Source organism: Streptomyces inhibens (genome assembly GCF_003389455.1).
In the GTDB taxonomy this organism is placed as follows: Bacteria; Actinomycetota; Actinomycetes; order Streptomycetales; family Streptomycetaceae; genus Streptomyces; species Streptomyces inhibens.
Window position 1 is genome coordinate 1 of record NZ_QUAC01000219.1, and the last position, 54,771, is coordinate 54,771.

Genomic DNA, 54,771 nt, shown 5'->3' on the forward strand with positions numbered 1-54,771 from the left:
TGGGGGCGCCGGAGGGAGCCGGCGGGAGGGGGGTCGGTGGGAGGCCGAGGCGGGCGAGGGCGCGGTGGGCGCAGTGGCGGGTGGTGGTGAATTCGTGGCGGCGTTTGGCTCCGGCGTGGGCGATGACCTGTTGCTCGGTCGGGAAGAGGGCGGGTGTGGGGGTGGGGTCGCCGAAGGTGTCTTCGCCCAGCGCGCCGGGGGGCAGGACGGCCTCGATCAGCATCTGGCAATTCCTTGTTGTCGCAGGTGAGTTGGTGGTGGGTGGGGACTGGTGACGTGGTGGGGAGGGTTGGCGTTGTGTTTCTAGGTCGCGTGACCTAGTCTGCCTCGTGTGGACGATGACATCCAGCTTGATCTGACAGGCCCGGTGCTCGTGGTGGGCGGTTATGGCACCGTCGGCGGAGATCTGACCCGGCTCGCGGCGCCCTCGTGGCCCTTGCTGCTCACCGGGCGTACCCCGGAGCGCGGACGTGCGCTCGCCGATGAGGTGGGTGCGTCGCTCCAGCGCTGGGATCTGAGTGATCCGGAGCCCTTCACGGCGAAGGTCCGTGCCGTGATCAGCACGGTGAACGACCCTGATGACCGGGTGCTGTTGGCCGCGATCCGTGGCGGTGTCCCGTACGTGGACATCACGCGATGGACGGCGCGGCTGCAGCGGGCCACCGCGGTGGCGGCCGTGACGCCGCCCACGGCTCCGGTGCTGCTGTCGTCGAGCTGGATGGGTGGGGTGACCGGGCTGGTCGCCGCGGCGCTGGCGCGTGAGCTCGGTGGGGCGGCCGCGGTGGAGATCGCCATTCGGTATGACCTCAAGGACCGGGCGGGCACGGACTCGGTGGAGTTCATGGACCGGCTCGGGCTCGATTACGAGGTGACCGAGGGCGGGCAGCGGCGGATGATCACGCCGCTGAGCGGGGCCGGGACGGTCAGCATCGGCGGGCATCGGACCAAGGTGGCGCGGATCGATACGCCGGAGCAGTTCACCCTGCCGTTGGTGCTCGGGGTGGATACGGCCATCACGCGGATCGGCTTCAGCGCCAATTCGTCGACGTCCACCCTGCTGGCGCTCAAGCGGACCGGGTTCTTCCGGTGGGGGCGTGGGGATCGGTTCGAGTCCACGCGGCGGTCGATGCTGTACTCGCCGGGTGAGGGTGGCAGCGCCCTGTTGCGGATCGATGTGCGCGGGCGCGGTGGCGAGCGGCGTACGGCGACGGTCACCGATCCGGCCGGGCAGGCCCATCTCACGGCGCTGGGCGGGCTGTTGGGGCTGCGCCGGGTGCTGGGTGAGGACGGTGCAAAGGCGCCTCGTGGGGTGGTTTTCCCCGAGATGACGCCGGTGCCGCAGGATGTCGTTCCCGCTTTGGAGAAGGCGGGCGTCAAGGTCGAGGTGGCATGAGCGAGGAGAAGGAGTCGGGCGCCGGGAAGGGCTCGACGCTGACGCGGCAGGGCAGCATTCGGCGGACGAGTCTGCTGGATGCGGCCGAGACCGTGCTGGTGGCCAAGGGGGCGGATGCCTCGCTGCGGGCCATCGCCGGTGAGGCCGGGGTGCGGGTCGGGCATCTGCAGCACTACTTCCCGACCCGGGCCGATTTGATCAAGGCGGTGCTGGAGCGGGCGCTGGACCGTTCGCTGGAGCGGCTGGCCGAGACGACGGGGCTGCGGATGGTGCGCGACGATCCGTCGGCCATCGGCACTCCGGAGGGGCCGGCGAACCCTGACGAGGTGGTGGCGGTGGTCCTCGCCGAGCAGGAGGATCCGCAGCTGGTGCGGCTCTATGTCGAGGTGTGGGCGCTGGCCGCGCGGGATGACGAGATCGCCACGGTGGTCCGGGAGTTCTACCGGAAGTACGTCGCGCATGTGGAGGCGTTCGTTCAGCAGGGGCGGCCGGACTGGTCGGGTGAGTTCTGCCGGGCCAGGGCCGAGACCTTTGTCGCGCTGGTCGAAGGGGCGGCCTTGATGCGGTCGGGTATCGCCGGCAGCCGGTCGGCCGCGATGGATGCACAACTCGCGCTGTTTGCCGTGCGGTTGCTCCGGGACTGAGCGCCGGGGCGGGCGGGGGCGCGGGCCGGTCGGTGCCGTACGGCGGTCCGGTCCGGTCCGTGCCGTACGGCGGGCCGGCCGGTGCGCCGTCAGAGGTGAATTCACTTAGGGGGGATCTCGTATGACCGAGGTAGTGGACCTGGCCGAGCTCGCCGCGACGGCCGGGCTGGAGCAGGAGCTCGACCGGCTCGCCAAGAGCCAGGGCATCATCCGTACCCGTCAGCTGAATCAGCAGGAGACCTGGACGGTGCTCGGTGCGGCGCTGACGCGTGAGCTGCTGAGTGATCCGCGGCTGTCCAACGATGTGCACACCCATGCGCCGCACGGGGCGCTGGTCCCGGGGATGGCCGTGATGCTCCTGGAGCAGGACGACCCCGGGCATGCCCGAAACCGCCGGCTGGTGAGCGCGGCGTTCGCCTCGCGGGCGGTACGGCAGCTGGAGCCGCGGATCGTGGAGATCACCCGGCAGCTGCTGGACGGGCTGGGGGAACGCGGTACGGCGGACTTCATCGAGGAGTTCACCTATCCGATGCCGCTGGAGGTGATCTGTGAGCTGCTGGGGGTGCCGGCGGAGGACCGGGATCCGTTCCGTAAGTGGGCGATGGACATCTCTGCCGCGCCGTCGGTGGAGGCGATGCAGGCGGCGGCCGTGGAGCTGTTCAGTTACTGCATCGGGCTGATCGGTGCCAAGCGGGAGCGGCCCACCGAGGATCTGCTCAGTGAGCTGATCGTCGCCCGGTTCGACGACGGGAGTGCGCTGAGCGATGCGGAACTGTCGTCGTTCGCCGCGGTGTTGCTGATCGCCGGCCATGACACGGTCACCAATCTGCTGGCCAATGCGCTGCACGATCTGCTGGCCCACCCCGAGCAGCTGGCCGCGCTGCGCCGCGATCCGGCGCTGGTCGGCGCGGCGGTGGAGGAGGCGCTGCGGTTCCGGGGCTCGGCCATGACCACGGTCAACCGGGTCGCGAGGGAGGACATCGAGGCCGGTGGCGTCACGATCCGCAAGGGGGAGCTGGTCCGCTTCCTGCTGAACGCGGCCAATCGCGATACCGAGGTACGGGCCGATCCGCACTCCTTCGACATCGGCCGGGCGACCGCGCAGCATGTCGCGTTCGGGATGGGGCCGCACTTCTGCCTGGGACAGCGGCTGGCCCGCCAGGAGGCGACGATCGCGCTGACGGAGATTCTGCAGCGCTTCAGCACGCTTGAACTCGCGGTACCGGCCGATGAGGTGCGCTGGCTGCCGTCGGACGCGATCCGCGGTCTGGTCGAGCTGCCGCTGCGGTATGCGCGCTGAGCATCGGGGCTGTGCCGTAAGGGAGTTGGGGGACAGATGAAGATCACGGTGGATGACGGGCTGTGCGACGGGCTGGGGCAGTGTGCCCTGGTGGCGCCCGAGGTGTTCGCGCTCGATGACGACGAGCGGCTGGTGGTGGCGCCGGAGCCGGCGCGGGAGCTGGCGGGCAAGGTGGCGGCCGCGGCGCGGGCGTGTCCGGTGCGGGCCATCTCGGTCGAGGAGTCCTGAGCCGTGCGCGAGGTCGTCGTGGTGGGGGCGGGCCTGGCGGGTGTGCGGGCCGGTGAGTCGCTGCGGGCGCAGGGGTTCTCCGGCCGGCTGACGGTGGTGTCGGACGAGCGTGAACTGCCCTACGACCGGCCGCCGCTGACCAAACAGGTGGTCTCCGGGACGATGACGGAGTCCGATATCCGGCTGGCGGGCGCCGAGGACTTCGGCGCCCGCTGGATCCGGGGGACCGCGGCCGTCGGTCTGGACCGGGAGCGGCGCCGGGTGCGGCTGGCCGACGGTGCGGAGCTGCCGTACGACGGGGTGGTGCTGGCGCCCGGGGCCAAGGCCAGGGCCTGGTCAGGGGCGGTGCCGCCGGCCGGGGTGCTGACGGTGCGGGGGCTCGATGATGTCCGGAGGCTGCGTGTCGCAGTGGACGGTGGGGCTCGTGAGGTGGTCATTGTCGGGGCGGGGTTCGTCGGGGTGGAGCTGGCGTCGTCGCTGAGCGGGCTCGGGGTGCGGGTCACGCTGGTGGAGCCCTTCGGCCGGCCGTTGCGGGCGCTGGGCGCGGCGGTTTCCGGGGTGGTGGCAAAGGCCGCGGGCCGGGCGGGGGTCGTGGTGCGGCTGGGGACCGGGGTGCGGGGGTTTCGCGACAGCGGCGGCCGGGTCGCGGCTGTGGAGCTCGTCGACGGGAGTGTGCTGCCGGCGGCGCTGGTGGTGGTGGCGATCGGGATGGTGCCGGCGACCGGCTGGCTGGCGGGGTCGGGGCTGGCGTTGCCGGCCGGCCGGATCCACTGTGATGAGCGGCTGTTCGCCCGGACCGCGGGCGGGGCGGGTGCGCCGGATCCGGGTGTGGTGGTGGCCGGGGACGCCGCGTGGTGCGATGCGGTGCGGGCGGCGGACGGGCCGGTTGCGCTGGAGCACTGGAGCAATGCGGCCGCGCAGGGTGAGCTGGCCGCGCGCAATCTGCTGGCCGGGCCGGCGGCGGCCGAACCGTACGACCATGTCCCCTCGTTCTGGACGGCGGCGTTCGGGCTGCGGATCAAGTCGGTCGGTCTGCCGGGTACCGGTGACCGGACGGTGGTCGAGGCGGGGGATCCGGCCGTCGGCGCGGTGCTGGTGGCGCACTACCGCGAGGGGCGGCTGGTCGGTGCGGTGAGTGTGAATCAGGGGCGGTTGCTGTCGGCGTATGCGCGGCGGTTGCAAGAGGAACGGATGGTCGGCCGGGGAAACAAAACCGTCGGAACGTGAATCCCCCGTTAAGTTTTCCAATACCACGGAACTTTTGTTGTTGACCCCTTCGGGAAGCGACTTGGTCACGTGACCTATCGCACATTCCCGTGACGCCCCTATGTGGCTCTGGTAACGTTTTTATCGCGCCTCCCGAGGGGGCGGTGCAGGCCTTGTGGGGGAGTACGACGAGGTGCTCGCCGAATGAATGTGGCCTGTTCCTGTGAATGCAGGTATCGGGGGATCATTTGCTACGGGGGACGGCATGTGTAGCGGCTTCATCGGTGTCTGAAAACGGGACCTCCCGCTGTGTGGAAGTGTGTCCCGGTCTTCTGTGTCCGTAGGTCGAGTGCGCCGGTGCGACGGCGACTTGTGACCTTTTGGCGGACGTTCGTCAACTCATTCAACTCATGCGTCGGGAACCGGCAGATGGTCGGTTCCGGCGTCCCTGAAGTGAATTCCTGAACGGCATGCGGGGACGGGCTTCACCATGTCCGTTTTCCTTTGCCGTGGGTTTTCCAGCCTTCCGTGATGCCATTTTCTGCTGCCATTTTCCAGTATTTTCCATGGCCGGTAAAAGGTGGCTTCCGAGTGCTCAGAAACGAGGAGAGAACCATGCAGAACCCCTTCGAGACAGAGCAGATCCACGAGATCGTGCGAGAGGGCCTGGCCCAGGTGCTGGGCAGCAGCACCGACGAGATCACCCCGGACGCCACCCTTGTCGCCGACCTCGGCGCCGAATCGCTCGACCTGGTCGAATTCCGCTTCGAGATGGAGACCAAGCTCGGCGTGGCGCTGCCCAAGTCGAATGTGCTCGACCTGCTGGCGACGGCGCTCGGCGGTTCGGAGCAGCTCTACGACGACCGGGGCGGGATCTCCGAACTGGCCGCGGAGGTGCTGCGGCGCAGCGCGTTCGGCTACTCCGTGGAGCAGGTGCACGCCGGTATGCGCCCGTACGAGGTCGCCGCGGCGGCCACCAGCGCGCACTGGGCCGCCTTCACCCACACGATCTTCGACCACCTCCCCGAGGTCTGCACCGAGTGCGCCGCCGACAAGGCGCAGATCGCCGTCTCCGGCAAGGCCCGGTGCGCCGGTTGCGGTGCCGCGCTGGAGCCGGCCACCGGCGACGAGGTGATGGCCGACGGCGTCCGTACGGTGCTGGAGGCGCTGGGGCACGCCCAGCCCGTGGGCTGACGCGGATGCCTGTGCGGAAGGCGTCGCTTGTCGTGCGAGTCGTGCGAAAGGAAAGCAAGTGAACCCCCACATACCCACCGGGGACGGCCAGGAGGTCGTGGTGACCGGCATCGGCCTGGTCGCCGGCCGGCTGACCGACCCCGAGTCGTTGTTCGACCATCTCGCGCAGGGGCACACGCTCATCACCGAGCACCCGCTCCACCAGGAGTGGGGCGTGCCCTGCGCCGTCTCGGCGCATATCGACCCCGGGGTCCGGGCGGCCCTGGAGGACGCGGTGCCCGAGGAGGCCGGATCCCTGGGGCCGGCCGGCACCCTCGCCTGGCACGCCGCCGCCCAGGCCTGGGAGCGCAGCGGGCTGCCGCGGCGGCTCGACACCGAGCGCGGCGGCGTCTTCCTCGCGTGCAACCGGATGGTCATGGAGCCGGCCGAACTCGCCGGCCTGGCCGGCCATGTGGACTTCGCGGCCGGCGCACTGGACCTGGACAGCTATCTGGACGCGGGCGGGCCCGACGCCGAGCGCTACGAGCGGATCCAGCCGGACACCGCCACCGTGCGGCTGGCCGACTACTTCGGCGCGGCCGGTGTCCTGGAGACGCATGCGGACGCCTGTGCCGCGGGCGGGATGGCGATCGGCAGCGCCTACCGCTACATCCGCAGCGGCGTGCTCGACGTGGCGCTGGCCGGCGGCGCGGAGAGCCTGACGACGCTCACCTCCGTCACCGCCTTCTACGGGGTGGGCGCGCTCGCGCCCGCCGACGGGCAGGACGCCGGGCGGATCAGCCGCCCCTTCGACAAGGACCGCTCGGGGTTCGTCATCGGCGACGGCGCCGCGTTCCTGGTGCTGGAGTCGCGGGCGCACGCCGAGGCCCGCGGCGCCCGCATCCTGGCCCGGGTCGCCGGCTACGCGGGGGTGACCGAGGCGGTGAAGATGACGTCCAGTTCGCGGGACGGCTCGGACTACGCGGAGTGCATGCGGGCCGCCCTCACGGACGCCGGGCTCACCCCGGGCGACATCGACCATGTCAATGCGCACGGCACCTCGACCGAGGCCAACGACACCTGCGAGGCCGCGGCCCTGCACCTCGTGTTCGGGGAGCGGACCGCCGGTATCCCGGTCACCGGCAACAAGTCGGCCATGGGGCACTCCCTGGCCAACAGCGGTGCGGCAGAAGCGGTGCTCTCGGTGCTCAGCCTGCAGCGGCAGTCCGTACTGCCGACCCTCAACTTCGCCGAACCCGACGAGGTGACGCGCGGGCTGGACATCGTCACCGAGCAGCGCAGTACGCCGGTGACCGCCGTACTGTCGAACTCCTTCGGCTTCGGCGGCCAGAACTGTTCCCTGATCCTGGCCCAGGCGGGGTGAGCGCACCGATGACGAATCTTGATGCGGTGCGGCTGACCGCACCCGGCTTATACACGGCGGCGGGGGTGGATCCGGCGTCCCTGTGGGAGGCCCTGGTGGCCGGCAAGGACACCGGCCGGCCGTACGAGGTCGCCTCCGGGCCGTGGCCCGGGACGGACACGGTCTTCCTCGTCGACGACCCCGATGCCGCCACGCTGGGCGTGCACCGAAGGGTGCTGCGTACCTCGGAGAAGCAGGCCCGGATGGCGCTCTACGGCGCCCGGCTGTCGCTGGCCGGGCCGGCCGGGAGCGGCCCGGTGGGCGGTGAGCGCTGGGGGCTTTATCTCGGACTGCCCACGGTGGACGAGGAGTTGCTGCGTTTCACGGCGCTCGACGGGCTGCGCGCGGCCGCCGGTTCGCCGGACCGGGTGGCGGCGCTCTACGCCCGGGAGGTCCCGCCGTTCAGCGGACTGTCCCACCTCAACAGCACCGCCGCCGCGCATATCTCGGCCGCCTTCGGGCTGACCGGGGCGATGGCCGCGTACTCGCCGTTCTCCGACGCGGGGCTGGAGGCGCTGATCGACGGGGTGCTCTCGGTCGCCGAGGGTGAGAACGAGGCGGCCGTCGTCGGAGCGGTCAGCCCCAAGGTGCATCCGCTGCTGTTCCCGCAGTACGAGGAGCTGGGCTGGAACGGCGCCACACCGGGCGAGGGGGCCGCCTTTCTGCTCGCCGCGCGGGCCGAGGACGTGCCCGTATTACAGGACGCGTCGGAGCACGGCGGGACGGCGGCGGCCCGGCTGGCCGGCTACGGGCGGGCGTTCGGCGCGGAGGGCGCGGACCGTACGGCGGCGATCGCCGAGGCCGTGCACACGGCGCTGGAGATGGCCCGTACCGACGCCGACGGCATCGGCTGGGTGCTGCCGGACGCCGTGTGGACGACGGCCGGTGAACAGGCCCAGCGCGCCGCGCTCGACCAGGTCTTCGCGGGTGCCGCCGAGCGGCCCGCGGTGATCGGCACCGAGCCTGCCACCGGTGTGCTCGGACCCGCCCACCCGCTGGCCCATGTGCTGCTGGCGCTGCACGGCCTGGCCGGCGGCCGGCGCCTGGCGGCGGCCGAGGGCGGCGCGGTGCGGGAGGAGGCGCTGCCGGTCTCCCGGGCGCTGGTGCTGGCCTGCGGTGCGCGCGGTCAGGTGTGCGCCGTCGTACTGGAAGGAGCCGGGAGATGACCCGCCGTGTCGTGGTGACCGGACTGGGCGCCGTCTGCGGACTGGGGCTCGACTGGCAGACCATGTGGGAGGGGCTGTGCGAGGGGCGCTCGGCGATCCGCGCCTGGCAGCTGCCCGGTATCGAGGACTTCCCGGTGCGCTATGCGGCGCCGGTCGACGACGAGGCGTTCGCGCTGCGTCACGGCGTCGACGACGGCCTGGACCGGCCGATGGAGCGGCGGATGCGGTTCGGGCTGGCGGCCGCCGGGCAGGCGCTGGCCGACGCGGGCCTCGACACCGCTGCCGGCGCCGGGCGCCCGGTGGGCAGGGTCGGCACGGCCGTCGGCTCGGGCGTACCCGAGCGTGACCCGTACGAACTCCTTGCCGCCTTCGGCGAGGACGGCCGGCCGAGCTGGCAGGCGCTCTACGCCCGGCGCGCCGAACTCGACCGCGCCGGCGGCCTGTTCTGCACCAATGACGCGCTGGCCACCGGGATCGCGGCCCGTCACCGGCTGCGCGGGCCGGCGCTCAACTTCAGCACCGCCTGCGCCGGGGCCACCCACGCCATCGGCCATGGATTCCGCATGATCCGGCGCGGTGAGGTGGACGCGATGCTGGTGGGCGGCGCCGACTCGGTGCTGAATCTGCCCACCATGACCGGCCTCCATCTGCTCGGTGCGCCGTCGACGTCCGAGCTGTTCGGGGACCGGCTGTGCCGCGCCTTCGACCGGGACCGCAGCGGTCTGGTGGCCGCGGAGGGCGCGGCGATGCTGGTACTGGAGAGCGAGGAGAGCGCCCGGCGGCGCGGCGCGGAGATCTACGCGGAGGTGGCCGGCTTCGGCAGCTCCCTCGACGCGTACCAGGTCACCGCCCCGCATCCGGAGGGCAAGGGCGCCGCGCTGGCGATGAGCCGGGCGCTCGCCGACGGTGCGGTGGAGCCGGACGAGGTGGACTCGGTCAATGCGCACGGCACCTCGACCCCGCTCAACGACCCGATCGAGACCCGTGCGATCAAGGACGTCTTCGCCGGTGGCGGGCGCTACCGGAAGCTGGCGGTCACCGCCAACAAGACGATGCTCGGCCATCTGATCGCCGCCGCCGGTGCGCCCGAGCTGATCGCCACCGTGCTGTCCGTACGGGACGGCATCGTGCCCCCGACGCTGAATCTGGAGAACCCGGATCCGGCCTGCGATCTCGACTACGTCCCTGACAAGGCCCGGCACCAGGAGGTGTCGGTGGCAGTGAGCAATTCCTTCGGCTTCGGCGGACTCAACGCCAGTCTGGTGGTGCGTGGTTATGAGCACTGACATCCCGACAACGAACCCTTCCGATGACGCGATCGTGGTGACCGGCATCGGTGCGGTGCTGCCCACCGGGCGCGGCCCGCAGGCCCTGTGGTCGGCCTGGCGGGAGGCGCAGCCGGCGCTCTCCCCCTACCGGGACCCCTACGTACGGACCCGGAAGATCACCCACTTCGGCCATGTCCCCGACGAACTCCAGCAGCAGAGCCGCGAGAGCGTCCCCCACAAACTGCGGAAGTTCGGCACCCCGTTCACCTTCAACGCGGTCCTCGCCGCGCAGGACGCCATGGACGCGGCGGGGGAGGGCTGGCAGTCGATCCCCGAGGAGCGGCGCGGGCTCTATGTCGCCCAGGACGACTCCACCGAGCTGAGCGCCGCGGCCTTCCACAAGGCCCTCGACAAGGCCCGCTCGGACCCGTCGGCGCAGGCGGGGGTGGATCTGCAGCGCCTGGTGGCGGAGGCGTTCGGCAACGCGGCGACCTTCAATCCGTTCACCGTCATCAGGGCCCTCAACAACAACACCCTCGCGCTGATCAGCATCGCCCAGCGGTTCCGCGGCGACTGCGCCGCGTTCGTCCAGGACGCCGGCGCCGCGCTCGGCGCCCTGCAACGGGCCGCCTTCACCCTCCGCCAGGGCCTCTGCGACACCGCCCTGGTGGTCGGCGCGGGCAGCTTCAACGAGCCCTTGAAGCTGGCCGCGCAGTACCGCGCCGGGCATCTGAGCGCGGGCGGCCGCGGCGGGGCTGCGCTGCGCAGCTTCGACGCCGAACGGGACGGTACGGTCCTCGCCGAGGGCGCGGTCGCGCTCGTACTGGAGCGGGCCGGGGACGCCGCACGGCGCGGCGCACGGCCGCTGGTGGAGATCCTGGGCGCCGCGCTGCGGCCCGCGGTGGACAGCGGCATCGGCCCGTCCACCCTGGCCGAAGGGCCCCGCGGTCTGCTGGCCGCACACGGCCTGACCCCCGACACGCTGGGGGCCGTGCTCGCCGACGGCAAGGGCACGGTCCACCATGACGCCGCCGAGGCCGAGCTGCTGCGGGCGCTGCTGAAGGACAGCGGTGTCCCGGTCGCCTCGCTGCGCCCGGTCACCGGCACCCTGGGCGCCGCCGGACCCCTGGCGGAACTCGCCCTCGCCCCGGCCCTGTTCGAGGCGGACGAGCTGCCGCCGATCGCGCATCTGCGGACGCCGCCGGACGACGGCACCGACTTCGTCATGGGCACGCCCAGGAAGCGGCGGATCGACTCCGTACTGAGTCTGCACAGCACGTTCAACGGATTCGCGGGAGCCGCGCTCGTCCAGCGGCCGCACACGCCATAGGGCCACGAGGGGACCACACCATGTCGCAGTTCACCGCATTCGTGCAGCCCGAGATGGGGCGGATCTTCGCCGCCCTGGGGCTGGACGTCGCATACGTCCGTGCCGAGGGCAACACCCTTTACCACCGCGACGAGCAGGGCACCGAAATCCCGGTCCTCGACCTGATGGGCGGTTACGGCTCCCTGATCTTCGGCCACAACCACCCCGAGATCGTCGCCCACGCCCGGTCCCTGCTGGACGCGAACCGGGCCGTGCACGCCCAGTTCTCGCTGCGCGGCGAGGCCGGGCGGCTCGGCGCGGCGCTCAGCGAGGTCGTCCGCCGGGAGACCTCGGTCAAGGAGCCCTACCTCGCCACCTTCGGCAACAGCGGCGCCGAGGCCGTCGAGGCGGCCGTCAAACACGCCGAACTCGTCCGGGTGCGCAAGGTCATGGCGCTCGCCGACGAGATCGCCGCGCACACCGAGGCCGCCCGGGACGCCGTACGCCGCGGCGAGGCCCGCCTCGACCCGGACGTCGGACGGCTGCCGGCGGTCCTCGCCCATGGGCCGCAGGCCGACGGCATCGATGGGCTGCTGGCCGCGGTCGAGGCGCACAACGCGGCGGCGATCGGCACCCGGCCGCTGTTCCTGGCGCTGGAGCGCTCCTTCCACGGCAAGCTCGTCGGCAGCGTCCAGCTGACCTACAACAGCGGCTTCCGCGCCCCTTTCCAGAACCTCGGTGCGCGGGTGCGCTTCGTCCCCATGGACCGGCCCGAGCTGCTGGACCGGATCGCCGACGACGAACGGGTGGTGCTGCTCGACACCGAGATCGACCAGGGGCGGGTGCGGATCGTCGAGCGCGACTTCCCGGCCATCACCGCGTTCCTGGTCGAGCCGGTGCAGGGCGAGGGCGGAATCCATGCGCTGACGACGGAGCAGGGCCGGGCCATCCGGCTGTTCTGCAACAAGGTCGGCACCGCGCTGATCATCGACGAGGTGCAGAGCGGCATGGGGCGCTGCGGCGCGTTCCTGGCCAGTTCGCTCATCGGGCTGCGCGGCGACTACTACACGCTGTCCAAATCGCTCGGCGGCGGGCTCGCCAAGATCTCCGCGATGCTGGTGCGCCGGTCCCTCTACGAGGGCGAGTTCGACCTGATCCACAGCTCGACGTTCGCCATGGACGACTTCTCCTCGTCGATCGCGCACAAGGTCGTCGAGATGCTGGAGGCCGACGACGGACAGGCCTACCGGCAGGTCACCGAGCGCGGCGCGCGGCTCACCGGCATGCTCACCGACCTCCGAGCCGCCTACCCCGACATCATCGAAGACGTCCGCGGCAAGGGCCTGTTCCTCGGCGTCCAGCTGCGCGACCAGGCCCAGGCCCGCTCCATGGTGCTGCGCGGCAGCGCCTACACCGGCTCGCTCGGCTATCTGCTGTCCGGCTATCTGCTGCGGCAGGAAGGCATCCGGATCGCGCCGACCGGCAGCGCCGGCAATGTGCTGCGCATCCAGCCGTCCGCCTACCTCACGGACGAGGAGATCGAGCGGCTGCGCGGCGCGCTGGACCGGCTCTGCCGCATCCTGCGCTACGAGGACACCCTGCATCTGGTGCACCCGGCCAGCGACCGCAGGATCGCCAAACCGCGCGCGCAGATCAAGGACTTCCGGGGCGCGGTGGCCGGGTACGAGCAGGGCGAGCGGCGCCCGGTGACCGGACCGACCCGCAAGGTCGCATTCCTCAACCACCTCATCGAGCCCGCGCATCTGCGGCAGGTGGACCCGGCGCTGGCCGACCTGAGCGATGCGGCGCTGCGCTCCTTCGTGCTCGGCATGGACCCGGTGAAGAAGGCGGCGCCCTATCCCGGCGTCCGGATCGACTCACCGCTCGGCAGCGCCGTCGAATTCTCCCTCTACCCGCTGATGGTGGGGTCCGAGCAGATGGGCCGCTACCTGGCCACCGGCGATGTCGCCGGGATCCGTGCGGACATCGAGGAGCGGGTGCGGGCGGCACGCGAGGACGGCTGTGAGGTCGCGGGCCTGGGGATGTACACCTCCATCGTCACCCACAACTGCACCTCGTTGAAGGTCCCGGGCATCGCGCTGACCTCCGGCAACGCGCTGACCGTCGCCATGGGCGTGCAGGCGATGGAGCGGGGTGCCGAGGACCGCGGCCGGCGGGTCGAGGACGCCACGCTGGCCGTGGTCGGCGCGGCCGGCAATATCGCCTCGGTCTACAGCCAGCTGTTCGCCGAGCGGCTGCGCCGTATCGTGCTGGTCGGCAGCCGCCGGGACGGCTCGGCCGGGCGGCTGCGGAACACCGTGCACGGCATCTACCAGGAGTGCTGGTCGCGGATCGCGGCCGGCGGTGAACTGGCCGGGATTCCGGCGCGGTTGGCCGAGGAGCCGCTGATCACCAAGTGGCTGGCCGAGGGCCCGGCCGACGACGCGGGCCGGGGCCGGGCGATCGCCGAGTACCTGGAGGAGCGCTACGGGACCGACCCGTTCCTGACGGTCACCCAGGACAGTGCGGCCCTGCGCGAGGCGCAGCTGGTGCTGTGCGCCTCGAACAGCCCCGAACCGTTCCTGACCGGCGAGCACTTCGCGCCGGACGCGGTGATCTGCGATATCGCCGTACCCAACAACGCCGTGCCCGGACTGGCCGCACAGCGGCCCGACCTGGCGTACATGCTCGGTGGCATCGTCGCCACGCCGAATGGCGAGAGCCTGCACCCCTCGGCGCGCGCCTTCCTGGAGGCGGGCCAGCTGTTCGCCTGCATGGCCGAGACCGCGCTGATGGGGCTGGCCGGCATCGACCACCACTACTCCTACGGGAACATCACCCGCCAACAGGTCATCGACATCGCGGCGCTGGCCGAGGCGCACGGTCTGCGGCTGGCCGACTACAAGAGCGCGCACTCGGTGTGAGCCGCGGGTGCCGCGCACGGTGAGCAGTGCGCGGCACCCGCCCCTCCCCTCCCCACAGATTCGAGAGGACGCCATGGAATTCGAAGGCCAGGTGGCGCTGGTGACCGGCGGCAGCCGGGGCATCGGCCGCGCGATCGCCGTACGGCTCGCTGAGGCCGGGTGCGATATCGCGCTCAACTACCGCAGCGCCACGACCGAGGCGGAACAGGTCGCCGAGCGGATAGCCGGGCTGGGCCGCAAGGTCGAGCTCTACCAGGGGGACATCTCCGACCCCGAGGTGCCGCACACGATCGTGACCGGTGTACGCGCCTCCTTCGGGCGGATCGATGTGCTCGTCAACAACGCCGGGATCACCCGTGACGAACTGCTGGTCAACCAGAGCCTCAAGGACATCGAGCAGGTCCTGGCCACCAACCTGATCGCCCCGATGCTCACCGTGCAGGCCGTGGCGCCCGTCATGCTCCGCCGGCGGTACGGACGGATCGTCAATATCTCCTCGTCCGCCGCCTCCAAGCCCGGCCGGGGTCAGTCCAACTACGCGGCGGCCAAGGGCGGTCTGGAGGCGTTCACCAAGGCAATGGCCGTGGAACTCGCCTCCCGCGGGATCCTGGTGAACGCGGTCGCCCCCGGAGTGATCAACACCGAGATGACGGACGCCATCCGCAGCCACGGCGAGGACGAGATCATGCGCCGGCTGCTGGTGAAGTCCTACGCCGAACCCGAGACGATCGCCGACGCCGTGGCCTACCTCGCCAGCCCCCGCAACACGTACACGACGGGCGAGGTACTCCACGTCGACGGCGGACTGAAGATGGCGTGAGAGGCCGGTCATGAGTGAATACGACGCACACCACGCCCCGGCGCCCGGCGAATTCGCGGGCCGGACCGCCGTCGTCACCGGCGCGGCCCAGGGCATCGGCCGCGAGGTCGCCCTCCTCCTGGCCGCGTCCGGCGCCGCGCGGCTCATCCTGCTGGACCGGGACGCCGCCCAACTGGACACCGTCGTCAAGGAAGTGGGCGAGCTGGGCGCGGTCGCCGTGCCCGTCCCCGTGGACCTGCGCGAACGCGACCTCGTACGCACCCGGCTCCGCGCCGAACTCCGGGCCGCCGGCAAGCTCGACATTCTCGTCAACAACGCCGGAGTGGCCGACGAGAACGGCCCCGACGACGAGACCACCTGGCTGCGGGTGCTGGACATCAACCTGCACGGCACCTTCGCCGTCACCGCCGCCTGCCTGGAATACCTCGTCGACAAGGGGCGCATCGTCAATGTGTCCTCCATCCTCGGCAAGGCCGGCAAGATGCGGAACACCGCCTACTGCGCCTCCAAACACGGCCTGATCGGCTACACCAAGGGCCTCGCCCTCGACCTCGCCGCCCGCGGGATCACGGTCAACGCCGTGCTGCCCGGCTGGATCGACACCCCCATGCTCCGCCGCGAACTCGCCGCCCAGGCCGACGAGATCGGCGCGGACCCGGCGCGGATGCTGCGCCAGGCCCGTAAGAGCATCCCGCTGCGCCGGCTCGTCGAGGCGCGGGAGGCCGCAGAGCTGATCGGATTCCTGGTGTCCGACCGCGCGGCCGCCATCACGGCGCAGAGCCTGACCGTCGACGGGGGCTACACCCGTGGGATGTAGCCCCTGGCTGCGCCGGCTGGGGCAGCGTCCGCCCGGGGCCATGGGGGTCCCCCCTTGCTCCTCAAGAGCTTGGGGGAGGGTGATCTGCTTTCCGCACGCGGGCGGCGGCGCGGGCGCGTTCCGGCCGCTCGCCAAGGCCGTCGCCGCCTCGCACCCCGAGCGGGCCCGCCCGTACGAGGTGCTGGCGGTGCAGTATCCGGGCCGCCACGACCGCATCCACGAGGAGCGGATCGAGGATCTGACGGAGCTGGCGGCCGGGGCGTACCAGGCGCTGGCACCGCTCGCCGACCGGCCGCTGACCCTGCTGGGGCACAGCATGGGCGCGCTGGTGGCGTACGAGGTGACCCGGCTGCTGGAGCAGGAGGGCGCCGCCCCCGTCCGGCTGCTCGTCTCCAGCGCCTGGGCCCCGTCGCGGGTCACCAACGGCACCGTCCACCTACGGGACGACCACGGGCTCGTCGAGGAGATCCGGCGGACGCAGGGCACCGATCCCAGACTGTTGGCGGACCGGGAGGTGCTGGCCCTGGCCCTGCCCGTGGTGCGCAGCGACTACAAGGCCGTGGAGACCTACCGTCACCGGCCGGGGCCGCCGCTGCGGACGCCGGTCACCGCGCTGCTCGGCGACGCCGATCCCCTGGTCGCCGTCGAGGACGCGGCCGCCTGGCGCGGGCACACCACCGGGGACTTCCGGATGCGGATCTTCCCCGGCGGCGACCACTTCTACCTCACCGGACACTGGCCCGACCTCGTGGAACGGATCGGCGAGTGCTCGGACCGGTAGCGAGTGAGCGAGGGTTCAGACCGGTAGCGAGTGATGGGGCCAGCGGGCGCGGGCCTGTTCCCGCGAGCGCATGGTCGCCAGCGTCAGCAGGCCGCGCGTACGTCCGGTTTCCAGGAGGCCCGGGAGCGCGGGCAGCGGCGCGAGCGCGGCGATGTCGTCCAGCACGAGGGTGAGTGGTGGGTCGAGCCGACCGTCAGATGACCGTTCGGCCATGCGGCGGCCGTGCTCGACCACGCTCGAAAGGAGTGCGGTGAGCAGGGGCATCGCACCCGGGTCGGTACGCGGATCCTCGATGGGGTCGCCTACCACGTAAAGCGTTCCCCCCTCATCGATAAATGATTCAAGGATGACCGAATCCGCTCGAAGTGGATTGCAGGCATCCCGGATATGGATCGAGGAGAGGGCGGTCAGCGCCCGGCCGACCAACTCCTTGGCCGCCTCGCGGCGTTCGGCATGCGCGGTGAGCACGGACTCCAGCTCGCCGGCCTGGCCGCCGGACGCCTTCGGGCTGGTGCGCAGGATGCGTACGGGCTCCTGTGCGGCGCCCGTGGCATGGGCCCAGCGGTGCAGCTGGCGGAACGGGCGGCTATCCACCGCGGCGGCGTGCAGCCAGCAGCGCAGCAAGGTCTGGGCGGCCTCCGCGACGGCCGAGTCCACGGCGGCGGCCGGGCGTACCGGAGCCAGCAGGGCGGTGGCGCGGGCCGTGGCGACGGCGAGGTCCGTACAGCCGGAGGTCGGCGACCAGCGCAGCCGGGCCGGGGTGTCGAGGCGGTGCGTCGGATCGTAGGTCAGCAGCGGCCCGAGCTTGGCGCGGGCGTCCTTGGTCTCGGACCAGAGGGCGGGGTCGGTGGTGGCGACGATCAGCGGGCCGGGGGCGGCGGCCGCGGTGGCGATGGCGGCGGCGAGCGTGGCGCCGCGGTCGGTGACGAACTCCACCCGGGGCAGGGCCGGTTCGGTGAGCGGGGTGGTGGCGGCCACCGGGGAGGCGGTGCGCTGTTCCGGTACGGGGCCGGTGGCGGCGGGTTCGACGGGCAGGGGCACGGCAGGGGTTGCCGGTGGGGCGGGAGTCGCAGGGACGGCCGGCGCGTCCTCGGCGGGCGCCGCGGCCTCCCGGACGGGCCGGGCCCCCGTATCCCGGGCCTTCCGCGCCTCCCGCTCGGCCTCCCGTTCGGCCTCCCGGGCCTCCCAGGCCGCCTCGCGAGCCTCCCGGGCCCTCGCCCGCCGCGTCGCCCGTACGGCGCGATAGCGGGTGACCGTCCCCAACGCGAAGATCGTCAGGACCAGCAGCACCATCAGCTCGCCGATGAGGATGCCCCAGAACAGGCCGTAGCCGGACAGCTGGCCCTTGGGGGCGTCCGGCCAGGCCGCGGCCATGTCGTGCGGCGCCGAGACGAGATGGCGCAGGGCCATCGGCGTACCGGAGTAGCTGACGCCCTCGGGCCAGGCGCCGTGCGCGAACAGTCCGGCCAGCCCGGTCGCGGTCCACACCAGCAGGGTCAGGCCCAGCAGAAAGGCGAGCAGCCCGACCAGCAGCGAGTCGGGGATGCCGCGCCCCCGGCCGGCGGGGGTGTCGCGGTAGCCGCGGCCGCCTCGTTCGTTGTCGTATCCGCGCCTCACGCCACCGTCTCGCTCGACTCGTCTCTCCACTGACGCTCCATCGCCATCGCCTCGGCGCGCGCCTCGGCCTCGGCGTCGGCCGCCGCCTCAAGCGCGCGCGCCTCGTCGGTCGGCATCGCGGACGCCTCGGTCATCGCCCGGTCGGTGAAGACCAGCGGGCGTTCGGCCTCGGTGATGAGGTGTTTGACGACCTGCACATTGCCGTTGACGTCCCAGACCGCGATGCCGGGGGTGAGGGTCGGAATGATCTCCACCGCCCAGCGTGGCAGGCCGAGCACCCGCCCCGTGGCCCGTGCCTCGTCGGCCTTCTGCGCATAGATGGTCCGCGTCGAGGCCATCTTCAGGATCGCCGCGGCCTCCCGTGCGGCCGCACCGTCCACCACGTCGCTGAGGTGGTGCACGACCGCCACGAAGGACAGGCCGAGCCGCCGCCCGAACTTCAGCAGCCGCTGGAACAGCTGGGCCACGAAGGGCGAGTTGATGATGTGCCAGGCCTCCTCGACCAGGAAGATCCGCTTCTTCCGGTCGGGACGGATCCAGGTGTGCTCCAGCCACACCCCCACGATCGCCATCAGGATCGGCATCGCGATGGAGTTGCGATCGATGTGCGACAGGTCGAAGACGATCAGCGGCGCGTCCAGGTCGATGCCCGCCGATGTCGGCCCGTCGAACATGCCGCGCAGGTCACCGTCGACGAGCCGGTCGAGGACCAGCGCCACATCCAGACCCCAGGCCCGTACGTCGTCTATGTCGACGTTCATGGCCTCCGCCGACTCCGCCTCCGGGTGCCGCAGCTGCTCGACGATGTCGGTCAGGACGGGCTGCCGGTCGGTGATGGTCTCGTTGACGAAGGCGTGCGCGACCTTCAGGGCGAAGCCGGCGCGTTCGTCCAGGCCGTGGCCCATCGCGACCTCGATGATCGTACGCAGCAGGGCCAGCTGGCCGGTGGTGGTGATCGACGGGTCGAGGGGGTTGAGGCGGATGCCGCCGTTGAGGGCGGCGGTCGGGTCCAGGCGGATGGGGGTTATCCCCAGCTCCTGGGCGATCAGATTCCACTCGCCGACGCCGTCCTCACCCTGTGCGTCCAGCACGACGACCTGCCGGTCACGGAACCTCAACTGGCGCAGGACATACGTCTTCTCCAGCGCGGACTTGCCGTTGCCGGACTCGCCGAGGACCAGCCAGTGCGGGGCGGGCAACTGCTGTCCGTACAGCTGGAACGGGTCGTAGATGTATCCCTTGCCGCTGTAGACCTCACGGCCGATGATCACGCCGGAGTCGCCGAGGCCGGGGGCCGCGGTGGGCAGATAGACGGCCTGGGCCTGGCCGGTGGAGGTGCGTACGGGCAGCCGGGTCGTCTCCACCTTCCCGAACAGGAAGCTGGTGAACGCGTCGGTGAGCGCTCCGAGCGGATCGATCATGGCCATGACGTACGCGCCTCCCAGCGGCTTTAGCGGCGGATCCCGGTCGCGAACGGCAGGGTGTTGACGAACGCCCGGTGGTGCTCGCGATCGCACCACTCCAGCTTGAGATAGGACTTGCCGGCGGAAGCGCGGATGGTGCGCTTGTCGCGGGCCAGCGCCTCGGGCGAGCGGGAGGAGACCGTGATGTAGCCGACGAGATTGACCCCGGCGGCACCCGACGCCAGGTCCTCACCGCGCTGGTCCACCCGCCCGTGGTGCGCGACGTCCCGCGGGTCGACGACCCGGTTCATCTTCGCCGCGCGACTGGCCTCCGCATCGTCATTGGTCTTCTCCGTCAGCATCCGCTCGATGGCGACCTCGGTGGGCTCCAGGTCCATGCAGACCGCGACCGTACGGATCACGTCCGGGGTGTGCACCAGGAGAGGCGCGAGGAAGTTGACGCCCACCGGGGTCAGCGGCCACTCCTTGACCCAGGCGGTGGCGTGACACCACGGCGCGCGGGTCGACGACTCACGCGTCTTCGCCTGCAGATACGTCGGCTCCATCGCATCCAGCTCGGCCGGCCAGGTGTTCCGCTTGCTCATCGCCTGGATGTGGTCGATGGGGTGGTCCGGGTCGTACATCGAGTGCACGAGGGAGGCGAGCCGGGCCTGGCCGAGAGGCTGGCGTACCCGGATGTCGGCCTCGGCGAGCCGGGCGCAGATATCGGTCAGTTCACGGGCCATGACCACCGCCAGACCGGCGTCCCGGTCCAGCTTCTTGCGCAGCAGCCCGCCCTGGTGCATCCGGGCGGCACGCGCCATAGTGTGCGCCTCCTGGGCCAGCTCGCGGGTGTAGTGCATACAGGCGACGAGGTAGGCGCGGTGCTGCTCGGAGGAGGTGGAGACCATCGACTGGAGCTGGTCGTAGGAATCCTGGAGCCAGACCGGGGAGGAGCGGTCGCCGCGCTGGGCGACGTCCTTGGCGTGCGCGTCCGGGTCGGCGGGCAGTGTGCGCGCCAGCATCTGCAGCCGGGTCACAAAGCCGTCCCCGTTGGCCACATGCTTGAGCAGCGTCCCGAAACGGTCGACCAGCGCCTCCTGGTCCTCACTGTCCCGCAGCCCGACGCCCGGCCCCTCGATCTCGATGGCGGCGGTGACCGTACGGCGGTCGGCGTGCAGCAGTACCGCGATCTCGTCCGGTCCGAACGGGGCGGCCAGCCAGTTGATCCGTCCGATGCCCGGCGGCGGGCCGATCTCGACCTCCCGGCCGTCCATCCGGATGCCCGCCTCGGCGGCGCCGGAGCGGTAGGTGGCGCCGCGGCGCACCGTACGGCGGAAGCTGCGTCGGATCTCGAACCACCTGTAGAACGTCCGGCCCTTGTACGGCACGTAGACGGCGGCCAGCCCCAGCATCGGGAAGCCGGTGAGCGACACGATCCGCAGCGGCAGCATGGGCACCAGCAGCCCGCACATCATGCCGAGGAAGGCGCCCGCGATGATCAACGCGATCTCACCGGTCTCGCGGTTCTTGCCGACGATCGCATTGGGCCGGGCGCGGCCGATCAGATACGTGCGACGCGGTGCGATCGGGTGGGACTGCGTGCTCAACGCCCCTCACCTCCTGCTGTCTTGCCGGAGCGGGCGCTGCTGCTCGAACCGGGGCCGGGGTTGGTACGGGGCGCAGGGGTGGCGGTGCGGCCGCCGCCGGAGCGGGTGCTGTGCGCGGCGACACCGCCGGCCACCGCATCGGCCGGCCGGGACTGGCCGCCCTGCGCGCCCTGCGCCTGGCCGCCGTCGCCGGACGTGCGGGTGCTGTGGGTCTTGATGCCCTGGGACACCAGCGCGGCCGGGGAACTGAGCACCGCCGCCGCGGCATTCTCCGCCCCGCGGCTCATCCGGTTGTTCCGCCCCGCGGCGATCTCGTCGCCGAAGCCGGGGACGAAGCGGTAGATCACGGCGCTGGCGAAGATGGCCAGCAGGATGATCGCGAGGCCGGAGACCACGGCCGAGATGGCGTCCGGGCCCTTGTCGTGCGACAGCGCACCGGCAATGCCGAGCACAATCACGATGACCGGCTTCACCATGATCACCGCGATCATGATGCCCGCCCAGCGCCGCACATGCCCCCACATGTTCTTGTCGACCAGCCCGGCGTAGACGACCGTGCCCAGCAGCGCGCCGACGTACAGCAGCGCGGCCCGGATCACCAGCTCCAGCCACAGCACACCGGCGGCCAGCACCGACACCAGCGACACCACGATCAGCATGATCGGGCCGCCGCCGATGTCCGTGCCCTTCGTGAGCGCCTGCGAGAACGCCCCGAAGAACGTATCGGTCTGCGCCCCGGTCCCCTTCGCGATGATCTCGGTGACGCCGTCCGTCGCCGAGACGATGGTGTACAGGATCAGCGGCGTGAAGGCGGAGGCCAGCACGGTCAGCCACAAAAGCCCGACCGCCTCACCGATCGCCTCCGTGAGCCGCACCCCCCGCACGGCCCGCTTGGCGACGGCCAGCAGCCAGAGCACAAGCGTCAGAACGGTGGACGCGGCGAAGACGACGGCGTACTGCCGCAGAAACGCCGCATTGGTGAAGTCCACCTGCGAGGTGGCATGCACCGCATCCGACAACTTGTCGACAATCCATGCGGCCGCTTTCGCACAGCCTTTGGCCAGGGATTCGAGGGGGTCGAGGGGGTTGTTGTCGAGGGGGCTGGTGGGGGCTTTGGGAGCGGAGCCGGAGTCGCCCGATTCGCAGAAGTCCCTGGCACGGCCGGGGACCAGGTCGCACACGGCCGTGGGGGACGGACTGGGCGAGGGCGCGGCCAGGGCGCGTGTGGCCAGCAGGAAGACCGTGGTCTGTACAGACGCCAGCGCGGCGGTGATGGTGAGGGCTCGCCTCGGGTTACCGCGCATATGTGAACCCTCCATACTGTGCAACGGCCTTGGCGATCTGATCGGCACCGGACGTCTTGACGTCCCCGTTGACCGGGGCAGGGCCGCTCTGCTGGGAGAAGCCCTCGACCTTCCAGTCCCCACTTGCCCATTTCAGTTGCAGCCGCATGGTGAACCAGTCGGTTGTCACCGGGGTGGTCGACTTCGCGCCTGCCGTTCCGAACAGCCCGGTGCACCACACCTCAAGGTTCGCGGTGTCGCCCGAGAGCTTCACGAGCTTGGTGCCGACGGGAACCGTGCGGGAGATGTAGGTCATGCCCTGAGCTGCGTTGCCGTTCGCGTCGAGGGCGAGCTTCTTGAGGAAGGCGGTCGAATAGGCGGCGTCGAGCTTGCCCTGCATCTCATCGGCCTTGGTGGGAGCGAAGACCTGCTTGATGATCGCGTGGCGCTCGTTCGGCTTGAGCATGTTGGCGGAAACCAGCGCCACCGCGTAGTTCGCCGCCGCCGACTCCGCCCCCTGCTCCGTCTTCGCGAAGCCCGACGCGATGGTGCCGTTCTTGCCGGTGACCGGCTTGGTGCCGGTGGGGGTGGTGGGCCGGGCGGCGGGGCCGGAGTCCTTGGGGGAGTCGCTGGAGGCGGATTCGTTGTTTCCGCTTCCGCCGCGGTTGGCGAAGGCGATCGCCGCGAGCAGCAGCACGATCACGCCGACGATCGTGACGAGGTTGCGGCTGGACAGGCCGGCCCGGGACCGTCTTCCCGAGCCGTAGAGGTCGCCGTCGCTCTCGGGAAGTCTGGTCCGTGTCTGGCCCGCCTCGGGACTACGGTGGCCATCGCCGCCGTAGCCGCCGTCGTCACTGAGACTCATCGCGCCTGTGCCCCCTCTGCCGCCGTCGCCGTCCGTGCCGTAGTTGTGCCGCCCTCATATGACCGTAGCCGCGCGGGCGGCGGCTCGGGCGCAGTGGTACGAGTACATCTCACCGTGACGGGTCCTCAGATGCGGTACGGCAGAGGCGAATGGGGGACTCTGGGGTATTTGTACTCATTGCCTGCTCCGCGGTTCGCTGTCGCCTTCTTGCGCCTTCTGTCTCCGGATCCACCTGTCCCCGCGCAGCGGGCAGCCCAATCGGTCCGCTGGTGGCCGGGGGTGGCGACGGCGCGGTGCGGGGGCGTCGGGGCCGGGGTGAGTGGGCGTCAGCATGGGGCCTCGGCAGGAGAGGTGGCGCCGGTGGGGACGAGTGGGAGCGAGTGGGGGCATGGGACGGCGGAGAGAGGGCGGGCGGGGGCGCATGGGGGGCGGCGCGGGGACGGGCGCGTGCCAGGGTGCGCGATGCCGCGGTGGCGGCCGCGCGAGGGGTACGGGCGCCCTAGACCGCCATGCCGTAGACGATGGTGAACAGCGTCCCCAGGGATCCGATGATGAAGACGCCGGTCAGGCCGGCCACGATCAGGCCCTTGCCCTGTTCGGCGCTGAAGGTGTCGCGCAGCGCGGTGGCGCCGATGCGCTGTTTGGCGGCGCCCCAGATCGCGATGCCGAGGCACAGCAGGATCGCCACCGCCATGACCACTTCGATCATCACGCGGGCTTCGTTGCCCAGGCTCCCGAACGGCCCCCAGTCCGGGGCGATTCCGCCGATGATGGTGGTGATGTCGCCCTTTTCGGCCGCAATGAACATGTGTGAACTCACCGCCCCTTTGTGGGTAGTTGTGTGCCCGCGTCGGCTCGACACAGGCCAGCCTCTATCTTCGCTGACAAACAGGCCGTCAGCCGTCGACTTGGCGCCTTTCTTCGACGGATCCCGTGGGAGTGGCGTGTATGTGAGGGCGCACGCCGTCCATTGAACCGACTAGTCTCACTGTGTGTATCACGGGGGATAACCCTGAGCAATGATCATCGGGGCGGCGGCGCAGTGATATGGGTCGGTGAAGTCTCCGGGCGCGGCGGTGGTGCGCGGGGCGGCTACTTCGGGGCGTGCGACATGGCGAAGATCATGACGAGCGCCACGAGGTGGATGGCGAACAGGAAGTACGCGACGCGCCACCACAGGTGCCGGTTCATCTGTTTTTGATTGTTCGGGTCCATGGGTCTGCCTCGTCCTGTCTTGGGTGCCTTGTGCAGTGTCGCTCATACGGCGGTGCGCCGGGCGCTGCCGTGAGCGAGATCGCACCCCGGCCGGAAGCGCCCCGTGCGCCGCGTCATGCGCCGCCGTGCGGCCGGGAGCACGGCGCAACGCGCGGGGAGCGGCCGGAAAAAGGCAGTGAACCGCGCCTGAATGGGGGAGGGTTGTGGGGTGCGGAAATTCTGGGTGGCCGGTGGGCTCGGTGTGGGGCTGGTGTTCTGCCTGCTCGCGCTGCTTGTGATCGGTACGTACACGGCGGCGGCCGGACTGCTCGGCGGCCGGGCGGTCGGGCTGGCGAAGGGCGCGGTGCCGGCCGCGTATCAGTCGTTGGTGCAGAAGTGGGGGACGCTGTGCCCGGCGATAAGCCCCGCGCTGCTGGCGGCGCAGCTCTATCAGGAGAGCGGCTGGAACCCGAAGGCGCAGAGCCCGGCGTCCGCGCAGGGGATGGCGCAGTTCATCCCGGGCACCTGGCAGACGCACGGCGTCGACGGGAACGGCGACGGCAAGAAGGACGTGTGGGACCCGGAGGACGCGATTCCGTCGGCGGCCTCGTACGACTGTGAGCTGGCGAGCTATGTGAAGGGCGCGGCGGGCGATGCCACGCACAACATGCTCGCCGCGTACAACGCCGGGGCGTACCGGGTCATCCAGTACAACGGGGTGCCGCCGTATCGCGAGACCCAGAACTATGTGAAGACGATCACGACGCTGGCGAAGAGCTTCGAGGCGCCGGCGGGGCCGGTCGCGCCGTCGAAGCAGGCCGCGGGTGCCATCTACTTCGCGCAGGGCAAGCTGGGCACGCCCTACAAGTGGGGCGGTAACGGGACGCCCGAGGAGGGCGGGCGGTTCGACTGTTCGGGGCTGACCAAGGCCGCGTACCACTCCGTCGGTATCGAGCTGCCGCGGGTGGCGAACGACCAGTGGAACGCCGGCCCGCATCCCAAGCGGGACGAGCTGCTCCCGGGTGACCTGGTGTTCTTCGCGTACGACCTGAACGATCCGCGGTCGATCCACCATGTGGGGATCTATGTGGGTGGCGGGTACATGATCAACGCGCCGTACACCGGGGCCGTGATCCGCTTCGACAAGATCGATACGCCGGACTACATCGGCGCGACCCGCGTCACCTCGGATGGCGCAAAAGCGCTGCCCGGCACGAACGCTGCGTGAACATAGGGCCCTGAACTGCGGTGATGAGTCAAGCTTCGATAACGTCCTGGTGATCATCCGGTGGAGACTGGAACGCCCGGGGCGGGCATCGCGTTTCCTTGGCGTGGGGGCGTAGCAGAGCTTGCAGCAGCACACGCTCGACGACCACGGGGGTTGGCACAACACGTAGGCGCTCGCGCGCGCGAAAGATAAGGGGTCGCGGCAGATGGCTGGACTCGCACTCGAGGGGCCGAACCCCGACGTCGACATGCTCGACGGCATCAACGGCCTCGCGAAGGATGCCCCCCACTGGGTCAACAAAGCCATGGAGTACATCGGCGAGTACGGCATCATCGCCGGCCTCGCGGTGCTGTGTCTGATCGCCTGGTGGTCCGCGCGCCGCAGGCCGGGCGCGCCGTCCGCCGTCGCGGGTCTGGTCTGGGCGCCGCTGGCCGCCGGTATCGCGCTGCTGGCCAACATCCCGATCCGGGCGTTCGTCGAGCGGCCACGGCCGTTCAAGGACCACGCCGGTCTGGAAGTGCTGATCCCCGGCAAGAGCGACTTCTCGTTCGTGAGCGATCACGCCACGCTCACCATGGCGGTCGGCGTCGGCTTGTTCATCGCCCACCGCAAGTACGGCCTGATCGGGATCCTGCTGGCGCTCGCGGAGGGCTTCTGCCGCGTCTACATGGGCGTTCACTACCCGACCGATGTGGTCGGTGGTTTCGCGCTGGGCACGGCCGTCGCGCTGCTGCTCGCACCGCTCGCACAGGCGCTGCTGGTGCCGCTGACGACGGCGATCGGCCGCTCGCCGCTGGCGTGGCTGGTGCGGGCAACGGGTGTCGAGGCGGCGGACGGCGCGGTCGCCGGCGGCCGTGCGGGGCAGGGCGCCGAGGGCAGCCGGGTGGTGGCCACGGGGGCCGCGATGCCGGGCGGACACAAGGAGCGGGACAAGGACCTGGCGGCCTGACCGGACGAACTCCCCGACACCTCTCCGGGAAAGAACCACGACCTGGCGGATGCGGACGGCCCGGCCCCTCGCGGGGGCCGGGCCGTCCGTGTCCGCCGGTGTCAGAGCGCCTGCGGGAAGGTGCTGAACAGCCGCTGCGGGTCGTAGGTCCGCTTGACCGTGGCGAGGCGGCCGGCGGCCGCGCCGTAGTAGGCGGACTTCCAGTCGGTCAGGCCGGGGTCGGTGTAGTTCTGGTAGGCGGCGCCGGAGGAGTGACGGCGCATCGCGTCATGGAAGGAATTCAGCCAGGCTGTGCGCGTGCCGGGCGAACTGTTCGACGGCCAGGACGTCAAGTACTGGGCGAGGAAGCGCGATCCGCGGTGGACGAAGGCGGTGTCGGTGCGGCCGACGCGGTTGATCGCGCCGCCCAGCGCCGTCAGCGCCACATTGCCGTTGACGCCCTTGCGGCCGCCGCTCTCGATCTGGTCCATCAGCGTGCGGATACCGGTCGCGGACAGCGAGCGGTCGAAGAAGTGCGAGCGGGCGGCGTAGGTCTCGCGGCCCAACTGGCCGGCGCCGGTGTGGCCCGGCAGCGAACCCGGCATATGGCACTGGGCGGTGGACTTGGACGAGCAGCCGGCGTAGGTCTCCATCGCGTCCAGATAGCCGATCGGGGTGAGGCGGACGGTGGTGGCGGGGCCGGGGCCGCCGGGCTGGTCGGCGAGCTTGTCGACGGCGTTCTGCAGCTCGCGGTAGCCGCCCAGGGAGAAGGCCGCGACGGAGACCGCCGGGGTGCCGCCGGGGCGCGCGTCGAGATGGCAGGCGGACCATATCTCGTCGGCCTGCACCGGGCCCCACTTCTGCCAGGACGCCACGACCTTCGCCGCCTTGGCCCACGGCCAGGTCATGTACGCCATCACCGCGCGGGGCGCCGGATGCGTACGGAAGCGGAGTTCGGTGACCACACCGAAGTTGCCGTTGCCGGCGCCGCGCAGCGCCCAGAAGAGGTCGGCGTGCTGGTTCTTGTCGCAGTCGACGGTCTTGCCGTCGGCCGTGACCAGGGTGGCGCCGACGAGGCTGTCGCAGGTCAGGCCGTACGCACGGGAGACCACGCCATGGCCGCCGCCGAGGGTGAGGCCGGATATGCCGACGGTGGGGCAGGAGCCCCCGGGTATCGTCACGCCGTGCGCCCCGAGGCCCTGGTAGACGTCGATGAGCTTGGCGCCGGCGCCGATGCGGGTGATGCCGCCGGACGGCGCGCCGACCTTGGCGAGGGCGGAGACGTCGATGATGAGCTTGCCGTTGCCGCTGGACCAGCCCGCGTAGGAGTGGCCGCCGCTGCGGATGGCGACCGGGGCGTCGTAACGCCGGGCGAAGGCGAGGCATTCGGCGATGTCGGACGGGTGCTTGACGTACGCGATGGCCGAGGGCTTCAGCGTGTCGTAGCGGGTGTTGTAGAGGCGCCGGGCGGTCGCGTACGCGGCGTCGGAGGCCCGTATCAGCTGCCCGTCCAGGCTCTTGCCCAGCGCGGCCCAGGAGGACTGGGTGGCGCGGGCCCTGACGGCGCCGGCGGGGGCGGAGGCCGCGTTGGTCCGCGCGGCGTCGGCGCCGGTGGCCGCCCCGGCGGCGGATCCGGAGGACGTCGCGCCCGCCTTGGCGGTCTTGGTGTCGCAGCCGGTGGCCCAGGCGACCGAGGTCGCCGCCAGTCCGCCGCCGGCCTGCAGGAGTGTGCGCCGCTTCACTGGGATGAATCCCCCTCGATGTCGTACGGTCCTGCCCCGCCTGCCGATCGCCCGGCGCGGGTCGATGCGCCGGTGCTCGCGGGGCACGTGCCGGGAACACAGCTCCGGGCGGGTGCGGCGGCGCGCTTCCCCCCGCCCGCTGTGCCCGGTATTGCTCCGCACTGTCCGGTGCTGTCCTTGAAGTCCATTACCGGTGCGGCGCTGTTGCCTTCCCCACTACCCAGATGCGGTAGGGGCGTTGGGGGTTCCCGGAACGGACTCCCTCATTCCAGGGGGCGCCCGGCGCCGGATCCGGCGCCGACGTCGGCCAGATGGCGCTCCGCGTCCGTACGCGCCTGTGAGCGGGCGCGCCGGGCCGGTCCCCGCCAGCCGCAGGTGCAGCGGGCCGTACAGAAGGAACCACGTTCGGTGGTGGAGGTCGCATGGGGAGCTCGGTCGGGCACCCGGCCACGCTACGCGCCCCGGACGCCGATGCGTGACGAGCCCCGTCAACGGTCGTTGAACGGATCGGTCGACGGAACGTCAGGTGCGGCGTTGGCGGAACGTTGGACCCTCCCGAGCGGACCGGCCGGCCCAGGCCGTTCCCGAAGACAGCGGCCGAGGGGGCTCGTACGCGATGGTGGTGCAGGACAGGCGAGGCGGCGGCGCGGCCGCCGTGGCCGTGGCGTGCGGGACGGGTCTGGCGGTCGGGCTGCTGGCGACGGGCTGTTCCCCGGAGGGTGCCGCGGCCGACGACCAGGAGCCGTCCGGCCGGGCCGCCGCCGCTGCCGCCGCGACGGTACGGGGCAGCGCCGACGCACTGGTGCGGGCCGGCTCGGCCAGGGTCCGTACGGCCATGGAGACGGTCAGCGGCGGCACCCGCGTCGCCATCCGCGGCACCGGCGGCTATGACTTCGCCACCAGCAGCGGGCGGCTGCGCGTCGTACTCCCCGACCCTGCGGGCAAGCCCAGCGGCGGCCATCAGCCGATCACCGAGATCCTTGCGCCGGGCGCGCTGTACATGAAGAACCGCGGGGCGGGGGTGCCCGCCGACAAGTGGGTGCGGGTGGACACCGCCTCGCTGACCGACGGGAATCTGGTCACCGGCGGCGCGACCGATCCGCTGGCCGCCGCCGAACTGCTGCGCGGCGCACGGGAAGTGACGTATCAGGGCGAGGAGCGGATGGACGGCGCCGTGGTGCGGCACTACCGCGGCACGACGGACATCGGGACGGCCGCCAAGGCGGCGTCGTCGCGCACCCGGTCCGCGCTGGTCGCCGCGGAAAAGGGGTTCACCACCGACGCGGTGCCGTTCGACGCGTATCTGGACGAGGCCGGGCGGCTGCGCAAGGTGCGCCAGTGGTTCCACTTCGCGAACGGTGCGCCCAACGGGGCGTCGGTGATCTCCACGACGGAGCTGTCCGGCTTCGGCGCGTGGGTCGCGGTGCGGCTGCCGGACGAGCGCGACATCTACGCGGGGAAGATCGCTTCGGCCGCGTCGTAGGGCCGGGCGTCGCGGTGTGGCGGGGCATGTGACGGGGGTGCTTGCCGAATGGCGGAAATGGTCCATCCGTGCCATGCGCGGGGCGTGGAGGCGTCCTTACGCTGGACGGTAACCACCCAAGGCGTGGGAAGGCGCTCGGAGGAGGAGGTGTTGTACGTGGCCGGGCACCGCAGTACGACGGTTCAGGAGCACGTAGCCCTCGTCGAGATCGACCTGACCGGTGAGCTGATGATCGCGGCCGCGGCCGCGAGCGAGGATCGGCTCAGCCCGGACCGTATCGACGAGGTACTGGACGTGGAGGGTGCGGACGGCGACGGCGCGGACCGGCTGCCGTCGTGGCCCAGGTCCCCGGGACGCTCCCCTGGTTAGGGCCGCTCCGGCGGATCGGGCGCGGTACGCCCCGTAGCGCCTCAGGTGCGCAGCATCCGCTCGATGGCCTTGGTCGCTTCCTGGACCTTGGCGTCGATGGCCTCGGGGCCCTTGACGGCAGCGTCGGCGACGCAGTGCCGCAGATGTTCTTCCAGGAGCTGGAGCCCGAAGGACTGCAGGCCCTTCGTGCTGGCCGAGACCTGGGTGAGTATGTCGATGCAGTAGACATCCTCTTCGAGCATCCGCTGGAGTCCGCGGATCTGGCCCTCGATCCGGCGGAGTCGCTTGATGTGCGCGTCTTTTTGCTTTGCGTAGCCGTGCATACCGGCTACCGGGGAGGTCTCTGCGTGATCCGTCACGGTTTGGGCCCCGCCTCGGGGGTCGGTTTTCGGCTGCGAGGTGTGGCCGGCCGCGGCGGCTGCGGTGCTGCCGTTGGTGTCGGCGTCCGTGGTCGTCATGGCCGTCTCCCGTGGTATCTAGGCGATCTATATACCCCTGGTGGGTATATGGTACCGAACTTTGCGGGCACCTGAGGTACCCCGTGCAGAGCATGCTGCCCGATGGGCGACACTGAAGGAATGCCGGTTAGCAGTGGCTGGATGATGCGCCTAGCATCAACTCGACCGAATCCGATGCACCCCGAGGATTTCACGTGCGCTTTCGTCTGACCCCCAGGGAGACGAGCTTCTACGACATGTTCGCCGCCTCCGCGGACAACATCGTCACGGGCTCCAAGCTCCTGATGGAACTGCTCGGGGCCGACGCCTCCGCGCGGACAGAGATCGCCGAGAGGATGCGGGCGGCTGAGCACGCGGGTGATGACGCGACACACGCGATCTTTCACCAGCTGAACTCCTCGTTCATCACGCCGTTCGACCGCGAGGACATCTACAACCTCGCCTCGTCGCTCGACGACATCATGGACTTCATGGAAGAGGCCGTCGATCTGGTCGTCCTCTACAAGGTCGAGGAGCTGCCCAAGGGCGTCGACCAGCAGATCGAGGTGCTGGCGCGGGCGGCGGAGCTGACCGCCGAGGCCATGCCGAATCTGCGCACGATGTCGAACCTCACCGAGTACTGGATCGAGGTCAACCGCCTGGAGAACCAGGCCGACCAGATCCACCGCAAGCTGCTCGCGCACCTCTTCAACGGCAAGTACGACGCCATCGAGGTCCTCAAGCTCAAGCAGATCGTGGACATCCTGGAGGAAGCGGCGGACGCGTTCGAGCACGTCGCCAACACGGTCGAGACCATCGCGGTAAAGGAGTCCTGAGCCCCGGCCATGGACACCTTCGCGCTTGTCGTGACCATTGCGGTCGCGCTCGGTTTCACATACACCAACGGCTTCCACGACTCCGCGAACGCCATCGCGACCTCCGTCTCCACACGGGCACTGACCCCGCGGGCGGCGCTGGCGATGGCCGCCGTGATGAACCTCGCCGGTGCCTTCCTCGGCAGCGGGGTCGCCAAGACGGTCAGCGAAGGACTGATCGCCACTCCCCATGGCAGCAAGGGGATGGGCATTCTCTTCGCCGCGCTGCTCGGCGCGGTGGTCTGGAACCTCGTCACCTGGTACTTCGGGCTGCCCTCGTCGTCCTCGCACGCGCTGTTCGGCGGCATGGTCGGTGCGGCGCTCGCCGGTGGCACCACGGTGATCTGGTCCGGGGTGATCGAGAAGGTCGTCCTGCCGATGTTCATCTCGCCGGTCATCGGCCTGGTGCTCGGCTATCTGGTGATGGTCGCCATCCTGTGGATCTTCCGTAAGGCCAACCCGCACAAGGCCAAGCGTGGTTTCCGCATAGCCCAGACCGTCTCCGCCGCGGGTATGGCGCTCGGCCACGGTCTGCAGGACGCGCAGAAGACCATGGGCGTGGTCGTGATGGCCCTGGTCATCGCCGATGTCGAGGGCAAGAACGAGGCCATCCCGATCTGGGTCAAGCTGGCCTGTGCGATCACCCTGTCGCTCGGTACGTACGCGGGCGGCTGGCGCATCATGCGCACGCTCGGCCGGCGGATCATCGAGCTGGACCCGCCGCAGGGCTTCGCCGCGGAGACCACGGCCGCCTCGGTCATGTACACCGCGTCGTTCATGTTCCACGCGCCGATCTCCACGACCCATGTCATCACCTCCGCGATCATGGGTGTGGGCTCCACCAAGGGCTCGCGCGCGGTGCGCTGGGGCGTCGCCAAGAACATCGTGATGGGCTGGTTCATCACCATGCCGGCGGCGGCGCTGGTCGCGGCGCTGGCGTACTGGCTCGTGCGGCTGGCCTTCAGCTGACCGTCACCGCACAGCTGCTGAGCACGAGAAGCCGGCAGCCGCTGAGCACAAGAATGGGCCCGCCCCCCCGGGAAGGAGGGGCGGGCCCTTCGTCTTGCGGTGGCACCGCCATGCAGCACCGCAGGACGTGGGTGGGGGCGGCCCGGCCGGAGCCAGGGGCCGCCGCGCGGCCGGCTCAGCCGAAGCGGCCGGAGATGTAGTCCTCCGTGGCCTGGACCGACGGGTTGGAGAAGATCCGCTCGGTCTCGTCGATCTCGATCAGCTTGCCGGGCTGGCCGACAGCGGCGAGGTTGAAGAACGCCGTACGGTCCGAGACGCGCGCCGCCTGCTGCATGTTGTGCGTCACGATGACGATCGTGAAGCGCTCCTTCAGCTCGCCGATCAGGTCCTCGATGGCGAGGGTGGAGATCGGGTCGAGCGCCGAGCACGGCTCGTCCATCAGCAGCACCTGCGGCTCGACCGCGATGGCGCGGGCGATGCACAGCCGCTGCTGCTGGCCGCCGGACAGGCCCGAGCCGGGCTTGTTCAGGCGGTCCTTGACCTCGTTCCAGAGGTTGGCGCCCTTGAGGGACTTCTCGACAACGTCCTTGAGCTCGCTCTTCTTGAACGAGCCGTTCAGCCGCAGACCGGCTGCGACATTGTCGAAGATCGACATCGTGGGGAACGGGTTGGGGCGCTGGAAGACCATGCCGACGGTGCGGCGGACGGCGACCGGGTCGACCCCGGAGCCGTAGAGGTTCTCGTCGTCCAGCATCACCTTGCCCTCGACGCGGCCGCCGGGGGTGACCTCGTGCATACGGTTCAGGGTGCGCAGAAACGTCGACTTGCCGCAGCCGGACGGGCCGATGAAGGCGGTCACGGAGCGCGGCTCGACCGTCATCGAGATGTCGTCGATGGCCTTGTGGCTGCCGTAGTACGCGGAGAGGCCGCTGACGTCGATTCGCTTGGCCATGGAAATCACTGCTTCTTTCTGTCGCCGGGCTTGGTCAGCGGCCGGGCTGTGTCAAATGGTCGGACTTCGTTTCGCTTCCGCTCCGGCCGGGTGCCGCACCCTCGTTCCTCGGATGCGACCCCCAACCTCCGCTGCAGCTCAACTCCGTCCTCCGCGTGGGGCCTTCCAGCGGGCTATGCCGCGGGCCACCAGGTTGAGGATCATGACGAAGGCGATGAGGACCAGAGCCGCCGCCCAGGCGCGGTCGTACGAGGCCTCGGAACCCTGCTGCCACTGCTGGAAAACGTAGAGCGGAAGCGACTGCTGGGCATCTTCGAAGGGGTTGTTGTTGATCGTCTTCGCGCCCCACACCAGGAGCAGCACGGGGGCCGTCTCACCGGTGATACGGGCGATGGAGAGCATCACGCCGGTGGTGATGCCGCCGATCGACGTCGGCAGAACGACCTTGAGGATGGTGCGCCACTTGGGAACGCCGAGGGCCAGGGAGGCCTCGCGCAGCTCGTTCGGGACGAGCTTGAGCATCTCCTCGGTGGAGCGGACCACGACCGGCATCATCAAGATCGCCAGGGCCATCGAGCCGGCGAAGCCGGACGGGCCGAAGCCGAGGATCAGGATCCATACGGACAGGACGAACAGGCCGGCCACGATCGAGGGGATACCGGTCATGACGTCGACGAAGAAGGTGACGACCTTGGCGAGCCTGCCGCGCCCGTACTCGACGAGGTAGATCGCGGTGAGCAGACCGAGCGGCGCGGCGATCAGGGTGGCCAGGCCGACCTGCTCCAGGGTGCCGATGATCGCGTGGTAGATACCGCCGCCGGGCATCGCGTCCGGGAGGGTGCCCATCGAGTGGGACAGGAAGTAGCCGTCCAGGACCTTGCTGCCGCGGGCGACGGTCTCCCACAGGAGGGAGGCGAGCGGTACGACGGCGAGCAGGAAGGCGATCCAGACGAGGCTGGTGGCCAGCCGGTCCTTGGCCTGCCGGGTGCCCTCGACGCCCGCGGCCAGCGCGAACGTACCGAGGATGAAGATCAGGACGGCGATCAGGCCCCACTGGACGGTGCTGTCCAGGCCGGCGCCCAGCCCGATGCCGCAGCCCGCGCCGGCCGCGACCAGCGCGAGGACCGGCGGGGTCCAGCGGGGCAGCCGGGCCTGCTTGAGGGAGACCGGGAGGGGAGTGCCGCCGTCGGCGACCGGTCGGCGGTCAGTCACGGTACTCATGCAGCGGCTCCCGAGTACTCCTTGCGACGGGCAATGATCAGGCGGGCCGCGCCGTTGACGAGCAGCGTGATCACGAAGAGAACGAGGCCGGAGGCGATCAGGGCGTCCTGGCCGAATTCATCGGCCTCGCTGAACTTGCTGGCGATGTTCTGGGCGAAGGTGCCGCCGCCCGGGTCCAGCAGGCTGGTGTTGATGAGGAAGCTGGGCGAGAGGACCGTGGCGACGGCCATCGTCTCGCCGAGCGCGCGGCCCAGGCCCAGCATGGAGGCGCTGATGACTCCGGAGCGGCCGAAGGGGAGCACCGACATCCAAATGACTTCCCAGCGGGTGGCACCGAGGGCCAGCGCGGCCTCCTCGTGCATCTTGGGGACCTGGAGGAAGACCTCGCGGCTGACGCTGGTCACGATCGGCAGGATCATGATCGCGAGCAGGATGCCGACGGTGAACAGCGAGCGCGCGGCGCCCTGGGAGTAGCTGAAGATCCCGGTCCAGCCCAGGTAGTCGTTCAGCCAGCTGTAGAAGCCGGACAGATGCGGGACGAGGAAGAGCGCGCCCCACAGGCCGTAGATGATGCTGGGCACCGCGGCGAGCAGGTCGATGATGTAGCCGAGCGGCGAGGACAGCTTGCGCGGCGCGTAGTGCGAGATGAACAGCGCGATGCCGACCGCGACCGGGACCGCGATGACCATCGCGATCACCGAGCTGACGACGGTGCCGAAGGCGAGCACCGCGATGCCGAACTTCGGGTCGAGGCCGGTGGCGTTCCAGTCGAGCGTGGTGAGGAAGTTGGCCTTGTCGCCGGAGATGGCGAGCACGGACCGGTAGGTGAGGAAGACCGCGATGGCGGCCATGATCACCAGGAGGGCGATACCGGAGCCCCGGGAGAGCCCGAGGAAGATCCGGTCACCGGGGCGGACCGCCTTGCCGGAGACGGCGGAGTGCTCGTCGTTCCGTGGTGGCGGGGGTGTATCGGTTATCGAGGAAGCTGTATTCATGGATTCTCCGGTCTGCGGAGCCGGTGAGGGCTCCTGGCGCGGCGGTGCACCGGACGGGTGGCGGCCCGAAAGGGGCCCTTGTGAGGGGCCCCTCTGGCCGTGTGGCGACTGCTCAGGCCGCTTGTAGCGGGCCCCTGAAGTCCGACGGACTCAGGCCGCCACCCGGATGCTCAGGAGATCTTGGCGACGGTCGCGCGGACCTTGTCGGCGATCTCGGTGGGCAGCGGGGCGTAACCCAGCTCCTTCAGGGCGGCCTGGCCGTCCTTGCTGGAGACGTAGGTCAGGAAGGACTTGGTGGCGGGCAGCGTCTCGGCCTTGTTGCCCTTGTCGCAGGCGATCTCGTACGTCACCAGGGTGATCGGGTAGGCACCCTCGGCCTTGGTGGTGTAGTTGAGCTTCAGGGCGAGGTCATCGCCCGTGCCGACCTGCTTGGCCTCGGCGATGGCCTTGGAGGCGTTGTCCACGGTGGCCTCGACCGGCTCCTTGGCACCGGTGTTCAGCTTGGCCGTGGGGATCTTGCCGGAGGTCGCGTACGAGAGCTCGAAGTAGGAGATCGCGCCGCTGGTCTGCTTGACCTGCGAGGAGACGCCGGCCGAGCCGGACGCCGCCTGGCCGCCGGTGCCCTCCCACTTCTTCGCCGGCTCGTGCTTCCAGTCGCCGGGGGCCGCGGCCTTGAGGTACTTGGTGAAGTTGTCGGTGGTGCCCGAGTCGTCGGAGCGGTGGAACGCCTGGATCTTGAGGTCCGGGAGCTTCGCGTCCGGGTTCAGCTTCTTGATCGCGGCGTCGTTCCACTTGGTGATCTTCGAGTCGAAGATCTTCGCCAGGGTCTGGGCGTCCAGCACGAGGTTGTCCGCACCGGGGACGTTGTAGCCGACCGCGATCGGGCCGCCGACCATCGGCAGGTCGATGGCCTGGCCGCCCTTGCAGATCTCCTTCGACTTGGTGACCTCGTCGGGCTTGAGGGCCGAGTCCGAGCCCGCGAAGGCCGTCTGGCCCTGCAGGAAGGTGGTCACGCCGGCGCCGGAGCCGGTCGGCTGGTAGTTGATCTCGGTGTCCTTGCAGGCGCCCGAGTAGTTCTGCACCCAGACGTCCATGGCGTTCTTCTGCGCGGACGAGCCGGACGCGAGCAGCTTGCCCTTGCCCTCACACTTGATGTTCGAGGCCTTGGCGGAGCTGTTGCCGCCGTTGCCGCCGGCGGTGTCGTCGGAGCCGCACGCCGTCAGGGCCAGGGCACCGGAGACGGCGAGAGCGCCAACGGCGAGGGCGCGAACCCGGTTCTTGCGCTGAAGCTTCACTGTCGGGAATTCCTTCCTGGGGCGCGCCGCTTTCGGCGTGCGAGGTGATGAGGTGTGTGGTGACCGCCGTGGGGGTGCGGTGTCAGCTAGCCGTGTCGCGCTTGCCGTTTGGGCGTGACGCGCACTCGGTACGGCCGAAATTAGGCAGATCAGGTGAAGCGGTCGATGGAGGAGAGTGAACGCACGGTGAACCTCGGCCATCAGATGGGTGCGGGCCGCGAGTCGCTCGCACGCTCGTACCAAGAGGCCTCCCCGGCGGACCATGGCCGGTCCGCCCGGCAGGCGCTGAACGGCCCGTCGCCCTGTTGAATTACCGGCCGGTATGGCAGCATCCGCGCCTGAGGAACACACGAATCGGTGCGGAACGACCGGAGGTGGCTGGTGGGGAGCCAGGGGGCACAGCAGGGCGTTCGGGGCGTACGAGGTGTACAGGGCGCATGGGGCGCATGGGGTGTACGGGGCGGCCGGGTGGTGGCATGCACCGCCGCCGTGCTGTGCGCGATGGGGCTGCTCGGGGGGACGGCGACGGCGGCCTACGCCGATGACCCGAAGAACCCGGCCGCGGAACCGGGGCAGACGGCGGACTCCGGACCGCCCACGGATTCCCGGGACGACGCGGACTCCGACGCCCAGCACCTCGACGACGTACGCAAGAAGATCGACGCCCTCTACCGCAAGGCGGAGCAGGCCACCGACGCCTACAACGCCGCCAAGGAACAGGTCGAGCTCCAGCAGAAGGAGATCGTCAAGCTGGCGCGCACCATCGATTCCACCCAGCAGAAGCTGGCCGCCCTCAAGCGGCAGGCGGGCGCGCTGGCCAGTGCGCAGTACCGCGGCGGCGGGTTGCCCTCCGAGGCGAAGCTGATGCTCAACGCCGACCCGGAGGCGTTTCTCGACAATGCCACCCTGGCCCGTAAGGGACAGCAGGCCGCCAGGCGCGTGATGAGCCAACTCGCGAATCTCAAGGGCGACTTGGAGAGCTATTCGGACTCCGCCACGGACCGCTGGGAGCGGCTGGAGGCGAACCGTAAGAAGAAGGAAAGCGCCCAGCGGGACATCAAGAAAAAGATCGAAGCGGCAAAGCAGCTGGAATCCCGGCTGGCCGCCAAGGAAAAGGACCGGCTGAAGAAGCTGGAGGACGAGCTGGCCTTCAAGCAGCAGCAGAAGTGGCTCGACTCGGGCGTACTGAAAGAGATCAGCAACAAAGCGTCGGCCCCTGGCAAGAAGGCGATTTCGTACGCCACCGCACAGATCGGCAAGGATTACGTGTGGGGCGCGGAAGGGCCGGACACCTTCGACTGCTCCGGGCTGACCCTGCGGGCGTGGGAGGCCGGCGGCCGGACGATTCCGCGGACCTCGCAGGAGCAGTGGCGGCAGCTGCCCCGGGTCGACCTGAAGGACATGCGGCCGGGCGATCTGATCATTTATTTCTCCGATGCCAGCCATGTCGGGATGTACATCGGGGACGGCGCGATCGTGCATGCGCCACGGCCCGGCCGGCAGGTGACGATCACCGGCGCCGGTTCGATGCCGATCCTCGGCGTCGTACGGCCCGATGGTGACGCCCGCCACGATGACGCACATCACTCGGGCAATAAATGACCGGATTGTTTCCTATCGGAGGGTTGTCGGTGCGTAGCTGAATGCACTCAAGCGGGGTGATATTCGTCATTCCGCATTCCGCCCTCCCCAGGTCAAATGGCTTATCGGGTGCGGCATATGACGATGGCCGATTGCCGTCGGCCATTCCATACCGCTCTGTACTGACGCTATGGTCGCCTCTCAGTGCCCGGTGTGTGCCCCGCTCATTTGACCGACGAGCGACATGGAACCGGGCACGGTGGTGCGCCGGTCGGCGCCCGCCGTACCCCTCGGGGGGAGGGAAGGAAGCAGACCAATGCCCGTACCCGTACCGCACCAGCGGGCGGTCGTGCTGCCGCACCAGGCAGGACCGGTGGACGACGCCTGCGCGCAGACCGCGCTGGTCGCCGGCGCGCCGGGCGCGGGGGACGCGACGGCCCAGGACACGAGCGTCCCGGCGCACGCCGCCGGCCAGGCGCCGCAGGGCCTCAAGGAGCCCGAGCAGCCGCACCTGGTCGAACAGCGACTTTCGGCCGACCATGGATCGACCCATCAGGGCCTGACCCTGCTCCTCATCGGCGAGGACCCCAACAGCCATGTCCCCGAAATGTGGGACTGGGCCGGCCGCAAGGTCCGCCTGCGCACCGCCCGCAACCTCACCGAGGCCGAGCGGCTGCTCACCGACGACGTGCACTGCATCCTGCTCGACCTGCCCCCGGCCGAGCCCGGTGGCCGCGCGGAACGTGACTCGGGACACGACGGCACCCCCGGCGACGAGCTGGGCATGCTGCGCGACGTCCTGCGGCTGGCGCCCTCGCACGCCGTGCTGGTGCTCACCTACGAGACGGACGCTCAGCGCGCCGCCGATGCCGTACGCGTCGGCGCCCAGGACTACCTCTTCCGTGACGAGCTGGACGGCGCGGTGCTCAGCCGCGCGGTCCGCTACGCCGTCGAACGCAAACGCGCCGACCTGGCCCAGCGCCAGCTCACCGAGTCGCGGATGCTCGCCCAGGAGAACGCCCGCCTGGAGCGCGGTCTGCTGCCCACGCCGCTGCTCGACGGCTCCGATCTGCGGTTCGCCGCCTGCTACCGCCCCGGCCGCAGCCGTGCGCTGCTCGGCGGCGACTTCTACGACACCGTCCGCACCCCGGACGGCACCGTCCACGCGATGATCGGCGACGTCTGCGGCCACGGCCCCGACGAGGCCGCCCTCGGCGTCGAGCTGCGGATCGCCTGGCGCGCGCTGACCTTCGCCGGACTGTCCGGCGACGAGCTGCTCGCCACCCTCCAGAAGGTCCTGGAGCACGAGCGCGCGGACGACGAGATCTTCGCGACGCTGTGCACCGTCGACATCTCCGCGGACGGCCGGCGCGCCGGTCTCTGCCTGGCGGGCCACCCCGCCCCGCTGCTGGCCCGCGCCGGTGAGCAGCCGCAGCTGCTGCCGTACGAATTCGGCGGCCCGGCGCTCGGCCTGCTGCCCAACGCCCGCTGGCCGCGCCGGCAGGTGGAACTGGGTGGCTCCTGGAGCCTGATGATGTACACCGACGGCCTGATCGAGGGCCGGATCGGCGACGGCAACCAGCGCCTGGGCCAGGACGGCATGGCCGAACTGGTCAGCCGCCAGATGGCGGCCGGCCTTCAGGGTGAGGAGCTGCTGGACGCGTCGGTCAGAGAGGTGCGCGACCTGAACGGTGGCGAGCTGACGGACGACGTGGCCGTACTGCTGCTGGACCGGCGGTAACGGGACGCGAGTCCCTACGGGTGCGGCCCGGCGCCACCGGCTCCCGGTGGCCCCGCCGCTTCCCTCTCAGCGCCCGCCGTTGTAGGGCCCGTACGGCCCGTCCGAGCTGGAGCCGCCGCGGCGCGGTCCGCGGCCACCGCCGGAGACCTCCCGCAGCGCAGGACGCACATCGACGGTGTAGACGATCACGGCGATGACGCCGATGATCGGCAGGAACGACATGATCGGGAGAATGAACAGCAGCGCCGTGGCAAGGGCGAGGAAGATCAGCCACATGCCCTTGGTCTGCTTGCTCGCGGCGCGGTAGGCGTCCTCGCGGCGCACCCCCGCATCGATCAGCATCACGGCGGCATAGATGCCCAGGGCGAGCTGCACCCAGCTCAGAATGCTCTGGAACCCGTAAATCAGCACGCCATCCACCGCCCGTTCGCCAGCCGTGTCGTATTGGTCCTCGGCGGTCCACTGCCGCCATGGGGCCCCACCGTACCCGGACAACGGGCCGGGCACCTGAAGTGTGCCCGGCCCGGCCCGTGAAACGGCGTCCTCACCGAAAGGTGAGCGAGCTGGTTCCGGATCGGTGCGCGCGTGCGGCCCGGCCCGGCGCTCGCTTCGCCCTCACTTCGCGGACGGCGGGGTGCTCTTCTTCGCCGGCGCCGGCTTGCGCGGTGCGACCGGCTTCTTCGCCGTGGCCGGCTTGGTCTGCGTCGAGGGGGTGGCCTTGGCCTCCGCCTTGGCCCCGTTCGCGGTCTCGGTCCTCGTGGCGGGCTTGCTCGCCGTCTTCGCCGGCTCCGGCTCGATCGCCACCGCCAGGTCCTCGGCCCGGTTGGCGGCCTCGCCGCGCCAGGTCGCCACCGCGCCGCGGCCGCGCTCGGCCAGCTCCTCATAGCCCTCGCGGGCCCGCACGGCGGTCTCGGCGACCCGGCCCACGCCCTGCAGCGCCAGCTCCTGCGCCTGGTCGCGGAACTTCTTGATGTCGCCGTCGAGCGAGTCCAGCAGCTCGGCCAGCTTCTCCTGGGCGTCCTTGGCCTGCTTGGTGACCAGCGCCTGGACGTCCTTGGGGTCGGTGCCGCGGACGGACTCGAAGCGCTTGGGCGCCTCGGCCCGGATCTTCTCGACCAGCTGCGGCACCTCGCCGAGCTTCTCGGCAGCCAGGTCGACGGTGCCGGCCAGCGCGTACAGCGGGGTCGCGTCGGTCAGGGCCTTACGGAGGTCATCGGTGTTGATGGCCATGACGTTATTCCTCCTGGAAACGAAATCGGTTGCTCAGGTGGCGTGCGGGCCGCCGTCGGCCTCTGTCTCTCGGGAGTCCGTACCGCGTCCGTTCTCATGCCCGCTCGCAGCGCCGTCCTCGCCGCCGCTACCGAGCCCGTTCTCCTTGCGGAAGGACTCGTAGATCTGCAGCAGGACCTGCTTCTGTCTCTCGTTCAGCGACGGGTCGGTGAGTATCGCGGTCTGCACCTCGACCCCGTCCAGACCACGCCGCTCGTCCAGAATCCCGGCCTGGACATACAGCGTCTCGGCGGATATCCGCAGCGCCTTGGCGAGCTGCTGAAGGATCTCCGCGCTCGGCTTGCGCAAGCCGCGCTCGATCTGGCTGAGATACGGATTGGACACCCCGGCGGCATCCGCGAGCTGCCGCAGACTCAGCTGCGCGGTGCGCCGCTGCTCCCGCAGGAACTCGCCGAGATTGCCGACGTTGAGTGATGCCATGACTCGATACTGCATCCTCGTGCTAACTATTGCAAGCAAGCGCTAGCAAAAGTGGTACGGACGGGGTGGTGGGCCTTCGTCCTACGGAGGGGCAGTCTGGGGGCGGCAGCCGTCTGGTGGGGCCTGCTTATGAGGCCCCTGCCACCTCATCCCCTCCCGCTCCCTCTTCCGCGGGCCGGGTTCCGATGATGACCGTCGCGTACAGCTCGTCGGAGCTGGCCACCTGGGTGAGCAGACCGTTGCGGGTGAAGGCCTCGACGGCGTGCGGGACCTGCCGTTCGCTCGTTTCGACGAGCAGATGGCCGCCCGGTGCCAGCCACTGCGGCGCGGCCGCGGTCACCCGCCGTAGGACGTCGAGCCCGTCCGCGCCGCCGTCGAGCGCCACCATCGGCTCGTACTCGCGGGCCTCCGGCGGCAGCAGCCCGACCTCTTCGGTCGGTACGTAGGGGACGTTGGCCAACAGGATGTCGATACGGCCCCGGAGGCCGGCGGGCAGCGGGTCGAAGAGGTCGCCCTCGTAGACCTCGCCCCCGGCGGCGGTGACGTTACGGCGGGCGCAGCGGACCGCGGCGGGCTCGATGTCGGCCGCGTACAGATCGACCTGTTCCAGGCCGGCGGCCAGTGCGGCGCCCACCGCGCCGGAGCCGCAGCACAGGTCGACGACGACCGTGCGCCGGTGCGTACGGGCGGCGGCCGCCCGGGACCCGAGTCGGACGTTCTGGGGATCGAGGCCGACGTTCCGGAGCCCGAGGCCGACGGCTTGGTCCACGAGGAACTCGGTGCGGCGGCGCGGCACGAAGACGCCCGGGTCGACGGCGACCCGCAGACCGTAGAACTCGGCCCAGCCGAGGACGTGTTCAAGCGGCAGACCGACAACGCGCCGCTCCACCATGGCGGCGAGATCGTCCGGCGTACGCGCCGTGGCGAGGAGCAGCTCCGCCTCGTCCTCGGCGAAGACACAGCCGGCGGCGCGCAGTTTGGTGATGACGGCGGCGAGGGAGAGCGGCGAGGGGAGGGGAGCGGCGGGAGGGGAGGAGACAGGTGACGGGTGGGGCGGCACCTGAGGTGACGACGGATGAGATGACTGCGATGGGTGAGGTGCCTGCGACGAGTGAGGTGACGACGGCGTGTGGAGAGACGACGGCGTGTGAGATGACGACATGTGAGCCTTTCGGGCGCCTAAGGCGCTTCCGCGGATCACGTCTGTCGGGCGGTCACCTGAATCGGGCTGACCGCACGGCGTGAGACGGGAGCGCCTGCCTGGTCTGGCGGGGAATCGGTCTCACCTCCTCGGTCGGTCCTCTGCTGCTCGGCAACACTACCTGACCTGGGCCGCGGCACCCAGACCGGTGTCGTGCTCCCTGGGAGCTCAGCGCGCCGCCGGCCCGCTGATGGCACCGACCTCGACCGAACCGATGCGTCCGGCGTCGTCGAAGGAGACCTCGACCGTCGCGCCGGTGGGCAGGTCGGCGCTGATCCGGCCGGGGCCGTGGCGCTGCGGGAGCGCGTGGTGGCCGAAGTAGCCGGCCACCACCGCGTGTGCCGCATTGGCGTGTACGCCCGCGCCGGTGAGCAGGATCCGCGGCAGCGTGACCGGGTCGGGCGCCGCCCAGGGGACCTGGGGGTCGTCCGGCACCATGTACAGCCGGGCGTCCGGACTTGCCTGGACGCCTATGTAGCCGGCGGCGCCCAGTACGCCCATCGCCCCGAAGGCGAGGGTCTCGACGGCCAGCCGCGGGTCCGCGCACGCCGACAGATCGACGAGTTCCTCGGTGAACTCCCGGATGCCGTGCGTATGCCCGAACTGCCGCACCGCCTCGGCCGCGCCGACCGCCGGCATGTCCCGAAATCCGGGATTGGCCCATCCCCACAGCCATGAGGCGTCGGACTCGTCATAGCTGCCGAGGATGGATATCCGCAGGTCACGGCCTGCCTGGCGGTAGATGCACCGATCCAGGTCGGCGGTCCAGGGACCGGTCGGCAGGAAGGCGTTGAACGTTTCGAGCTGCTCGGCGCCCCAGGCGGCATGCGGCTCGGTGAGGCGGACGAAGGCGTCACTGAAAGGGGAGTTGGAGTTCACGCGGACCGACCTTAGCGAGCGTGGGAGGCGCTCCTCGACAGACCTCCGCCCCCCGCTGCCGCAGCCCACCCGTCATCTCGACGTCTCCGGCTGCGACGTCTCTCGGATCGGTGCGCTGCCGCACACGAAGGGGGTGTTCTGGAGAAGCTCCGGGGTGAGGGTGACGCCGGTCAGATGCTGGGCGAGGGCGAAGGCGGCCGGAACGGCGTGCTCCGAGCCGTCGAAGGGATCGGAGACGGCGAAGTCACCGGGCTCCTGGGTCTCCTGGGTCTCCAGGGTCTCCTGGGCTGGCGGGGCTTCCGTGGCGGCCTGGGCTTGTGGGGCGAGCGGGAAGCCCATGCCGCGCATGACGTCCAGGAGCGCGTCGGGGGTGCTGCCGCCACGGCTCTCGGGGAATGTCGGCTCGAAGCAGAGGCGGTTGGTGGTGTCCTCGGCCCAGAGGAAGGTGTCGACGCCGTTGATGTTGGCGAAGTGTGAGATCCAGCGGGTGCCTGAGGAGGCCGGTAGTGCGCGTCCCTCGGTGACGCCCAGGTAGCCGTTGGGCTCGATCGCCACGGTCCAGCGGCCGACGGTCGTCAGGGCGATGAGCTGTCGCTGGCCGTCGGAGCGGCCGAGGAGGTCGAACGCGGCGTCGACGACAGCGATGGCGCCGGTCAGCCCCGTCGCGTAGGGCGGTTCCTCCCGCCCGCCCAGGCGGCGCAGCAGCTCCGCGGGCGGCAGACCGTGTGCCAGCGTGATGCAGTACGCCTCCGCGAGGTCCGGGAAGCGTTCCTCGAACCACAGGTAGTCGCGGTACGACGGGGGCGCCGCCGCGGTGCGGAGGGACCGGCCCAGGGCGCCGGTGAGCAGGCGCGGATGGCGGCGCCACCACCACAGCTCCGCCCGCGGCAGACGGCGAAATCGCGCCAACGCCTGGCCGTCGTCGTCCACCGTCGCCGCCACGAATCTGTCGTCCAGCGCCCTGATCCTCGGCGTCCAGATAAGCAGCAGGTGTTCGTCGAGCAGCAGCCACGCCTCGTGCAGCCAGTTACGGCAGGAGAGGTCGTTGGTGTACTCGTCGACCGTGTCGGAGTAGCCGCGCTCCACGGCATCCACCAGCCAATTCCACCGGTCCACCATCTCCGCGACGGTGAACGATGCGCGCCGGCCCCGCCCGCGCAGCAACTCGCCGACGGCGGCCTCGTTGTCGTGCGTATCCATTGGCGGCGAGCTTGCCACGGCATCGTCCGCCGGGCATCGGCATATCCACCGCTGGGCGTCGCAGTCCCCAGCTGTCGCAGTAGTCCCCAATTGTCGCAGCCCCGTGCTGCTGTCACAGTCCCCGCCGTCCCTCTCCGCCATCGCCATCCCCTCTCGAATGACTGGAAAGTACTTGTCAGATTGGAAAGTTCTTGTCACGATGAAGGTACGAAGCAGGAGCAAGTGCGAGAAGGAAAAAGCAGGATCAGGCAGGGGGACTGACATGTCGGAGTACGCAGCGAAGGACGCGGCGGCCGCGCTGGCCCGCGCGCAGGAGCTGAGCTCAACGGTCCGGGCCGGTGCGAAGTGGTACGTCCGGTACCAAGTGGTCTACGGCTGCGCGGCAGCCGTCGTGGTGCTCGCCATAGGGCTGTTGAGCCGGCCTTACGGTGTGGCGATCGGCGTCGGCTTCTGGGGTGTCGTCGTCGCGGGGCTGTCGGTCTATTCGGCCCGGCAGCGCGTTGCCCGGCGCGGGTTCGGGCGGTGGCATGCCAGCATGATCATCGCCTGGGGGCTGCTCTATGCCGCGGTGCTGGTGCCCGGGAGTATCTGGTTCCCAGGCGTTGTGGCGTGGTGGGTGCCCGGCGCGGTGGTGGTTGCTCTTCCCGGCCTGATAGGCGGTTACTTGGAGGCCCGGCGGTGACTGATCCGCACGACAGAACCCGTCCGCACCACGGATCCCATCCGAGCCACGGATCCAATCCGAGCCACGGATCCCATCCGCGCCACGGACTCGACGAGGTGATTCACGCACCGGTCCGCTTCTCCATCGTGGCGACCCTGGCGGCCGCCGACAAGGCCGAGTTCGCGTTCGTCCGCGATACCGTCGAGGTGAGCGACTCGGTCTTGTCGAGGCAGGTCGCCACCCTGGAGAAGGCCGGCTATGTCGCCGTCACCAAGGGGTACGTCGGCAAGCGTCCGCGCACCTGGCTCGCCCTGACGGCCGACGGTCGCGCGGCCTTCGCCGCCCACTGCCAGGCCTTGCGGGCGATAGCGGGAGACGACGCCTGAGCCGGCTCTGTTGACTTGGAGTGCGCTCCAACTCATACCGTCCTGACGGGATTACGGGACGGGCTCGAAATGAGGGCCCAGGGATCAGGGATCCGAGGTCCGAGGCTCATGAACAGGGGGCCGGGACGCCGAGGTTCACGATCCGTCCCGCCGTACGTCCAGGAGGTAGCAGCATGACCACGACGAACATTCCCTCGCGTCACCTCGGTGAGCTGGTGGTTTCCGCGCAAGGGCTCGGCTGCATGGGGATGAGCCACGGTTACGGGGACTCGGACGACGAGCAGTCGATCGCGACCATCAACCGGGCGCTCGACCTCGGTGTCAGCCTGCTGGACACCTCCGACTTCTACGGGGTGGGCCACAACGAGGAGTTGATCGGCCGGGCCATCGCCGGCCGGCGGGACGACGCGGTGGTGGCGACGAAGTTCGGGTTCGCCAACCAGCTCGGTGAGCCGACCGCGATCCGCGGCGACGCCGCCTACGTACGGCAGGCCTGCGAGGCCTCGCTGCGTCGGCTCGGCGTCGACCACATCGACCTCTACTACCAGCACCGTGTCGACCCCGACGTGCCGATCGAGGAGACGGTCGGCGCGATGGCCGAACTCGTCGAGGCCGGCAAGGTGCGCTACCTCGGACTGTCCGAGGCGGGCGCGGCGACGCTGCGGCGGGCGCATGCGGTGCATCCGATCGCCGCGCTGCAGAGCGAGTGGTCGCTGTGGACCCGCGATCTGGAGCACGAGATCGCGCCGGTGTGCCGTGAACTCGGCATCGGCCTGGTGCCGTTCTCACCGCTCGGGCGTGGGTTCCTGACCGGGCGCTACACCTCCGTGGAGGGGCTGTCGGAGTCTGACGTGCGCCGGAGCCAGCCGCGCTTCGCCGACGGCAACCTGGAGCAGAACCTGGCCATTGTCGAGAAGCTGAACGACATCGCGGCAGAGAAGGGCGTCAGCGCCGGACAACTCGCCCTGGCCTGGGTGCAGTACCGCGGCGACGACGTCGTGCCGATCCCCGGCACCCGTCGGCAGAAGTACCTGGAGGAGAACCTCGGCGCGCTCGCCATAGAGCTGTCCGCCGAGGAACTCGCCGCGATCGACGCCGCAGCACCGGCCGGCCGGATCGCCGGCACGCGATACGACGAGGTCAGCATGACGTTCGTCGACGGGTGAGACGGGTGAGGGGGAGTAGCAACCGAAGGCCGGAAGTCGGAGCGACTGGGGGCTGAGGACCGGGGGCGGGACAACCGAGAGCCGGGGGGTGGGGGCCGGAGCAACCGGGGGAGCAGTGGAACGGAGCGACCGGGGGAGGGCCAGAAGGGCGGCGCGGGTGGTTACGCCGGTGACATGACCTCGTAGAGGTTGCCGGCGTCGTCCTGGAAGAACAGGCCGCGGGGGCACAGGGGATGGTCGATGCGGCCGTTGCCCGGTTCGGTGGGGTCGTTGCCGTAGGGGATGCCGGCCGCCTGTATGCGGGCGAGGACGGCGTCGAAGGTTTCGGGGTCGACGTCGAAGGCGAGGTGATGGCCCTCGGCGTCCGGCACGGTCATGAAGTCGAGGGTGAGCGTCTCGTTCACGCGGACGGGGGCGAAGTGCCCCCGGCGGCCGGCCGGCGGGAGTTCCGGCAGGCCCATCACCGAGGCGAAGAAGTGGGCGGCCGCGCGGTGGTCGGCGGCCGGGACGATGGTGTGGTTGAGGGTCACGGTCATCAGGCGCTCCCAGGGCGGTTGAGGGTGCCGTGCAGGAGTACGGCGATGAGCTCCTCGGGGGTGAGGCTCGCGTCGCCCTCCGGAGCCGGCGTCTGCAGGCGGGTGAAGAGCAGGCCCAGGAAGGCGGAGGCGACCTTCTCGGGGGGCATGCGGAAGGCGGCCCGGTCGGGTTCGAGCAGCTCGATGACGCCGTTGCGCAGGGCGGTGACGGACTGTGCCCGGCTGTCCGGCGGCGGACCGTCGCCGGACCGGGAGCCGGGGCCGTGCTCGCGGCCGCGGCGGTGACCGGAGGCGTGGAGGGCGCTGACGACGGTGCCCATGCGCTCCATGTGGGCGCGCAGCGCATCGGCGGCTTCGGTCAGCCGTACGTCGAGCGGTTCGGCCAGGGAGATCGAGGCGAGCTCGCGCAGGACGTGGTCCGTGCCGACCGCTTCGGCGACACAGGCGTCCAGCACCTCGTCCTTGTCCTTGAAGGCCCGGAAGATCGTGGCCTCCCCGATGCCCGCGGCGCGTGCGATCCGGCTGGTGGTGACGGCCGCGCCGAACTCCGCCACGAGCGGCAGCGCGGCGGCCACGATCATGGCCCGACGTTCCTCGACGCTCATGCCGGGGGCGCGTCGGCGGGGTGGTGGTGTCATGGGATCCACGCTACGGAGTGAGTACTCACTCCGTCAATGGATGCGCGCATCCGCCCTTCGCTCCCTAGACTTTTTGCAGCGTGACAAGGCTGGTGCCGACGGCCGCTGCTCCTGGGCCGTCGTCCCCACGGAAGGGCGGCGCGCCATGGACTGGAAGCTCGAACTGGTGCCGATTCCGGTGACCGATGTGGAACGGGCGAAGCGGTTCTACAGCGAGCAGATGGGCTTTGCCGTCGATCACGACATGCGTGTCGGCGGCGAGGTGCGCATTGTGCAGCTGACGCCGCCGGGTTCGGGCTGCTCGATCGTGATCGGCGCGGGCACCGGCGTCACGGAGGTGGTGGCCGGTTCGGTGCAGGGACTGCAACTGGTGGTGTCCGATATCGCCGCGGCCCGCGCGCAGTTGGTCGAGCGGGGCGTGGCGGCCGGCCCCGTACAGCACATGGAGAACGGGGCGATGGCGGACGGCCCCGGCGGGGCGTGGAACTCGTTCGTCTACTTCAGCGACCCGGACGGAAACGGCTGGGCGCTGCAGGAGCGGCCGGCCGAGGAATGACGGGCGGGGCGCCGTGGAGGGCTCCTAGGATCGGCGGATGACGACGGTTGAGGAAGCATTTCTGCGGGCCTTTCATGCCGCTCATCCGGCAGTGACCGCACGGGCGATGGCCCATGGGCGGGCCGCGGACGGCCGGTCCAGTTACGAGATCCTGCGGGACCGGGTGTCGGGGTGTACGCGGGTGCTGGATCTCGGCTGCGGCGACGGGCTGCTGCTGGAACTCCTCGGTGAGCAGGGGCGGAACGCGGGCCGGGCGCTCGCCGGACTCGATCTGTCCGCCGAGGAGTTGGCGCTGGCGCGCCGCCGTCCGGGCGTCGACCGGGCCGATCTGCGAGTGGGGCGGGCGCAGCAACTACCGTTCTCGGACGGCCGGTTCGACGGCTGCGTATCCCATATGGCGCTGATGCTGATGAGCGATGCGGAACGGGTCGCGGCGGAGCTGGCGCGGGTGCTGGAGCCGGGCGGCACGCTCGCCGTCGTCCTGGGCGGTGGGGCGGCCGGCGGTGAGGCGTACGAGAGGTTTCTGCGGCTTGCGGTGCCGCTGTTCAAGGCGGCGCCCGCGGAGCAGCGGATTCCGCCGCTCGGGGACCGGCGGCTGCGGACCCGCGAGGGGTTCGACGCGGTGTTCGGCCCGGCCGGGTTCGGGCCGGCGGAGTGGGAGACCGTACGGATCGATCTGACCGGCCCGCCGGAACGGATCTGGGACTGCCTGGGTGGCTTCTACGACTTCGGGCCGCTCGACCCCGCGGTCACCGCGGATCTGCGGGCCCGCTTCGAGGCGGAGTCGGCGGAGACGGCACTGCCGGACGGCCGTATTCCGTGCGCGATGAATGTGCACATCGCGACGGCGGTGCGGAGCGGCCGCTGAGTCGGGGGCGTTTTTCGGTTGCCCGGCGCCGTACCGATGCGGTTGCATTGGTACGTATGGCGTCGCGGGCGCGATGCGTACGGCAGGGGTGAGTGGTGCGGCGATCCGGGTCGGTCGAGTCGATCCCGGATCGGTGCGGGTTGAGCTGACGAGTGAGGTGGGGGAGTTATGGCGATCGGGGCCGATGAGCGGGTGGCGCGGGCGGAGGAGGTGCTGCGGGCGTATGCGCTGTCCGAAGGGGGGTGGCGGCGGAGCCCGGGCCAGAATCTGCAGGAGCTGCTGGTGGACCTCATGCAGTGGTGTGACGCCACCCAGCACGGCTTCGAGCGGGCGCTGACCGCCGCGCGTGAGGCGCGGCGGGCCGGCGGTGCCGGTGGCGGCAGTGCCGGTGGCGACAACGGCGGCTGTGGTGACGGTGGTGGCGGTGGTCAGGCCTCGGCGGGGTGACGTTGGGGATAGGTGGCCTCCAGGTGTGCCATGTGGGCGCGGCCCCAGGCGCCGAGGGGGGCCAGCGCCTCGTTGAGCGAGGTGCCGAAGTCGGTGAGCGAGTATTCGACCTTCGGCGGCACCTGGGGAAAGATCTCGCGGTGCACGATGCCGTCGGCCTCCAGCTCGCGCAGCTGCTGGGCCAGCACCTTTTCGCTGATCTTCGGCAGCTCCCGGCGCAGCTCACCGAACCGCTGTGGGCGCTGGGCCAGCGCCCACAGCAGCAGGACCTTCCATTTGCCGCCGATGACATCCACGGCGGCGTCCAGCCCGCACTCGTACGGCCCCTTGCGTGCGGCGTGTGCGCTGCCCGTGCGGCGTGTGCCGTCTGCGCTGTCTGCGCTGCGTGTGCTCATGGAGTGGCTCCCCCTGCGTCGTCGTTCCCGGGCAAGTATCGGACGCGTACCGGCCCGGCGGACAAGGGAGTTCGGCCCGAGGGCGGCAACTCACAGGCCCTGGGCGGCCATCCAGTCCGGGTCGGGGTCGATGTTCTGCAGTACCTCGATCAGGGTGCCCTCGGGGCCCCAGACGTTGAAGCGGCGCTGTCCCCAGGGCTCGTCCCGTAGGGGTTCGGCGATGGAGACGCCCTTGGCGCGCAGTGCGGCCTCCTCGGCCGCGGCGTCCGTCACGAGGAAGCCGAGGAGTACGCCGCCGGTCTCCTGGGCGCGGAATCCCTTGGGCATGGCCTCGTGGCCGCGCTCGACGAAGTCCAGGGTGTATTCAGGGTGTTGGGGGTGCTGGAGGCTGGCGTACCAGTCCAGTTCCGCGAGCGGGCGGAAGCCGAAGTGGTCGACGTAGAAGCGGGTGCTGGCGGCGACGTCGTCGGTGAGCAGGGCGGTGCCGAGCTTGGTGAAGCGCATGGTGAACCTCTCTGTTCGCGGCAGGTCGCTCCCGCCGCAACAACTGCAGTTGTAGTACTTTGACTGTAGTGGTTGCAAGAGGTTTTCTGGATTTCCGCAGACGGAGGCGGTCGATATGGAGCGAGGTGGACGGCATGGTGCGTAACCCTGAGCGGCGTGCGGCGCTGGTGGATGCCGCGATCGAGGTGCTGGCGCGGGACGGTGCGCGCGGGCTGACGTTCCGGGCCGTCGACACGGCCGCGGGCGTGCCCAACGGCACCGCCTCCAACTACTTCGCCAGCAGGGACGACCTGCTGGCCCAGGTCACCGGGCAGATCCACCAGCGGATCGCGCCCGACCCGGACGAGGTCACCGCGGTGATGGCGGCGCCGCCGAGCCGGGCGCTGGTGGCCGAGCTGATGCGATGGATCAACCGCCGGGTGGCCGAGAACCGCACCGGCTATCTGGCGATGCTGGAGCTGCGCCTGGAGGCGACCCGGCGGCCCGAGCTGCGTGCGGAGCTGACCCGGGCCATTCGGGCGACGCTCGACGAGGACATCCGCTTCCATCTGGAGAGCGGGCTGCCGGGGGACCGTAACGCCGTGGTGCTGATCTATCTGGCGATGACCGGGCTGATGCTGGAGCAGCTCACGCTGCCGGGGGTGGTCCCGGCCGAGGAGGCCGATGGGCTGATCTCGGCGCTCGTCGACCGGGCGATCGGGTCGGAGGGGTAGCGGGCAGGTGGGTGGCGGGCCAGTGGGGTGGTAGGCCGGCGCGGTGGCGGGCCGGTGGGCGTGGTCCTGGTGGCCGTTGGTGGCCGCTAGCCGCCGTACGGGCGGGTCGCGCGGGCCTCGCGGAGCGCGACCGCCCACCAGGTCAGCTGGTTGAGCAGGGCGTCGGCGGCCTGGGTGACGGGGGCCGGGTCGTGCAGGTGTCCGGCGTCGTCGAAGAGGTTGCCGGCGAGCGGGAAGCTCACCGTTTCGCGCACCGTCGTGGCGTGCAACTCGGCGAAGACCAGCCGCAGTTGCTCGACGGCGCGGAGGCCGCCGGAGATCCCGCCGTACGACACAAAGCCGACCGGCTTGGCCTGCCACTGGGGGCGCAGCAGGTCGATGGCGTGCTTGAGCGGGGCCGGGAAGGAGTGGTTGTACTCCGGGGTGATCACGACGAATGCGTCCGCCTCGTCGACGCGCTTCGCGAAGGTCTCGTACTCCTCGCTGCCGTAACGGAGCTCGTACGGGCGGACGGTGTCCAGGTCGATGACGTCCACGTCGATGTGCGGGTGGTTCTCGGTGTGCCGGGTGAACCAGTTCGCGATGACGGGCGCGAACCGGCCCTCCCGGGTGCTGCCGATGATCACTGCGAGGCGGTACGGGTGCTCGGACATGTGAGGCCCTTCGTGGCGTGGCGTGGGAGTCGGTGAGCGGCGGTGTCGCCGTCGGGACTCGACGCTAGGACCTCAAGCGAACTTGAGGTCAAGGGCCGTGGGTGTGGGGCAGGGTGTGGGGCATGCCGGGCCTCGCCCCGGCCTGGGAGGGCGCCCGCCTGTGCGCCGGCCGGAGAGCTGTATCGAGGGCGCCGTCCGGGGCGCCGTCCGGGTCACTCGGCTCCGAAAAGCTCCAGCAGCTCCGTCTTCTGGAACATCCGGGCCGTGTCGATCGCCGAGGGCGTGCCCGCCGCCGGGTCCGCGCCGTGCGCCAGCAGGACCTTGATGACCTCGTCCTCGCCCTTGAAGACCGCACCGGCGAGTGGCGTCTGGCCACGGTCGTTGGGGCGGTCGGGGTCGGCCTCGCGGTGCAACAGGACTTCTACGGTGGCGGGGTGGCCGTGGTAGGCGGCCAGCATCACGAGCGAGTCGCCCTTGTCGTTCGTCAGGTTGGCGGGGACGCCCGCGTCCACGTACGCGGCGACGGTGTCGGTGTCACCGTGCCGCGCCAGGTCGAACACCTTGGCCGCGAGCTGCAGCACCTCGGGGTCGTGCGCGTGCTCGATCGCCTCGGGCCCCTGCGGCTCGGGATTCGCGTCGCTCATGGTCGCCGGCCTCCTGCTGTGGTGGGTGGTGCGTGCACACACGCACGCGCGAGTGCACTGTGTCACCGCCACTCTAGGCAGGCTGTGGTCGTTGCGGCAGCGGTGGCGGGGTGGGTGTGTGGTTCTGTGGCGGGGGTGTGTCGTGGCTGGGGCCGCTTCGCCTCTGCACCGTGGGTGGGTGGGCCGGAGGGGACACCCGGTAACCCTCCCCCAGCCTTCGGCCGGGAGGTGCCCCCACGGCGCGGGCGTCGCGGCTACGTGGGATTGATTGCCCCGGCGTTTGCTCCAGGTCCTGCGGGCGGGTCACCGGGTATCCCCTCCGGCCTCCGTACGTTGGCGACTGTCCCGCCGTACCAATGACCGTTACGAACTGACGCGGCTCGGGTTTCGCCGTACGCGTCGGCGCAGAGGCAGAGGCAGAGGCAGAGGCAGGGGCAGGGGCTGTGGTCTGTGACGGGCGGTGCCGCCGGGCTGCGGACGGGACGATACGTAGGCCGGAGGGGACGTACCGGGACCCGCCCGCAGGACCTGGAGCAAACGCCGGGGCGCCGATATCCGGGACCCGCGACGCCCGCGCCGAGGACGGGTGCCGGTGCGGCCCCTCCGGCCCCCCCGGCACACACGCAACCCGCAAGGCCCCAGCCCCCACCGAACCAGGCGGCAACACCACCACCCTGCCCAGCGCCAGCTCGGCGGCCGGCGCAAGCCCCAGCCGCCTCAGAACGCCGCGCGGATTTCGCCCACCCGGGTGCCGCCGCCGAAGAGGGGGGCGTCCTCCAGGCGGGAGAGGACGGGGGTGTCGATGTTCATGAGGCGGAGGGTGCGGGCGAGGATGGGGCCGAGGGTGCGGGTGGCGCCGTCGTCGATCTTGAAGGCGAGGGCGCGGCCGTCGGGGAGGGCCAGGGCCTGGACCGCCTCGGCGCCCATCTTGGAGAGGGTGCCGGGGAGGGCCTGCATCAGCCAGGTGTCGGGGCGGCGGGTGCCGGCGACGTACTCGGGGTGGGCGCGCATCGCGTCCGCGACCCGTCGCTCCGGGGTGCCGGGCTCGGCCAGTACAAAGTGCCGGAAGGCGCGGGCCAGACCGGTCAGCGACAGCGACAGCAGGGGCGCACCGCAGCCGTCCGTGCCGATGTGGGCGACGTCCTCGCCGCTTGCGGTGCGGACACCGTCGGCGACCAGCTGCTGCAGCGGATGGTCCTGGTCGAGGTACGAGGCGAGCGGCCAGCCGTTGAGCGCGGAGGCGGCCAGCATCGCGGTGTGCTTGCCCGAGCAGTTCATGGTGAGGCGGTCGCGGACCCGGCCCGAGGCGAGGTAGGCCTCGGCCTCCTCAGGGTCCAGCGGCAGGTCCGGCGGTGTCTGGAGCTGGTCGGC

At 70.6% G+C, this 54,771-nt stretch carries 56 protein-coding genes and 1 pseudogene (1 of these 57 only partly in view); 29 read left to right on the plus strand and 28 right to left on the minus strand.

The features are described from left to right. Positions 1–223, minus strand: a pseudogene (locus tag DY245_RS27205) (4'-phosphopantetheinyl transferase); the annotation flags it as partial. A gap of 108 nt (positions 224–331) precedes the next feature. Here DY245_RS27205 and DY245_RS27210 point away from each other — a divergent pair. The 14 genes from DY245_RS27210 to DY245_RS27275 all read left to right on the plus strand — a co-directional run bounded on the left by DY245_RS27210 (position 332) and on the right by DY245_RS27275 (position 16,452). Then, positions 332–1,393 carry a saccharopine dehydrogenase family protein gene (locus DY245_RS27210; protein ID WP_244943291.1) on the plus strand — a complete coding sequence of 354 codons (1,062 nt, stop codon included), beginning with the start codon at positions 332–334 and terminating at the stop codon, positions 1,391–1,393. Beyond that, positions 1,390–2,037 carry a TetR/AcrR family transcriptional regulator gene (locus DY245_RS27215; protein ID WP_128509865.1) on the plus strand — a complete coding sequence of 216 codons (648 nt, stop codon included), beginning with the start codon at positions 1,390–1,392 and terminating at the stop codon, positions 2,035–2,037. Before DY245_RS27210 ends, DY245_RS27215 begins: the two co-directional genes overlap by 4 nt. Positions 2,038–2,158: 121 nt before the next feature. Further along, complete coding sequence (locus DY245_RS27220) at positions 2,159–3,337, plus strand: cytochrome P450 family protein (RefSeq protein WP_128509866.1); 1,179 nt, start codon at positions 2,159–2,161, stop codon at positions 3,335–3,337. 36 nt (positions 3,338–3,373) lie between these two features. Beyond that, positions 3,374–3,565 (plus strand): ferredoxin, encoded by a 192-nt coding sequence (locus DY245_RS27225; RefSeq protein WP_128509867.1) that lies wholly within the window; start codon positions 3,374–3,376, stop codon positions 3,563–3,565. Between the two features lie 3 nt (positions 3,566–3,568). Then, positions 3,569–4,792: an NAD(P)/FAD-dependent oxidoreductase gene (locus DY245_RS27230; protein WP_128509868.1), complete on the plus strand. Its 1,224-nt coding sequence runs from the start codon at positions 3,569–3,571 to the stop codon at positions 4,790–4,792. A gap of 594 nt (positions 4,793–5,386) precedes the next feature. After that, a complete protein-coding gene (locus DY245_RS27235) occupies positions 5,387–5,965 on the plus strand; it encodes an acyl carrier protein (RefSeq protein WP_128509869.1) in 579 nt (192 codons plus the stop codon). 58 nt (positions 5,966–6,023) lie between these two features. Continuing rightward, positions 6,024–7,328: a beta-ketoacyl-[acyl-carrier-protein] synthase family protein gene (locus DY245_RS27240; RefSeq protein ID WP_128509870.1), complete on the plus strand. Its 1,305-nt coding sequence runs from the start codon at positions 6,024–6,026 to the stop codon at positions 7,326–7,328. Between the two features lie 8 nt (positions 7,329–7,336). Then, a complete protein-coding gene (locus DY245_RS27245) occupies positions 7,337–8,533 on the plus strand; it encodes a beta-ketoacyl synthase N-terminal-like domain-containing protein (RefSeq protein ID WP_128509871.1) in 1,197 nt (398 codons plus the stop codon). After that, the gene (locus DY245_RS27250) at positions 8,530–9,819 is read left to right on the plus strand and encodes a beta-ketoacyl-[acyl-carrier-protein] synthase family protein (RefSeq protein WP_128509872.1); all 1,290 of its coding nucleotides are present in this window, start codon (positions 8,530–8,532) and stop codon (positions 9,817–9,819) included. The genes DY245_RS27245 and DY245_RS27250 overlap by 4 nt, the downstream gene beginning before the upstream one ends. Then, a complete protein-coding gene (locus tag DY245_RS27255; RefSeq protein WP_128509873.1) occupies positions 9,809–11,131 on the plus strand; it encodes a beta-ketoacyl synthase N-terminal-like domain-containing protein in 1,323 nt (440 codons plus the stop codon). Before DY245_RS27250 ends, DY245_RS27255 begins: the two co-directional genes overlap by 11 nt. Before the next feature lie 20 nt (positions 11,132–11,151). Then, the gene (locus tag DY245_RS27260) at positions 11,152–14,034 is read left to right on the plus strand and encodes an aminotransferase class III-fold pyridoxal phosphate-dependent enzyme (RefSeq protein WP_128509874.1); all 2,883 of its coding nucleotides are present in this window, start codon (positions 11,152–11,154) and stop codon (positions 14,032–14,034) included. Positions 14,035–14,107: 73 nt separating this feature from the next. Next, positions 14,108–14,854, plus strand: a complete 747-nt coding sequence (locus DY245_RS27265; protein ID WP_128509875.1) for a 3-oxoacyl-ACP reductase family protein — start codon at positions 14,108–14,110, stop codon at positions 14,852–14,854. Between the two features lie 10 nt (positions 14,855–14,864). Beyond that, positions 14,865–15,671, plus strand: coding sequence for an SDR family NAD(P)-dependent oxidoreductase (locus DY245_RS27270; RefSeq protein ID WP_128509876.1), 807 nt, complete (start codon positions 14,865–14,867; stop codon positions 15,669–15,671). A gap of 79 nt (positions 15,672–15,750) precedes the next feature. Then, complete coding sequence (locus DY245_RS27275; protein WP_244943292.1) at positions 15,751–16,452, plus strand: thioesterase II family protein; 702 nt, start codon at positions 15,751–15,753, stop codon at positions 16,450–16,452. Positions 16,453–16,467: 15 nt separating this feature from the next. Here the strand turns inward: DY245_RS27275 and DY245_RS27280 are convergent, their stop codons facing one another. The 7 genes from DY245_RS27280 to DY245_RS47600 all read right to left on the minus strand — a co-directional run bounded on the left by DY245_RS27280 (position 16,468) and on the right by DY245_RS47600 (position 24,445). Further along, entirely contained in the window at positions 16,468–18,069 is a 1,602-nt protein-coding gene (locus tag DY245_RS27280; protein ID WP_128509879.1) for a type IV secretory system conjugative DNA transfer family protein, read from the minus strand. Beyond that, a complete protein-coding gene (locus tag DY245_RS27285; RefSeq protein WP_128509929.1) occupies positions 18,066–19,490 on the minus strand; it encodes an ATP-binding protein in 1,425 nt (474 codons plus the stop codon). Before DY245_RS27285 ends, DY245_RS27280 begins: the two co-directional genes overlap by 4 nt. Before the next feature lie 29 nt (positions 19,491–19,519). After that, a complete protein-coding gene (locus DY245_RS27290) occupies positions 19,520–21,082 on the minus strand; it encodes an SCO6880 family protein (protein WP_128509880.1) in 1,563 nt (520 codons plus the stop codon). After that, positions 21,079–22,386: a hypothetical protein gene (locus DY245_RS27295; RefSeq protein WP_128509882.1), complete on the minus strand. Its 1,308-nt coding sequence runs from the start codon at positions 22,384–22,386 to the stop codon at positions 21,079–21,081. Before DY245_RS27295 ends, DY245_RS27290 begins: the two co-directional genes overlap by 4 nt. Further along, positions 22,376–23,230 carry a DUF8175 domain-containg protein gene (locus DY245_RS27300; protein ID WP_128509883.1) on the minus strand — a complete coding sequence of 285 codons (855 nt, stop codon included), beginning with the start codon at positions 23,228–23,230 and terminating at the stop codon, positions 22,376–22,378. Before DY245_RS27300 ends, DY245_RS27295 begins: the two co-directional genes overlap by 11 nt. Positions 23,231–23,729: 499 nt before the next feature. Then, a complete protein-coding gene (locus DY245_RS27305; RefSeq protein WP_006603970.1) occupies positions 23,730–24,038 on the minus strand; it encodes a hypothetical protein in 309 nt (102 codons plus the stop codon). A 284-nt stretch (positions 24,039–24,322) separates the two neighbouring features. Beyond that, positions 24,323–24,445: a hypothetical protein gene (locus DY245_RS47600; protein WP_280525004.1), complete on the minus strand. Its 123-nt coding sequence runs from the start codon at positions 24,443–24,445 to the stop codon at positions 24,323–24,325. Between the two features lie 208 nt (positions 24,446–24,653). On the opposite strand from DY245_RS47600, the gene DY245_RS27310 reads away from it, so the two are divergent. After that, positions 24,654–25,652, plus strand: coding sequence for a bifunctional lytic transglycosylase/C40 family peptidase (locus DY245_RS27310; RefSeq protein ID WP_128509885.1), 999 nt, complete (start codon positions 24,654–24,656; stop codon positions 25,650–25,652). Positions 25,653–25,857: 205 nt separating this feature from the next. Continuing rightward, complete coding sequence (locus tag DY245_RS27315) at positions 25,858–26,601, plus strand: phosphatase PAP2 family protein (protein ID WP_128509887.1); 744 nt, start codon at positions 25,858–25,860, stop codon at positions 26,599–26,601. Positions 26,602–26,702: 101 nt separating this feature from the next. Here DY245_RS27315 and DY245_RS27320 read toward each other — a convergent pair whose 3' ends face one another. Together DY245_RS27320 and DY245_RS27325 are read right to left on the minus strand one after the other, a co-directional pair. Continuing rightward, positions 26,703–28,322: an FAD-binding oxidoreductase gene (locus tag DY245_RS27320; protein ID WP_128509889.1), complete on the minus strand. Its 1,620-nt coding sequence runs from the start codon at positions 28,320–28,322 to the stop codon at positions 26,703–26,705. Between the two features lie 263 nt (positions 28,323–28,585). Continuing rightward, complete coding sequence (locus tag DY245_RS27325) at positions 28,586–28,765, minus strand: hypothetical protein (protein ID WP_128509891.1); 180 nt, start codon at positions 28,763–28,765, stop codon at positions 28,586–28,588. 173 nt (positions 28,766–28,938) lie between these two features. Between DY245_RS27325 and DY245_RS27330 the strand changes: the two genes are divergently transcribed. Continuing rightward, the gene (locus DY245_RS27330) at positions 28,939–29,805 is read left to right on the plus strand and encodes an SCO4651 family lipoprotein (protein WP_128509893.1); all 867 of its coding nucleotides are present in this window, start codon (positions 28,939–28,941) and stop codon (positions 29,803–29,805) included. A 123-nt stretch (positions 29,806–29,928) separates the two neighbouring features. After that, entirely contained in the window at positions 29,929–30,174 is a 246-nt protein-coding gene (locus DY245_RS27335; RefSeq protein WP_425329444.1) for a hypothetical protein, read from the plus strand. A 41-nt stretch (positions 30,175–30,215) separates the two neighbouring features. On the opposite strand, the gene DY245_RS27340 is transcribed toward DY245_RS27335, so the two are convergent. Next, positions 30,216–30,632 carry a metal-sensitive transcriptional regulator gene (locus DY245_RS27340; protein ID WP_128509894.1) on the minus strand — a complete coding sequence of 139 codons (417 nt, stop codon included), beginning with the start codon at positions 30,630–30,632 and terminating at the stop codon, positions 30,216–30,218. A gap of 194 nt (positions 30,633–30,826) precedes the next feature. On the opposite strand from DY245_RS27340, the gene DY245_RS27345 reads away from it, so the two are divergent. Further along, entirely contained in the window at positions 30,827–31,447 is a 621-nt protein-coding gene (locus DY245_RS27345; RefSeq protein ID WP_128509895.1) for a DUF47 domain-containing protein, read from the plus strand. A 9-nt stretch (positions 31,448–31,456) separates the two neighbouring features. Then, positions 31,457–32,455, plus strand: coding sequence for an inorganic phosphate transporter (locus DY245_RS27350; RefSeq protein WP_128509896.1), 999 nt, complete (start codon positions 31,457–31,459; stop codon positions 32,453–32,455). Positions 32,456–32,630: 175 nt separating this feature from the next. Here DY245_RS27350 and pstB read toward each other — a convergent pair whose 3' ends face one another. The 4 genes from pstB to pstS form a co-directional block, all read right to left on the minus strand. Beyond that, on the minus strand, positions 32,631–33,407 hold the full coding sequence (gene pstB / locus DY245_RS27355; protein WP_128509897.1) for a phosphate ABC transporter ATP-binding protein PstB: 777 nt from the start codon (positions 33,405–33,407) through the stop codon (positions 32,631–32,633). 138 nt (positions 33,408–33,545) lie between these two features. Further along, positions 33,546–34,628: a phosphate ABC transporter permease PstA gene (gene pstA, locus DY245_RS27360; RefSeq protein WP_128509898.1), complete on the minus strand. Its 1,083-nt coding sequence runs from the start codon at positions 34,626–34,628 to the stop codon at positions 33,546–33,548. Further along, positions 34,625–35,623, minus strand: a complete 999-nt coding sequence (pstC, locus tag DY245_RS27365; RefSeq protein WP_128509899.1) for a phosphate ABC transporter permease subunit PstC — start codon at positions 35,621–35,623, stop codon at positions 34,625–34,627. Before pstC ends, pstA begins: the two co-directional genes overlap by 4 nt. Positions 35,624–35,793: 170 nt before the next feature. Next, positions 35,794–36,918 (minus strand): phosphate ABC transporter substrate-binding protein PstS, encoded by a 1,125-nt coding sequence (pstS, locus tag DY245_RS27370; protein WP_128509900.1) that lies wholly within the window; start codon positions 36,916–36,918, stop codon positions 35,794–35,796. Positions 36,919–37,389: 471 nt separating this feature from the next. Here pstS and DY245_RS27375 point away from each other — a divergent pair, with 471 nt between their 5' ends. Both DY245_RS27375 and DY245_RS27380 read left to right on the plus strand, forming a co-directional pair. Then, entirely contained in the window at positions 37,390–38,520 is a 1,131-nt protein-coding gene (locus DY245_RS27375) for a C40 family peptidase (RefSeq protein ID WP_244943297.1), read from the plus strand. A 295-nt stretch (positions 38,521–38,815) separates the two neighbouring features. After that, a complete protein-coding gene (locus DY245_RS27380) occupies positions 38,816–40,240 on the plus strand; it encodes a PP2C family protein-serine/threonine phosphatase (protein ID WP_128509901.1) in 1,425 nt (474 codons plus the stop codon). Positions 40,241–40,306: 66 nt separating this feature from the next. Here the strand turns inward: DY245_RS27380 and DY245_RS27385 are convergent, their stop codons facing one another. The 6 genes from DY245_RS27385 to DY245_RS27410 all read right to left on the minus strand — a co-directional run bounded on the left by DY245_RS27385 (position 40,307) and on the right by DY245_RS27410 (position 45,230). Next, the gene (locus tag DY245_RS27385; protein WP_181923886.1) at positions 40,307–40,651 is read right to left on the minus strand and encodes a DUF2516 family protein; all 345 of its coding nucleotides are present in this window, start codon (positions 40,649–40,651) and stop codon (positions 40,307–40,309) included. Positions 40,652–40,855: 204 nt separating this feature from the next. Further along, complete coding sequence (locus tag DY245_RS27390) at positions 40,856–41,470, minus strand: hypothetical protein (protein WP_128509902.1); 615 nt, start codon at positions 41,468–41,470, stop codon at positions 40,856–40,858. 33 nt (positions 41,471–41,503) lie between these two features. Further along, on the minus strand, positions 41,504–41,950 hold the full coding sequence (locus DY245_RS27395; RefSeq protein WP_128509903.1) for a helix-turn-helix domain-containing protein: 447 nt from the start codon (positions 41,948–41,950) through the stop codon (positions 41,504–41,506). A 127-nt stretch (positions 41,951–42,077) separates the two neighbouring features. Further along, positions 42,078–43,010, minus strand: a complete 933-nt coding sequence (locus DY245_RS27400; RefSeq protein WP_244943293.1) for a putative protein N(5)-glutamine methyltransferase — start codon at positions 43,008–43,010, stop codon at positions 42,078–42,080. Positions 43,011–43,319: 309 nt separating this feature from the next. Then, on the minus strand, positions 43,320–44,030 hold the full coding sequence (locus DY245_RS27405; protein WP_128509905.1) for a DUF6882 domain-containing protein: 711 nt from the start codon (positions 44,028–44,030) through the stop codon (positions 43,320–43,322). 72 nt (positions 44,031–44,102) lie between these two features. Continuing rightward, positions 44,103–45,230 carry a DUF6461 domain-containing protein gene (locus DY245_RS27410; RefSeq protein WP_244943294.1) on the minus strand — a complete coding sequence of 376 codons (1,128 nt, stop codon included), beginning with the start codon at positions 45,228–45,230 and terminating at the stop codon, positions 44,103–44,105. 262 nt (positions 45,231–45,492) lie between these two features. Between DY245_RS27410 and DY245_RS27415 the strand changes: the two genes are divergently transcribed. From DY245_RS27415 to DY245_RS27425, 3 genes are all read left to right on the plus strand, one after another. Further along, on the plus strand, positions 45,493–45,912 hold the full coding sequence (locus tag DY245_RS27415; RefSeq protein WP_128509906.1) for a hypothetical protein: 420 nt from the start codon (positions 45,493–45,495) through the stop codon (positions 45,910–45,912). Further along, a complete protein-coding gene (locus DY245_RS27420; RefSeq protein ID WP_128509907.1) occupies positions 45,909–46,280 on the plus strand; it encodes a transcriptional regulator in 372 nt (123 codons plus the stop codon). Before DY245_RS27415 ends, DY245_RS27420 begins: the two co-directional genes overlap by 4 nt. A 173-nt stretch (positions 46,281–46,453) precedes the next feature. Then, positions 46,454–47,446 (plus strand): aldo/keto reductase, encoded by a 993-nt coding sequence (locus DY245_RS27425; RefSeq protein WP_128509908.1) that lies wholly within the window; start codon positions 46,454–46,456, stop codon positions 47,444–47,446. A gap of 161 nt (positions 47,447–47,607) precedes the next feature. Here the strand turns inward: DY245_RS27425 and DY245_RS27430 are convergent, their stop codons facing one another. Together DY245_RS27430 and DY245_RS27435 are read right to left on the minus strand one after the other, a co-directional pair. After that, positions 47,608–47,982 carry a VOC family protein gene (locus tag DY245_RS27430; RefSeq protein WP_128509909.1) on the minus strand — a complete coding sequence of 125 codons (375 nt, stop codon included), beginning with the start codon at positions 47,980–47,982 and terminating at the stop codon, positions 47,608–47,610. Continuing rightward, positions 47,982–48,563 (minus strand): TetR/AcrR family transcriptional regulator, encoded by a 582-nt coding sequence (locus DY245_RS27435; RefSeq protein ID WP_128509934.1) that lies wholly within the window; start codon positions 48,561–48,563, stop codon positions 47,982–47,984. Before DY245_RS27435 ends, DY245_RS27430 begins: the two co-directional genes overlap by 1 nt. Before the next feature lie 202 nt (positions 48,564–48,765). On the opposite strand from DY245_RS27435, the gene DY245_RS27440 reads away from it, so the two are divergent. The 3 genes from DY245_RS27440 (at position 48,766) to DY245_RS27450 (ending at position 50,491) form a co-directional block, all read left to right on the plus strand. Continuing rightward, a complete protein-coding gene (locus DY245_RS27440) occupies positions 48,766–49,176 on the plus strand; it encodes a VOC family protein (RefSeq protein ID WP_128509935.1) in 411 nt (136 codons plus the stop codon). Positions 49,177–49,213: 37 nt separating this feature from the next. Next, the gene (locus tag DY245_RS27445; protein ID WP_128509910.1) at positions 49,214–50,044 is read left to right on the plus strand and encodes a class I SAM-dependent methyltransferase; all 831 of its coding nucleotides are present in this window, start codon (positions 49,214–49,216) and stop codon (positions 50,042–50,044) included. Between the two features lie 168 nt (positions 50,045–50,212). After that, positions 50,213–50,491 (plus strand): hypothetical protein, encoded by a 279-nt coding sequence (locus tag DY245_RS27450; RefSeq protein ID WP_128509911.1) that lies wholly within the window; start codon positions 50,213–50,215, stop codon positions 50,489–50,491. On the opposite strand, the gene DY245_RS27455 is transcribed toward DY245_RS27450, so the two are convergent. Together DY245_RS27455 and DY245_RS27460 are read right to left on the minus strand one after the other, a co-directional pair. Beyond that, complete coding sequence (locus DY245_RS27455) at positions 50,473–50,886, minus strand: winged helix-turn-helix transcriptional regulator (RefSeq protein ID WP_244943295.1); 414 nt, start codon at positions 50,884–50,886, stop codon at positions 50,473–50,475. The two genes, DY245_RS27450 and DY245_RS27455, sit on opposite strands and share 19 nt — an antisense overlap. Before the next feature lie 90 nt (positions 50,887–50,976). Then, a complete protein-coding gene (locus tag DY245_RS27460) occupies positions 50,977–51,390 on the minus strand; it encodes a VOC family protein (protein WP_128509912.1) in 414 nt (137 codons plus the stop codon). Between the two features lie 134 nt (positions 51,391–51,524). Here DY245_RS27460 and DY245_RS27465 point away from each other — a divergent pair, with 134 nt between their 5' ends. Then, positions 51,525–52,103, plus strand: coding sequence for a TetR/AcrR family transcriptional regulator (locus DY245_RS27465; RefSeq protein ID WP_128509913.1), 579 nt, complete (start codon positions 51,525–51,527; stop codon positions 52,101–52,103). An 86-nt stretch (positions 52,104–52,189) separates the two neighbouring features. On the opposite strand, the gene DY245_RS27470 is transcribed toward DY245_RS27465, so the two are convergent. The 3 genes from DY245_RS27470 to DY245_RS27480 all read right to left on the minus strand — a co-directional run. Beyond that, on the minus strand, positions 52,190–52,756 hold the full coding sequence (locus DY245_RS27470; protein ID WP_128509914.1) for an NADPH-dependent FMN reductase: 567 nt from the start codon (positions 52,754–52,756) through the stop codon (positions 52,190–52,192). Between the two features lie 212 nt (positions 52,757–52,968). Continuing rightward, complete coding sequence (locus tag DY245_RS27475) at positions 52,969–53,400, minus strand: ankyrin repeat domain-containing protein (RefSeq protein ID WP_128509915.1); 432 nt, start codon at positions 53,398–53,400, stop codon at positions 52,969–52,971. Positions 53,401–54,117: 717 nt separating this feature from the next. Beyond that, positions 54,118–54,771 carry the 3' portion of an asparaginase gene (locus tag DY245_RS27480; protein ID WP_128509916.1) on the minus strand. The gene runs 384 nt beyond the window's last position, so the window shows 654 of its 1,038 coding nt (coding positions 385–1,038); the start codon falls outside the window, past its right edge — the gene reads right to left on this strand; its stop codon occupies positions 54,118–54,120.

Bases quoted from the DNA above. Each gene is read 5' to 3' on its own strand.
- DY245_RS27215 (WP_128509865.1), top strand. From the start codon at position 1,390: ATGAGCGAGGAGAAGGAGTCGGGCGCCGGGAAGGGCTCGACGCTGACG.
- DY245_RS27220 (WP_128509866.1), top strand. From the start codon at position 2,159: ATGACCGAGGTAGTGGACCTGGCCGAGCTCGCCGCGACGGCCGGGCTG.
- DY245_RS27225 (WP_128509867.1), top strand. From the start codon at position 3,374: ATGAAGATCACGGTGGATGACGGGCTGTGCGACGGGCTGGGGCAGTGT.
- DY245_RS27235 (WP_128509869.1), top strand. From the start codon at position 5,387: ATGCAGAACCCCTTCGAGACAGAGCAGATCCACGAGATCGTGCGAGAG.
- DY245_RS27245 (WP_128509871.1), top strand. From the start codon at position 7,337: ATGACGAATCTTGATGCGGTGCGGCTGACCGCACCCGGCTTATACACG.
- DY245_RS27250 (WP_128509872.1), top strand. From the start codon at position 8,530: ATGACCCGCCGTGTCGTGGTGACCGGACTGGGCGCCGTCTGCGGACTG.
- DY245_RS27255 (WP_128509873.1), top strand. From the start codon at position 9,809: ATGAGCACTGACATCCCGACAACGAACCCTTCCGATGACGCGATCGTG.
- DY245_RS27260 (WP_128509874.1), top strand. From the start codon at position 11,152: ATGTCGCAGTTCACCGCATTCGTGCAGCCCGAGATGGGGCGGATCTTC.
- DY245_RS27265 (WP_128509875.1), top strand. From the start codon at position 14,108: ATGGAATTCGAAGGCCAGGTGGCGCTGGTGACCGGCGGCAGCCGGGGC.
- DY245_RS27270 (WP_128509876.1), top strand. From the start codon at position 14,865: ATGAGTGAATACGACGCACACCACGCCCCGGCGCCCGGCGAATTCGCG.
- DY245_RS27285 (WP_128509929.1), bottom strand. From the start codon at position 19,490: ATGATCGATCCGCTCGGAGCGCTCACCGACGCGTTCACCAGCTTCCTG.
- DY245_RS27295 (WP_128509882.1), bottom strand. From the start codon at position 22,386: ATGCGCGGTAACCCGAGGCGAGCCCTCACCATCACCGCCGCGCTGGCG.
- DY245_RS27300 (WP_128509883.1), bottom strand. From the start codon at position 23,230: ATGAGTCTCAGTGACGACGGCGGCTACGGCGGCGATGGCCACCGTAGT.
- DY245_RS27305 (WP_006603970.1), bottom strand. From the start codon at position 24,038: ATGTTCATTGCGGCCGAAAAGGGCGACATCACCACCATCATCGGCGGA.
- DY245_RS47600 (WP_280525004.1), bottom strand. From the start codon at position 24,445: ATGGACCCGAACAATCAAAAACAGATGAACCGGCACCTGTGGTGGCGC.
- DY245_RS27315 (WP_128509887.1), top strand. From the start codon at position 25,858: ATGGCTGGACTCGCACTCGAGGGGCCGAACCCCGACGTCGACATGCTC.
- DY245_RS27330 (WP_128509893.1), top strand. From the start codon at position 28,939: ATGGTGGTGCAGGACAGGCGAGGCGGCGGCGCGGCCGCCGTGGCCGTG.
- DY245_RS27340 (WP_128509894.1), bottom strand. From the start codon at position 30,632: ATGACGACCACGGACGCCGACACCAACGGCAGCACCGCAGCCGCCGCG.
- DY245_RS27350 (WP_128509896.1), top strand. From the start codon at position 31,457: ATGGACACCTTCGCGCTTGTCGTGACCATTGCGGTCGCGCTCGGTTTC.
- pstB (WP_128509897.1), bottom strand. From the start codon at position 33,407: ATGGCCAAGCGAATCGACGTCAGCGGCCTCTCCGCGTACTACGGCAGC.
- pstA (WP_128509898.1), bottom strand. From the start codon at position 34,628: ATGAGTACCGTGACTGACCGCCGACCGGTCGCCGACGGCGGCACTCCC.
- pstC (WP_128509899.1), bottom strand. From the start codon at position 35,623: ATGAATACAGCTTCCTCGATAACCGATACACCCCCGCCACCACGGAAC.
- DY245_RS27380 (WP_128509901.1), top strand. From the start codon at position 38,816: ATGCCCGTACCCGTACCGCACCAGCGGGCGGTCGTGCTGCCGCACCAG.
- DY245_RS27390 (WP_128509902.1), bottom strand. From the start codon at position 41,470: ATGGCCATCAACACCGATGACCTCCGTAAGGCCCTGACCGACGCGACC.
- DY245_RS27395 (WP_128509903.1), bottom strand. From the start codon at position 41,950: ATGGCATCACTCAACGTCGGCAATCTCGGCGAGTTCCTGCGGGAGCAG.
- DY245_RS27410 (WP_244943294.1), bottom strand. From the start codon at position 45,230: ATGGATACGCACGACAACGAGGCCGCCGTCGGCGAGTTGCTGCGCGGG.
- DY245_RS27415 (WP_128509906.1), top strand. From the start codon at position 45,493: ATGTCGGAGTACGCAGCGAAGGACGCGGCGGCCGCGCTGGCCCGCGCG.
- DY245_RS27425 (WP_128509908.1), top strand. From the start codon at position 46,454: ATGACCACGACGAACATTCCCTCGCGTCACCTCGGTGAGCTGGTGGTT.
- DY245_RS27430 (WP_128509909.1), bottom strand. From the start codon at position 47,982: ATGACCGTGACCCTCAACCACACCATCGTCCCGGCCGCCGACCACCGC.
- DY245_RS27435 (WP_128509934.1), bottom strand. From the start codon at position 48,563: ATGATCGTGGCCGCCGCGCTGCCGCTCGTGGCGGAGTTCGGCGCGGCC.
- DY245_RS27440 (WP_128509935.1), top strand. From the start codon at position 48,766: ATGGACTGGAAGCTCGAACTGGTGCCGATTCCGGTGACCGATGTGGAA.
- DY245_RS27445 (WP_128509910.1), top strand. From the start codon at position 49,214: ATGACGACGGTTGAGGAAGCATTTCTGCGGGCCTTTCATGCCGCTCAT.
- DY245_RS27450 (WP_128509911.1), top strand. From the start codon at position 50,213: ATGGCGATCGGGGCCGATGAGCGGGTGGCGCGGGCGGAGGAGGTGCTG.
- DY245_RS27455 (WP_244943295.1), bottom strand. From the start codon at position 50,886: ATGAGCACACGCAGCGCAGACAGCGCAGACGGCACACGCCGCACGGGC.
- DY245_RS27460 (WP_128509912.1), bottom strand. From the start codon at position 51,390: ATGCGCTTCACCAAGCTCGGCACCGCCCTGCTCACCGACGACGTCGCC.
- DY245_RS27465 (WP_128509913.1), top strand. From the start codon at position 51,525: ATGGTGCGTAACCCTGAGCGGCGTGCGGCGCTGGTGGATGCCGCGATC.
- DY245_RS27470 (WP_128509914.1), bottom strand. From the start codon at position 52,756: ATGTCCGAGCACCCGTACCGCCTCGCAGTGATCATCGGCAGCACCCGG.
- DY245_RS27475 (WP_128509915.1), bottom strand. From the start codon at position 53,400: ATGAGCGACGCGAATCCCGAGCCGCAGGGGCCCGAGGCGATCGAGCAC.